Raw genomic sequence first — 57,671 nt, forward strand, 5'->3', positions numbered from 1 at the left:
GCTGTACACGATAACGAGGGCACGCTGCGTGATGCCAAGCGTCAGTTGCGCCATGCGCATGCGGTGGCGGTGTGGGTGCATGTCAACGTGTACAACCGCTCGCGGCCCCGTGCACCATTTCGAATGCCCGAACCAGAGCCGTCTTCGCCTCCCACCTCTTCTGAGGTAGCGTCTCCGGCGACGCCCAGCTCGGAGTCGTCCGTGAAGCAAGCATCCAATTCGGAGCCGGATGAACCGCTGAATCAGCAGGAATCGCTCCCAAATCAACAATCGTACTTTCCCGACCCAGAGCCACAAGGTCCAGGACTCGGAACGCGAGCTTGGGGCAGGATGAAGCAGGCTGGGGGATCCGTGAAAAGTGCAGCAGCACAAACGGTAGGTGGAATCCAACATGGCATACAGTATGCTGGGTGCGCTGCAAACCAGGCCGTGGTGCGCACCGGACAGGGCATTCGGGATGCGTTTGCCTGGATATACAACATCATCTATGCGTTCTTCGCAGCCGTATGGCGCGGGATCCGTGCGGTTGGGCGCTTCATCAAGCGCGTCGTGAAATGGACCGTATTTGCAGTAGCGGTGGGGGCATTCGTTATCTACTTTCCGGCTGTATATACGACGGCGACCGGATGGCTCCCTGAAACAACACAGCAAGAGATTCCTGCCGTAGAGGTCGTGACGGAGACGCACGCCGAGTGGATTCCGCCCGAGACGCAGGCACAAGTGGGCACGTATGCCCAGACCGGCGCAGAAGCTGTACAGTCTGGCGTGTATTCTATGTGGACAGCAGCCGTTGTGCAGGGGCAGCGACTGTGGGAGCACAGACCAGGACAGGCGGAAGCTCCTGATTCCGAGTAGGTAATTCGGTGCCGGTTTGACCCTCCATGACGCACTGAACTCTTCTGGTAGCTGGCGACAGGAGTCGGCGCTTCATGAGTCAGGCACTTGCCCTCCACCATGCGTCATCCTGACGTCCGACAGCGGTTGGTCGGAAGGATTTCAGCGGCACCCTTACGCGCTCGGCACGGCTGTCCGTTCGGGCGTGTCCTCGGGCCGTGTGGCATAATCGGCAGCAAGGAGATTTTTCGACTTCGCTCGGCTCAAAATGACACCTTGGTAGGGGGTAACTTGAATTATCCCGTCTCCGCAATCACCGGTAGGAAGTCGTCGGCGTAGCGCTTGAGCTTGACATCACCCACGCCGTGCAGGCGCGCAAAGTCGGCGCGGGTGGCGGGCCGCTCGCGCACCATGGCGATGAGGGTGCGATCCGGGAAGACGACGTAGGGCGGCACGCCTTGTGCCTTGGCAAGCTCGGTGCGTGTGCGGCGTAGCGCCTCGAAGAGCGACCGGGCCTCCGGCGTGTCGGGCAGATCGGGGGCTGCAGACGATGCGCTGCCTGATGACGAGCCTTCAGATCCGGTACGCTTGGTGTCTTTCCGCAGCTCAACGGTGGCCTCCCCCTGAAGCACGGGCTTGCACGCTGAGGTGAGCTTCAGCGCGCCGTATCCGCTCACGTCGACCTCCAGAAAGCGTGCGGCTACGAGCTGGCGGATGACCGACTTCCAGCCTTGCTTGTTGAGTTCGTCGCCGATGTCGTAGGTGGAGAGCTCGGTGTGGCCGTGGCGGCGTATCTTTTCGGTGTTGCGGCCCAGGAGGACATCGGTAACGTGCCCGGCGCCGAAGCGTTGTCCGGTGCGCGCGATGCACGAGAGCACCTTCTGAGCAGCGACTGTGCCGTCCCACGTGTCGACCGGATGCAGGCAGGTGTCGCAGTTGCCGCAGGGCTCAGGCGCCTCTTCGCCAAAGTAGCGCAAGAGCACCTGGCGGCGGCAGTCGGTAGTTTCGCAGTAGCCAAAGAGCGCATTCAGCTTGTGGCGCTGCGCCCAGGTATGGGCATCGTTGGCATCGCTGCGGTCTAAGAACTGGTGGAGGCGCACGATATCGCCGTAGCGGTAGGTCATCCAGGCATCGGCCGGACGCCCGTCGCGGCCTGCGCGGCCCGTTTCCTGATAGTAGGCTTCGAGCGTAGACGGCGGGTCGAGATGCGCCACAAATCGCACGTCGGGCTTGTCGATGCCCATGCCAAAGGCGACCGTAGCCACCACGACGAGGCCGTCGTCTTGCAGAAAGCGTTGCTGATGGTCGCTGCGCATTGCATCCGACAGCCCTGCATGGTAGGGCACCGCGCGGATGCCGTGCTCGCCCAGCCACTCGGCGGTTCCTTCTACCTTCTTGCGCGTGCGGCAGTACACAATGCCCGCCTCGCCGGCGTGTCGCGTTTCGATGAACTGCTTGAGCTGGCGTTTGGGCCGCGATTTGCGCGTAACGGTGTACTGGATGTTGGGCCGGTCGAACCCGGTTACAAACAGCGCGTCATCGTCTAAGTGCAGGCGCTCCAGGAGGTCGGCCTGAGTGTCGGTGTCGGCAGTGGCGGTGGCGCCGATGAGCGGGACATCGGGAAAGCGTGTGCGTAGGTCGGTCAGGGTCAGGTAGTCGGGGCGGAAGTCGTGCCCCCACTGCGACATGCAGTGCACCTCGTCGATCGCAAAGAGCGCGATGGGGGCGTGGTCGAGCAGGTGCGCGAACGAATCGGTCGTAACGCGCTCGGGCGCCACGTAAAGCAGGTCGAGCGTGTTTTGGCGGAGGCGCTGGCACAGGGCCTGGCGTTCGGCGTGGGGCTGCCCGGCGTGCAGGCAGGCTGCGCGCACGCCCACCTGCTGCAGGGCGGCTACCTGGTCTTGCATCAGCGCCACCAGCGGCGAGATGACGATGCCCACGCCCTCGCGAATGAGCGCCGGAATCTGGTAGCAGAGCGATTTACCACCGCCGGTAGGCATCACCACCAGGGTCGAATCGCCACGCACCGTGCGTTCGATAATGGGCTGTTGGGCGAGGCGAAACGTATCGTATCCGAATACAGAACGTAACACCTGGCGCGGAGCAGCACCAGTCCACGAAGAAACAGCCACGGGCGTAAAGCAGGGAAGCAAACAGAAAAACAGACACAGCGTCTCGAACGAGTCCTGCCCCGGGCGGGGTTTCGTGGTCAGGGAGACCGGAGTCCCCATTTGGCCGCCGCCGAAGCCCTTTCGCGCTTGTTCTTCTGAACCCATCGCTTGCAAAAGCGCGGCACAAAACCACAACGAGAGCCGCTCTTCGTGGTATTGGGCACGGCACGGGGCAACACATCTACGCATTCGATCCCATTGCCACCGCGCCGTGCGAAGAGGGCACGAAGGTCTGCATGCTTTGTTATCTTCTTTGTACAGCCGTTGCATGTTACGAGGCTGGCACCTTCTTTGAGCGTACCTTATACCTGGGCCCACGCATCTGCGCAGGGCTGCTTGCCGTACCTACCCATTCGATTGACGAACGCCCATGCCCATCAAACTTCAAATTGAACGCGAAGGCGATGAAGGCAAAGACCCGGCCGATTATCTGTTTGAGCAAGAGCGGATTCGACTGGGGCGGGCCAGCGAGAATGATCTGACGCTGCCCGACCAGGAGATCAGCCAGCATCATGCAGAGGTGGTGCATGAGAAGGGCGAGTACAAACTGCGCGACCTGGGGAGCAAAAACCACACGTTTGTGCATGGGCGCAAGCTGGAAGAAGACGAAACCCACACGCTGAAGAGCGGCGATGTGTTTACCATGGGTGGCTTCCGCATCGAGTTTGTGCCGCTGTTCATGCCGTCGTCGGAGCAGACGGTGTTGGCTGATGACGATACCCCGTCGAATCCGTTCGAGCGCCACGCCCGCGACCTGAAGCAGGCGCTGAAGGGCATGGCAGAAACCTACACCTATGCTCCAGCCGACATGCGCGACGCCGAGCTTGAGCGCATGATCGATGAAGTGCTGAGTGAGCGCTCGCGAGGAACCGAGCTGGGCGAGCACGACGTGGTGCGCGCGTTTGCGCAGCAGGTGCACACTGCGTCGAGCAGCAGCTCTTCAGCAGGCAGCGGTGTTGCTGAGGGTGCGACCGCGGCCCATGAAGATGCTACAGCCGAGGATACAGCTGAGGACACAGCCGAGGCGTCAACCCCGGCGGCGTCTGAGACCGCGGCCTCCGATGCGCTGCCTGCCCACGTTGACGAAGTGCTTGGTGTGCTTGTGGAAGCGGTGGCGCGCATGACGAGCATTCCCCGTAAGTTTTGGCGCGAGTTCAGTGGCAACACGGTCGTGCATCCGCCTAAGCAGTCGTTTCTGCGCACGGCCAACCTCGACAACCTCCGCGCGCATCTGCTCGACGACAGCATTTCAGCCTCCGAGCGGAACGAGCGGCTGTCGCATCTCAAAGAAGCGGTCGATACGCTGGTGTGGCACGAAGTCTCGCTGCTCAATGGATACAAAGCAGCAGTCGATCATGGAAGCCAGGAGCTCATCCAGAAGCTCAGCCCCGAGTCGCTCACTGATGCATCGGGCGAGGGCGGGTTCTTTGGCATGTTCAGCGGGGGCGGACAAGTCAGCCAGGGGGCTGTTCGCGATCTGTACAACCGGTGGAAGCAGCTACGCGAGGAGGCGCCGGGCGCACTCGAAAAAGAGCTGTACCGCCCGGCCTTCACCGAAGCCTATCTCGAACGCATGGCCGATTCGTGGGGCGTTGACAAAGACGAGATTTCTACCCGGCGTTCGGCCGCATAATGCATCCATTGTGTCTTCTGTATTCCTTTGGATGAGCAGCGCCCCCCTTTATGAAAGACGACGCCATTGGACAAGTTGTTGACGGCTACCGCATTGAGAGCGTGCTGGGGCGTGGCGGTATGGGTGTGGTGTACAAAGCCGAAGACGTGGCGCTTTCGCGCCCGGTAGCCATCAAGCGTGTCAACCCGTCGCAGGCCAACCGCGACATGTTTCTGCACCGCTTTCGGGCCGAAGCACGTGCGCTGGCCCGCATCGACAGTCCGCACATTGTGAGCGTGTATGCCCTGCGCGACACCGACCTGGGGCTGCTCATTGTGATGGAGTATGTAAACGGCGGTACGCTCGAAGACCGGTTGGAAAGCGGTCCTATGCCGCTTGAGGAGGCGCTTCCGCTTTTTAAGCAGATGCTGCAGGCATTTGGCGATGCCCACAAAGCAGGCGTGATTCACCGCGACATCAAGCCGCAGAACATCATGCTGACACAAGACAGCATGGTAAAAGTGACGGACTTTGGCATCGCCAAAATGAGGACGCAGGACACGGGCAAGACCATGACCCAGGGGGGGCAGGGCGGCACGCTCAAGTACATGTCGCCCGAGCAGATTTCGGACATTGAGGCCGTCGATGATACCAGCGACATCTATGCGCTGGGCATGGTGGCCTATCAGATGCTGGTGGGCACGCTCCCGTTCAACGACACCGAAACAGACTTCGACATCATGCGCAAGGTGGTGGAGGGCAAGCTGCCATCGCCTGCCGAGTACCGCGCCGATCTGCCTGCGCCGCTGGTGGAACTCATCACAACGGCGACCGCCCAGAAGCAGGGCGACCGCTACCAGAGCACCGATGCCATGATGGCGGTGGTTGAGGCGTTTGAGCAAGAGGCTGAGGTGGATACCGCAGGGGCCCCGCAGCCGCAAGCGCCCACCGGCACGTCTGAGCCGCCTTCGATTGACGTGGACGATCTGTCGGAGACGCCTCCCGATGGGGAAACGGTGCTGGCTGATTCGTCTTCAGATGCAGAGACAACGGCAACGGCCACTGCCGTTGGTAGCGAAACTGTTGGGGGCGAAACGGTGCTTGCATCGCCCGACCACGAGGCGGCGACGGGGCCCGATTCCGACACTGCTGATGGAAGCGTGCGCCCGAGGTGGCTCTGGGGCGCAGCGGCGGTCGCCCTCCTTGCTCTGGTTGGAGGCGTGTGGGCGCTGGGGGGAAGCGGAGGCGACGCAGCCTCCCTTACCATTCGCACCGAGCCCGAAGCTGCCACCGTCTACATTGAAGACGACTCGGTCGGCGTGACGCCACTGCGCGACTACACGCGCGCCGCCGGGCCCGTACAGGTGCGCCTTGTTAAGTCGGGCTACGTTCCGGTTGATACTACGCTGCAGCTTGCAGCATCAACCCCGCATACCCTGAGCGACGTATCGCTGACCCGCGCTCGTACGCGCCTTGCAGTAGAGACAGACCCGTCCGACGCCCGCGTATTTGTTGATGATGCTGCAGTGGGCACGACTCCGCTCGACAGCGCTATTCAGGTGCCGACAGGCGAGCATGTGCTCCGCATCGAAAAGGACGGCTATGCACCGGTTGATACGACGCTAACGCTTGAAGATCGTGATGAGCCTGTGCAGATGTCTATTGCACTGGCCGCTGCATCTGGCGATACGTTGCCCCCTGGCACCACGCCACGCAGCAACACACCGCCTCGGGATGCGTCGCCCCAAGCCCCCTCGCCTGCTACGCCTGGGACGGCTACGCTGGCGGTGCAGGCGCAGCCTGCCGGCCAAATCGAGGTCGGTGGAGAGGCGGCGTCGGGGCAAGGTACGTTTGAGGTGGCAGCCGGGCAACAGCAGGTGATGTGCACGCACCCGGACTACGGAAGCGTGCGCACAACCGTTGTTGTTCGCGCGGGAGAGCGCGAGCAGTTGCAATGCTACTTTGAGCGTCCGGTGCGCGTAAATAGCGAGCCGTGGGGGAGCGTATGGATCAATAGCGAGCGCACCAACCGCACCACGCCGACCGAAGAGCCGCTCTACTTGGGGCCGGGCACACACGAAGTACAAGTGCGCATTGATCGGCAAGATCGCATTCTAAGTGGCGGAGCGGTGCGTATTACTCGCAACGGCACCGACGAGCGCGAGCGCTTTACGGGATACACCTATACGCTGACCATCGAGCCTTCGTTTGAGCCAGTAGAGTATGCCATCACGTTTACCGACTGATTGGGGGGCGGTAGATCGGGGCGTTCGTGGCTATATATAGCCCTGAACGAGGCCACAAGGTGGCCGCATTTGCGCGTCAATTGCGCTAAAGGAAAATGCATTGCATCCCTTTATCCTACACATAAGCTGGGTTTAATGTGTAGTTGTCGTTGTAATTGAGGTAGACGTTTCGTTACTTTTTGCTGTCGCATCTGCAAAGTGGCGGCAGTACGTATTTGCAACCTGTTTCTGAAGGTGAGAGGTATACGCCATGCAACACGCATCAAACGCATGTTTACAGGTCCAGGGGGCGGGCCAAAGACGCACGCTGGCAAGTCCATGGACCGGCACTGCGCTGGCCCTCGTTATGCTGGTCGTTGCTGCCATACCCGCAACTGCCCAAGATGCCACGCTTGCGGAGGCGAAAGATGAATACATCTTTGCCGAGTACGACCGCGCGATCGAACTCTTTTCCGAGATTGCGCACTCCGCCGAGTACGACGCCGACACACGCATTGAGGCATTCCGGTACCTGGGGCGCTCCTACATTGCCAAAGATGAGGAGCAGGCGGCTCGCGAGGCAATGACAGAGCTCATCGACCTGGAGCCGCCCATCGTAGAACTGGATGCCGATGCTGAGCCGCCGCCGCTCATTGAACTCTACTACGAAGCTCGTCAGGAAGCACAGGGCAGCTATCAGGTTGAGCAGCGCGACCCGGGGCTGCAAACGCTGGCGGTGATGGACTTCACCAACAACTCGGTCGACCAGCGTGAGCGCTTCGACGGACTCAGCAAGGGGCTGCCCTCCATGATGATCAACTACATCAACAACGGGGTTGACCTGAAGGTAATTGAGCGTGAGCGCATTCAGTGGCTCCTCGACGAGCTGGAGCTGCAGCGCCAAGACGACGTGGTCGACCAGTCCACAGCGGTGCGCACGGGCGAACTGCTCGGCGCCAACGCGGTGGTGTTTGGGAGCTACATCGTGCTGAACGATCAGATGCGCATCAGCGCCCGCGTGGTGAATGTGGAAACCGGGGAAGTGCTGCTGGGCGAAGAGGTGACCGGAGAGGCGGAGAACTTCTTTGCGCTCATCGAAGAGCTAAGCCAGGACATCACGCGTGCGGTAAATGTGGAGGCCGAAGAAACGCAGCTGGGCAGCGAAGAAACCAACTCGCTCGATGCCATGATGGCTTACTCCGACGGGCTCGAATACATGGAGCAGGGCGACTACCGTGCCGCATTTGGGAAGTTTATGGAGGCGGTTGACCATGATGCTTCGTTTGTCCGTGCTGAGCAGAAAGCCGAAAGCCTGCGTCCGATGCTGGCTATGAGTGGTGACCTTGAAGGCAACGCCTCGTCCCGTTCCACAAACTAAGCCCGAGGTGGCCTATGCGAAGACCGGTACACGCAGTGGCATCGCAACTTCTTGGCGCCGTGCTCGCCGCTACACTGATGCTGGTTGTAGGAGGATGTGCAGCCTCGGGACCGTCGTTCAGCGAAGACCCGTCCGACTACGAAGAGGAGGTCGAGACGCTACAGGCGCGCTTAGAGGCGGACCCGGCTGACGGTGCGGCTCTGCGCGATCTCGGCCAGATCTATCTGCAAACCCGACGCCCGAATCGGGCCTACGACACACTGAAGCGCGCGTACTCACATCTCCCAAACGACCCAAAAACGCTGTTCTACCTGGGTATGGCTACGGAGAGCGTGGGCCGTACGAATGCCGCGCTGGAGCTGTTTTCGCAGTACGACGCGGTCCCCGAAGACACACGCTATCGCGACCTGATGGAGGGGCGGTACGAGTGGCTCGTACGCGAGCAAGCCCGTACCGATATTCGTGAGATGATTGCTCGCGAAACCGAACTGGCCGGAGACGACCTGTCGCGAGGCGTTCTGGCAGTGCTGCCTCTCAACTACCGGGGCGCCGAGGCCCAATATGAACCGCTTGGGCGCGGTCTGGCCGAGATGCTCATCACCGACCTGGCCAACGTGAGCGATCTGCGCGTGGTGGAGCGCGTGCGCCTGCAAGCCATCCTGAATGAGCTTGAGTTTGGCCAAACCGACTATGTGGATCCGGCCTCTGCGCCACGCGTGGGGCGGCTCCTGGGGGCCGGGCGCCTGGCGGGCGGATCCTATCGCGTTACGCAGGCTGAAGACATTCGCATGGACATGACGGTGGTCGAACTCAACTCTGAGACAGCGCCCCGTGTGCCCACACAGGCAGGGGCGCTCGCCGATCTGTTTGCGCTCCAAAAAGAACTGGCCCTGGCCCTGCTCGATGCCCTCGACGTGTCGCTGACCCGCGAGGAGCGCGCGGCCATTGCACCGGTGCCCACCGAAAGCCTCGATGCCTTTCTGGCTTTCAGCAAAGGCCTGTTGGATGAAGACGGGGGCCGCTTCGAAGCCGCTGCTGAACACTACCGCACTGCGGTGGCTATCGACCCAGGGTTCAGCGCCTCGGCCCGGCGGGCTGCCCGGGCCGAGCGCTTGCATGCCGCCGGAGGTGCGCCGCAAAATGCGCTTTCGACGGCTCTATCCCCCGCCGCAGCAGCCACATCGGCGCTGTTGCAGCAGCGTCTGAATAACATGGGACGCGGCTACTTTGGCATCAATGACTTGATTGATGGGGGCCGCCGCACCCCGGTTGAAGACGTAGGCGGCATCCCAGATACGGAGCTTCCGCCTCCACCTGCGCCGCCTACGCGTTCGCCGCAATAACCCATCCTGCCGCTCGTGCTCTAAATTGCTCTCTGGGCTGTGCTTATGTCCTTGCTTCTCTCCGCTCCACACCGATGGGCTCGCTGCCGCGCTGCTGCAGGCGTGCAGCACGGGTGGGTGCGCATGTTATGCATTGCGCTGGGAGTAGGCCTGATGCTGGGGGCAACTCTGGGGACGACGCCCGCCTATGCTCAGGAAGAAGACGGCGACCCCATCTTCGTTCGGGCCGACGCCACAACCGGTCCGGGCAATCCAGACATCGGCACCTCGTGGGAAACAGCGTACGCCTCTCTGCGCAATGCGCTTGATGCCGCTGAGGCGAACGCACAGATCTGGGTCGCAGAGGGCACCTACACGCCAACCACCGTTCCGGCGCAGCGTAACCAAGCGTTTTTTATTGCGGCGCAGGGCGTGTCGATCTATGGCGGATTCACGGGGACCGAATCAACACTCGATGAGCGTCCTACGCCCGTAGACCCTACGGCTACGGTGCTCAGCGGCGACATTGATGGCAACGGTACGCTCGCAGGCAATAGCTATCACGTTGCGGTCATTGCAGCACAGAGCACACTGCTGAACGAAGACCCACCCACGCGCATCAATGACCTCACCATTCGGGGCGGGAACGCCGATTCGGGTGGGCAGAGCAACGGCGTATCCAACAGCCGGGGGGGCGGACTTGCATGCGAAGGAACGTGCTATGCCGCATTAAACAACGTTGTCATCGAAAACAACCGGGCCACCGACGAGGGGGGCGGGCTGTTCATGGATGCAGGCGAAGCTCCCATCGCGCTGCAGATGCGGTCTGTTACCGTCCGTGGCAACGAGGCGGGCAGCAATGGCGGCGGCGTGTTTGTGCGAGCCGCTGCAGGCCAGAACGTCCAGTTGGCGTGGGGCAATATGGCAGTCACGGGCAACCAGGCTACAGGAAACGGTGGCGGCATCTACCTAAACGTGCCTGCAGGTGGACTCGGAGCAGCGCAGTGGGCAAACATGTCGATCCACGGAAACCGAACTGGAGGGCAAGGCGGCGGCATCTACTACGACATGGACGGGGAGATTACGTTCGACCTGGCCAACAGCATTGCAGCAGGCAACATCTCATCCGACCCCGGCGCAGCAGCAGAGATCTTTCGTCCTGACGGTAGTCTTGGCGCACGCCTCTCGCATACGCTCGTTGAGGACGTCTTTAGCGGCTCAGAATTCGATTCAGTGGTGGGCATCAACAATACGGCAAATATCGGCAGTGCCCCGCTCTTCAACACACCGGTAGATGCCAGCACGGCGCCTACAACAGCAGGCAGCGTACGCCTCAACTGGGCCTCGCCCGCCATTGACCGAGGCCGCACGTCCCAGATCCCTAACGAGATTGTCGGGGGCGATCCGTTGTACACGACCGATCTTGCCGGGGCGCCCCGCACGCAAGGTCCAGAGACCGATATGGGAGCCTACGAAGGCGGACAGTTTCCCAGCGGAGCCGAACGTCCCACCAACGATCGGCTCTTGGTTGACGCATCTGCCGAAAATGACCGGGGCGGCGAAACCTGGTCAAATTCCTACCGCACGCTGCAAGCCGCGCTGCAAGCTGTGGGAAATGTGCGCAACGCCGGAGCCCTGGGGGCAGAACTCCCCGTATCCATTTGGGTGGCCGAAGGTACCTATACCCCCGATGAGGGTCCGGGGCTGGAGTTCATCCCCCCGTCGGCGCTTTCGTTTATCATTCCTTCGGGAACGCGGCTGTTAGGTGGGTTTAGCGGAGGCGAAACCAGCGCCTCCCAGCGCAATCCGGATCCAGCTACGAACAACACGATGCTCAGTGGGGCCCTGGGGGGCGAAACCAACAGCGGCACGGTGGTGCAGATGTTTCCGCCAGCGCCGGGCGCAGCCACCGCTTCGGTGCAGGGTATCACCATTGCCGAGGGGCGGCTCACAGGCGCCGGCCCCATACCAGGGGCCGAAGACGCAGGCCGCACGCCCATGCCGTATGTGGAGGAGACACCCATTCCACAGAGCCGGGCCGCAGGGCTCTACATTCAGGGGGGCGCGCCCCGTATCGAGGGCGTGCACCTACGCAACAACACCGTTGCGAGCACGCTTGATGCCGCTGCCGGGCTGTACTGCCAGGACTGTAGCGCTACGTTCGAATCAGTGCAGCTGGAGAACAACAGTGCCCCAAGCAGTGGCGGGCTGGCGGTGGTTGCAGAGGGACAAGACACCACGCCTACGTTTGCAAACGTGACGGTAGTTGGCAACAGCGCAGATGAGTTTGGCGGGGGCGCTACGTTTCAAGCTCGCAACGGCTTTCGGCTCGATGCCACACTGGGCAATATCACACTTGCGGATAACACGGCAGGCGGCACGGGCGCCGGACTCGTAGCGGTTGCCGGTGGCGCCACCACACGCATGCAGCTTCGTCTGGCCAATGTGGTAGCAACAGGAAATGGCCTCACGCAAGAGGGAACCCTGGAGCTGCCGCTGGAAGCCGAAGGCGCTGCTTTTGTTGCAGACAACGGCGGCCGTCTTACCATCGACATGGTGCAGAGCACATGGCGCGCCCAAGATGCCGCTGCACCGCTCATCGGAATCACAGCGGAAAGCCCTTCGTCTCTTACCATAGCCAACAGCATTCTGGCGGGTAGCAGCACACCGGTACAGACCTCCACGCCCGACGCCGAAGCTGCCCTCACCATCAACAACAGCCTGGTAGAGGGCGGGTGGAGCGGGCCCGGTACAGGCATTCTTGATGCCGACCCACAGCTCACCGAGGCACATCGCCCACAAGGGAATGCGCCCGTTATTGATGCAGGCGACGACAGTGCGCTTCCCGCCGACCCCCTCGACCTCGACGGCGATGACGATGTCACCGAACTGCTTCCTGTTGATCGCACCGGTACGACTGCGCGGCAACTGGCCAGCACCGTTGACATGGGTGCGTTTGAAGGGGGAGCCACACCGCGGGCGCTCACTGAATCCGCCACGGCCACCGGCCCCGACAGCACCGTGCTCAACGCCACCGCGAATCCGTACAGCACCGACCCAATTGACTACACGTTCGCGGTGCGCGAGCAAGGCGCCAGCACCACACTACTCACTACGTCCGCCAATGAGAGCCCACTCACAGGCACCAGCAATACCGCCATTTCTGCAGCGGTGGATGGGCTGGATCCCGAAACCGCTTACGAGTACCGCATTGAGGCCAGCAGCGGTAGCGAATCTGTGCTCGGCGCATGGGTGAACTTTACGACCGAAGAGGCGCCGCCCCCCGATGCGAACGACGAGACCGTTGAGACGACCGCAAACACCGCCATCACGACTGACCTACTCAGCCTGGTGGATGGGCTGGGGGTGGGCATCGACACTGGGTCGTTTACGGTCGCGGAAGAACCCTCGAATGGAACTGTGGAGGTCGTGGAGAGCGAGGCCACCTACACGCCCAACGACGGATTCGTGGGTACCGACAGCTTTACCTATACCGTGGCGAATGTGCTGGGTATCGTTTCGGTGGAAGCCCAGGTAACGATCAACGTAACCGCGGATGCCCCCACGGCCGCTGATGACAGCTACAGCGTGCTGGCCGGAGAAACACGAACGGTTGCAGCACCCGGACTGCTCGGCAACGACGAGCGTGGGGTGCCCGAGGCGGTGCTCGTGAACTGGCGTACAAATTCGAGCGATCAGCCTTTCAACGATCCCGTACCGCTTGCCGGAGGCACGCTCACGGTTTCGGACAACGGGTCTCTTGTCATAGACGGACCCACAGAGCCCGGTACGTACACGGCCACATACACCATAGAAAACGCTGCCGATGCCAGCACCGCCACCGTCACAATTACCGTAGATGGCGAAGCGCCGGTAGCGGCAAATGACGACTACACGACCAGTATCGACGAAACGCTGAGTGTAGATGTGCCGGGCGTGCTGGGCAACGACAACCTGGGGAGCCCCGAAGCAGCGCTCACGGAACTGACAGTGAACGGCACGGCGGTCACCCCCGGTGAGAGCGCCCCGCTCGTAGGCGGCACACTGACGGTGGATGCCGATGGGAGTCTCACACTCGACAGTCCCACGCAGGTCGGCGATGCGACGTTCGAGTACACCGTCGAGAACGCTGCAGGAGCGAGCACCGCAACCGCGACGATCACAGTCAGCGGGACGGCACCGGTGGCCTCGAACGACAGCTACGAGATGCAGATCGGCGATACATTTACAGCAGATGCGCCCGGTGTGCTCGGCAACGACAACTTGGGCAGCCCGGAGGCAGCGCTTACAGAACTAACGGTGAACGGCACGGCAGTCGCGCCAGGAGAAAGCGCTCCGCTCGCAGGCGGCACACTGACGGTAGACGCCGATGGGAGCCTCACGCTTGACAGCCCGACGCAGGTCGGAGATGCGACGTTCGACTACACCATCGAGAACGCTGCAGGAGCGAGCACAGCGACCGCGACAATCACAGTCAGCGGCACCGCACCGGTGGCCTCGAACGACAGCTACGAGATGCAGGTCGGCGATACATTTACAGCCGAAGCGCCGGGCGTGCTGGGCAACGACAACCTGGGGAGCCCGGAGGCAGCGCTTACAGAACTAACGGTGAACGGCACCGCGATCGCGCCCGGTGAGAGCGCCGGTTTTGCAGGTGGCACACTGACGGTAGACGCCGATGGGAGCCTCACGCTTGACAGCCCGACGCAGGTCGGAGATGCGACGTTCGACTACACCATCGAGAACGCTGCAGGAGCGAGCACAGCGACAGCGACGATTACAGTCAGCGGCACCGCACCGGTGGCCTCGAATGACAGTTACGAGCTGCAAGTCGGCGATGCATTTACAGCAGATGCGCCGGGCGTGCTTGGCAACGACAACCTGGGGAGCCCCGAAGCAGCGCTTACGGCGCTCACAGTGAACGGCACGGCGGTCGCGCCCGGTGAGAGCGCTCCGTTTGCAGGTGGTACGCTGACGGTGGGTGCCGATGGGAGTCTCACACTCGACAGTCCCACGCAAGTCGGAGATGCGACGTTCGATTACACGATTGCGAATGCAGAAGGCCAAAGCACAGCAACCGCGACGATCACAGTCAGCGGCACCGCGCCAGTGGCCTCGAATGACAGCTACGAGGTGCAGATCGGCGATACATTTACAGCCGAAGCGCCCGGTGTGCTCGGCAACGACAACCTGGGTAGCCCGGAGGCAGCGCTCACGGAACTGACAGTGAACGGCACGGCGGTCGCGCCCGGTGAGAGCGCCCCGCTTGCAGGTGGTACGCTGACGGTGGTTGCCGATGGGGGCGTAGCGCTGGAGAATCCTACTGAAGTTGTCGAAGCATCAGTTACATACCGCATTGCGAACCCTGTTGGGGAAAGTGAAGCCGTCATTACCTTTGCCGTTGATGCTCCGCCTCCGCCCGAGCCCGTGGAAGTTCGCTTGCCACCAACTATTGTAGGAAATACGAGTGCGTCTCAAGCCCTTACATTTACTAACGAAACCAGCATTCCCTGGTCGGATGTGCAGGCCACGATTGCGTCATCTGACTTCAACGTGACGGGCATACAGCCCGATGACGAGATTGCGCCTGGCGAGAGCGGAACCGTAACGGTCGTCGTTGCGCCGGAAGATATTGGCGTGCGTATCGGGCAGCTTGATATCACCACCGAAGGACGCCCGGTTGCATCCTTTGCGCTCTCGTTCAAGGCGATCGATGTGGAAGTGGAGCCCGCAGTACCCACGCTCAACACAGATGCTAATATCGATGTCCGCGTATCCGATAACTTTGTGCCCGAAGGGGCACAGCGTCTCGAAGCGCGCATCGCAGGCACGAGCACGTACCAGTCGCTGTCTCTTACGGAAACCGAGTCCGGACGCTGGACCGCCACGATTCCTGCTGCATCCGTAACTCTTAGCGGAATCGACCTGTTTGTGGCGCTTCAGGATGAGGAAGGAGCCATAACCGCACCCCGCGCGTCTGAAACGGCGTCAGCACAGGCGCCGCTTCATGTCCAGGTGCAGTCCGGCGCACTCACCGCCGAAGGGCCCTTTGTCCCCGAGCAGTACCAGATGATTGCGCTTCCCGTGTCACTCCGCGAAGCAACACTGGACGATGTGCTTACCGATGCGTATGGCGCATACGATACCGACGCATGGCGCTTTGCCGTGTGGAATCCGGCGCAAGAGCGCTACGACGAATTTCCAGCCACCGATCCCCTGGAGCGTGGGCGGGCCGCCTGGCTCATTACCAAGACGGGCACGCCGTTTCAGGTACCTCGTAGCCAGTCGTTAAGTGCAGGGGAGGCGTACACGCAGACGCTTCAGCCGGGCTGGAACCAGATTAGTACGCCGTTCGGATTTGCGGTAGAATGGAGTGCGGTTGAGCGCCCAGACAGCGTAGAACCGCCGGTCGCCTATCGCACAACTCGTGCAGAGGGCCCGCCTGAGTACATGTACAACCAGGCAACACTGCGCCCGTGGACGGGGTATTTTGTGTTCAATAGTAGCACAACGCCGGTTTCAATTACCGTGCCACCCGTTGCCGCCTCTGGGCAAGACACACCTGCAGCCACAGCAGGCATGTCGGTGGACCCAGAGGCGGCTTCTTACTCAGCGCAGCTCACCTCCTACGTGCAGGGACATGCGCTGCAACACACGCAAACCTTCCTGGGCTTCCGTTCGTCCACCAGCAGTGCGCCCCGCACGTTTGCCGCTGCCCCACCGGTTGGATCGTTTGTGCGCACCACCGTAGTGCATAACGGCACGCGTCATGCGGGATACTACATCGATACGCCCACCGAGGGCCATGCCTGGGAGGTCGAAGTAGCGGCGCAGACGGGCAATGCCTTGCGGAACGACCGGGAGGTGCGAGTTCAGATGCATGAAACCGGGGTGCTTCCCGAAGGCTTTGAGCGTTACGTCATCGACCTGAAAAACGAGCGACGCGTGGCGGTGACCGGGCAGTCTTTCACTACCACGTTGCCTGCAGGCGAATCCGCCCGGCGTTACCGCATTGTAGTGGGTACACCGGAGTTTGCGGAGCAGGAAAGCGGGGGCATTCCGCTACAGGCATTCGAAACCGCACTGGATGCGAACTACCCGAATCCGGTGCGTTCAGAAACCACGATTGAGTACCAGTTGGCCGAGTCGGGTCCGGCAAGCATCGAGATCTACAACGTGCTGGGGCAGCGTGTGCGTCGGCTGGTTGACCGTGAGCACGAGGCCGGGCCGCATGCCGTACAATGGGACGGACGCAACGACGCCGGGCAGCCGGTGGCCAGTGGACCGTACTTCTACCGCCTGCAAACCAGCGGAATATCAACAGCGCGCCAGATGATGGTTGTGCGCTAACCCTCCTCGTTCACGATGCCGACCAACGATTCCGCTATGGCTTCTTATTCGATATGACTGTCCTCTTTCGTCTTCGCACTGCTATGATCAACTGCCCATCCGTGTGCGGCTGGATGGTGCTGCTTGTGGGATGCGTAGGCCTGCTTGGCAGCAGCACCGTTCAGGCGCAGGCCCCGGCACTGGAGCGCGACTCCGAACGGATGGCTGAGCTTGTGGTGGCACCGGTCTACCAGCACGTTGACGACGGCACGACCCAGCTCGATGCCTGGAGCTCGCGCATACAGCTTACGGTGCCGCTTCTGGCTCGGACTGTTGTGCAAAGCAGCATCCAGTACGGACTATCTACGGGCGAGGCGTTGTCAACCGTACAGGGCTTTACGGATCTGCAGCTTCGGGTTCAGCACACGGCGCTGGTGCGGCAGGGGCGCCTGGTTGTGGGGGTTGATGCCAATGTGCCTACGGGTACCGAGGCGCTCACTGCGCGTGAGTTACGCACCACCATCCAGACAAGCCAGCGCCCCTACGGATTCCAAGTGCCGACGTTTGGGCAGGGTTGGTCGGTAGCGCCAGTTGTAACCTGGGCCGTGCCCGCCACCCAAAATCTGGCGCTGGGCGTAGGCCTGTCGGGCCGGTACCAGGGCGGCTATCGTCCGCTGGCAAGCAGCACCGCCGACTATGTGCCCGGTCACGAAGTGGAGCTGCGCCTGGGCGGCGATTACCGCATTGGAGCGGATGCCACGGTGGCTCTGGATGGCACCGCTACTTATATCGCGCCCGATACTGAAGGAGGGCAGACGCGGTTTGAGGCCAAGTACACGACTTCTGTACGTGTGCAATATCTGTGGCAGCGCCGTAGCCAGGCCATCCGCCTGCAGGCCCGATACGAAAGCTGGCCCGAAAGTCGCTACCGTCCGGTATTGCTTACCGAAGAAAACGTAGGCACGGGTGCGCCCGTCACGCAGCAGGTGCTCCCCTCAATCTGGCAAAGCGCAGCCGGATATACACAGTCGCTTGTCGGGCCGCTCGGCTTGGGGCTACGTGGCGGAGTGTCGCACTACACCGCCACCAATCGCTTCGACGCCCAGACGGTAGGACGTCTGCAAGTGGCCCCGCGTCTGCAATGGGACGACACCACGCTCACCGTGTACACGGCCTACACCGGGGGGAGCTTTACGGGGTTTGAAGCCGGGCTGCGTACCGCTATCCAGTTCTGAGCGATTCTGGGCTCCATTCTATGCAGGAGCTCCAGTGCATATCTATCGTTACCTTTGGCCCGTGCGCCGTTGGCACAGGAGGCTGTCCGCCTGTTGGGGGAATCCCCGCTTATCTACATACCCGCGTGTTCTGAGAGAAGCGGGCCCAAAGCACAGGATCCCATACATCAAGCCAAGTACTCCCATGAAGTCATATCGCTGGTATCCAACAGTACTCCTTCTACTTATCATCCCCATGGTCTTGTGGACCGGGTGCGACTCGACCGACGCTATGGACGACGGATTCGCGGTTGAGGGGCAGGTCCTCAATGCGACAGAGCGCCCTGTGCGCGGAGCCACGGTTTCGCTGTCAGGAGGGAGCCAAACCGTCACGACCAATGACGAGGGTCGCTTCACCTTAACCGGCGTGTCAGAGGGCGAATACACGCTCACATACGAAGCCGACGGCTACCAAGACGCGACAGCTTCGGCACGCGTTGCGTCTGAAGACCTTGTTCTGGATCCCGTGCGTATGCAAGGCCCGGCTACAATTACCGGTAGCGTGGTCGATTCGCAAACCGGAGAAGGAACGCCTGATGCTACCGTGATCTTTGTCCGTCAGGAAAATACGAATGCAACGCAGCGCGCTGCTGCCGAGGTGGGCGACGACGAGATTGCTGATCTGGTCGTTGAAACCGATGAAGACGGTGCATACACGATCCAAAATGCCCCTACCGGGCAGTTCCGTCTTGTCATCCGCCGTGATGGGTACGCCGAGGATCGCGTCGAAAACGTTGTTGTGGAAGAGGGAGAAAATGAGATTGACCCGCGCCCGATTAGCGAAGAGCTGGCTGAAGGCGAACTGCGCATTGTGCTGTCGTGGGGCGAGTCGCCGAGCGATCTGGACTCGCACCTTACCGGGCCGCTTGCCGACGAGGGACGCTTCCACGTGTACTTTGCAAACCGCACACCCACGAGCGCCAATGCCAACCTGGACCGCGATGACACAACCAGCTATGGCCCGGAAACGATCACTGTAACCGCCCTGCGCGACGGACTGTACCGCTATTCGGTGCACAACTTCAGCAATCAGTCGGACGATGGCGCTGTTGGCATCTACGAATCGCCTGCCGAAGTGCGGTTCTACAACGAAGACGGACTGGTTGATGTCTACAGTCCGCTCGAAGCCGAGAGCGGCGACGGCAATACCTGGCTCGTGTTTGAGTTCACAGTTGATTCAGGTAACGTGACCCTCGACGACGGAAACGGAGCTACGCTGGGCTATGACCAGGCCAGCAGCTCGGGCGACACAAGCACATTTGCTCGGACAGACGCAGGCAAACCTCCTGTATCAAGCGATCTGTTCTAAGAACCTGTTTTGATTTTTTACTTTGGGCTGCGAGCGGCTTCAATGGGCTGCAAATTGCCCCCGATCTCGGCCCGTAGCCCCGGCTACGAACCTCCATCGTGGTTCAATTTTCGCCGCATTGCTGCTCGCTCTCGCCTGCAAACCAAAACCCAAACAGGTTCCAAGCATCGTCTGAACATACCCGTGCCGGTATCCATGACCGGATGAAGCGCTGCCTCCAGATTGCTGGGGGCAGCGTTTTCTATGATGGGGAAGTTGCCTCTGAAAAACGTGCGTAAAGCGCCTGAAACCGCTGAGCAATAGCTTCTCGTTCGGTACGGAGAAGGGACACAAGGTCGTCGTGCTTCCAAAATGCTGTGCGCACCAAAATGCGATCGCGATAGAGCACGAGGGTGCGGCGGTAGCTGAGGACCGCAAATCCGGTGGGCGGTAACAGCGCAACGTAGGCCGTGCGCTCCATCCAGTGCAAGGAGGTATAGCGCCAAAGCCCGACACCAATGAGGGCGTACGTCGCGCTAAATGTGGCAATGCCCAGCACAAAGTACGCAAACCCGCGCACAGCTTCGTTGTCGAAGCGCTGTGCGGTGAGCTTGGTGGTAAGGTAGGGCACAGCGTTGTGCACAAACCCAAATGCAACCACGGGCGCCATCAGCACGGCGTACAGGGTCATGCGTAGCCGCAACAAGCGCTCGCGTGGCTCTGCGAACGAATGGGAGAGCGCGTAGCGAAGCTGCGTCTGGCTTGCGTGGTCTTTATAGCGCTCAACCCTGACGCGCAGGTCACGCAACGCACGGGGGGCATGTATGGTGGCCCAGCGCAGTACGTCGTAAATGCGGACACGGTGCAGCATGCGCTGCTCAAACGCGTAGCTGTCCTTTGGGGTCGTACGCTGGTACCAGCGCAGAAGCAGTTGCACCATACGCCGCCAGAGTGAGGGCGATTCAGTCGGGTCACTGGTTGTAGATTCGGGACGTATGGCCCCAACACGTTCGCTATCCAGCACTTGCGACAGGTCTTCGGCCAACTGCCCGGCCTGCTGGTCTTCGATGTGAACCGCCTGTGTGCGCAGGGCCGCCTGGATGTCGGCTGTAAGCTGTTGCACAGCCGCCTGCGGATCGGTGCGGTGCAGCGTAGCATAATCGGCCACGCAAATGGGTTTGCCAAAGTGTAAGAGCACGGCGGCCGTGAGCAACTCGCGGCTTTCGAAGTTGATTCCCACTGGCACAATGGTAAGGCCCAGCGCATAACCGTTGCGCGCTTCCGCACCCAGGGCCATGCGCGCTGCACCGGTACGCAAAGGCGCCACTTGTGATGTGGGAGAGTTTTGCCCCTCTGGAAAAATGCCTACGCATCCACCTGCCTCAAACAAATCATATACTCGGTCGAACACCGCCCGATTGCGCACACCCGCATGCTCGGTTTCGTGAGAACGGTACACTGGAATAGCGCCCATCTGACGAAAGAACCAGGCGACCAGAGGAATCCGAAACAGACCGCTCCGGGCCAGATAGCGGATGGGGCGCGGCAGGGCTGTGCTCATGAGCACAGAGTCAAGAATTGAGCTGGGATGATTGGCGGCGAGCAGTACAGGACCTGTATCCGGCACGCGAGAACGCCCGGCAGACCGCACTTCTACAAAGTACAGGTGGTTGATGACGCGTAAGATCCGAACCAAAACCGCGTACAGCGTCATGCATGTACATCACAAGCAACAGAGTAATGAACCGGGGTATGACGTACTGAACGGAGCTGAAATGTGTCCGGCACAAGAGGCGCAGAAGAACCATCTGCGTTACCTGTGCATTACATAGGCTACCTATGCCAGGCCCAACCACGCGTTACGATATGCGCCTCGGCCTATCTGCATAGCGCGAAGACATCGTCGTACCGCTCCTGGGTTGGAAGCGGTTCCGAGACACAGTCTTCGCCCCCTTCGCATCGTCCACACCCTCAAAGGAGTCACGACTATTATGGATTCGAATACCGCCTCTGCAGAACCGGTGTCTGATACAGCCCCCGACGAGCGGTCGGCGTACGAAAAGGCGCCTTCCGACGGGCAAGACGTCGATCCGCGGTGCATCCCGCAGAACCTGGAAGAGCCGCCGCCCGTGGGCGATGACATTGACTACCCCGATTACGATGACGACCGCCATGAGATTTGGGGCACGCTCGTTGAGCGCCAGCTGGAGCAGTTGCCATCGCGGGCCTGTAACGCCTATATGCGCGGTCTCGATGTACTCGATATTACGCCCAACCGGATTCCGAAGCTGAGTGCGCTGAGCCGTAAGCTCGAAGAACAGACCGGCTGGCAGGTGGCACGCATTCCGGGGCTGCTGCACGAGAAAGATTTCTTCACGCTGCTGGCCAACCGTAAATTCCCTTCGACCGACTACGTACGTAACTGGGACGAGCTCGACTATACGCCCGCGCCCGACTGCTTCCACGACATGTTCGGCCATATGCCGATGCTTACGCAGCCAGACTTTGCTGATTTCTATCAGCTCTTCGGGAAAGCTGCGCTCAACGCTGAGGGCGCCGACCGTCCGCGCCTGGAGCGCTTCCACTGGTTTACCGTCGAGTTTGGGCTGCTCAATGAAGACGACGCCACGCGCATTTTCGGAGCAGGCATTGTGTCCTCGAACGAGGAAGTGACGCATGCGCTCTCGGATGAGGTCACCACGCATCCCTTCGACCCAGCGCACATTACGGAGAAAGACTACGAAGTGTATAACCTGCAAGACGAGCTCTTTGTGATGGACTCGTTCGAGCAGCTTGTTGACGGCTTCCGCGACTGGACGAAGAGCCGCGGGTTGCTGTAGCTGTACCGCTATATGTATAGCGCTCCTCCCAACAACCACGAATGAGTGCCCCCGTGTTGTCTCTCGCCTTATTGAGAGAGAGCATGGGGGTTTGCTTTTGGGAGGTACCCGGTTTAACCCCGGATGATCGTTGCCTCTCGGTCCGACACGCATATCGCGCTGCTCAGCTTCTACCCAATCGATACACTGGGTAGTACATTCATCACATATCCACTTCATTCTATAGATTTTTCTGGGATGTGCTGTGTCCGATGGCCAAGAGACACTTTACTTTGTCGGCGAAAATCGTCACGTTGTTGCAACAGATATGCATTTGGCATTGGCACAGATGCCCGTATAAAGGGGCTGGGTCTGCTTTACAATGTCACAATACAGAATCTTTCCCTTCATAGCGGATACGACAATGAGCGACAAACCCAAGAATATATTTCGGATCGACATTGAGCCGACCGCTGACAACCCCGATCGTCATCCCACCCACGGTTGGCAGGTGCGCATTAAGCGTCAGAAGAAGCAGCACACGAAGTACTTCTCGGATAAGCGCTACGGCGGGAAAGAGGAGGCGCTCGAAGAGGCGATTGCGCATCGCGATGAACTCATTGAGGAGCTGCCCGATCCCATGGACCCGGTACGCCGTTCGGCAGAGGCCCGCTCGAAAACGGGTGTAATTGGCCTGAACTTCTGCTGGAAAGACGACGGCAGCGGCACCTCGAAGCCTTATGTGCAGCTAAGCTGGCTGGAAGGCGATGGCACGCGCCGCAGTGCGGCCTATTCGGTGCGCAAGTGGAATCTTCGCCGGGCCGTATGGAAAGCCTGCGTACGCCTGCACAAAGCGCGCGCCGAGCACCAGACGGGCGAGGTTGAGGAGGTCAACGAAATGTTTCAGACGGCGTACCCGAACATCCGCGAGCAGTACAACGCGGGCCCGGATGGCGAGGGCCTGCCGGAGTCGGACCAGGCGGCGCCCGAAAGTGCCGAGGCGGCGGCTGCGTAAGCCTTTCTGCACCGTCGTCTCTGAAAAAGCTTACATCTGAAGTCGTACTACCTGAGGCACGCCGTCCTCGGTCGTTTGGGTGCCATACAACGTGTCGTCGAGGAGGTACCCTTGATGGAGAGCAACGCCGTTTGGCCATTGCACGATCTTAACCAGCGCACCCTCCGTGTCGTACACATCTGCTTCGTTGGGGGTATTATCGGGCATGGAGCGCTGCACCCAGAGGTGGCTCTGGGCGTCGAAAAAGATGCGGTCGATGGGGGGCTTGCGGTCGGGCACGCCAAAGGCGAGCTCGCTGGTGGCAACGCCGTAGGTGTCGGTGTAGCGTTGTAGGGAACGACGGGCGCGTTCACGCTCATCATCGGAGAGCGCTGGGCCGTCTACATCGTGCTCAATAACATGGAGCGTGTCGCCGTCTGCGTTGTAGCGGATCACTTCATATCGATCGGTGATCGCAAACGCCCAGTCGCTGTTCGGAGCGTGAGCGTCCAGGGCCCGCGATCCAAAGGGTTGCGGAATGAATACCTTGCCGCCCTCAATATCGACCTCCTGCACCGAAAGACGTCCACCAGGCGCTTCGGGGATGGGCTGTTCATGCATGGTTTCGTTGCCGATGCTACGGTGGAAACGCATGGTGCGGACGCCGCCATTGTGCTGCGCATTACCCACATCAATGAGGTAGCCGTTGGCATCAAACGTAGTACGTGCGGCACGCCCGAATGCCTGATGGCTCATACGAATCTGTCCGTCAGGCATAGCACCTTCTGCATCCACCCGAAAACGGAGGTAGCGGCGGTTCTGGTCGTCGCGGATCCAGAGAGCTCCTTCCGGTCCAACAGCGGGGCAGCACGGGGTATCAACTTCGCCGGGGCCTTCGCCAGCGGTGGCTACGTCGAACAGGTAGGTGCCGTCGGCATCGTATGCACGCACCACATCGCCCTGTGTGTCAGTCACAATCATGCGGTTTTGGGCATCAGCTACCACGCCGCCGATGCGTCCAAACATGTAGGGGGCCTCGCCTTCGGCAACGCCAATCACGAGATCAACCTTGGCTACAGTAGGGGCAGGACGATTGGCATCTGCCGATGAAGGCGAAACGTCGCCTCCGCATCCACCGACCAGTAGGACGCATACGGCGACATAGATTAAGAGACGTAGTGCAGGCATTTCAGAACAGGGGGAAACAGAGATTGCAGAATGGGAGACAGCCACGAGCTGTGAGGCCCGTATAAACATAGCGCAAAGAAGAGGTAAAAGGCAACGGCCTTGATTTAAGTCAAGGAGGTCCGTTAATTGGGGGTGTAGGTTGGTATTGCGCTCAGAAAATGGAGGCTACCTGGAGTGCCTTGCACCGTACACACTCTCCACGAAATAACCCATGTGGACCTTATGCTACGACATGTTGCTTATACGATTGCGTTATTCGCTGTGCTACTTACGGGGTGCAGTTCAGGAGGCGGAGGGGACGACACAGCGACATCGCGCGCTGAGGTGCCCATTGGAGAAAAAGACTCGCACTACCTGTTCTACTCCGGCGGCCACTCGGGGCAGGTCTTTGTATCGGGGATTCCGTCGATGCGTGACCTTTCGCGCATCCCGGTGTTTGCGCCCTCGCCCGGTCATGGCTACGGCTACGACGACGAGTCGCGCGAGATGCTGGGCGACTACACCTGGGGCGATGTGCACCACCCGGCCCTCTCCAAAACCGATGGCACGTACGACGGACGCTGGCTGTTTGTGAATGACAATGCGCACAACCGCATTGCACGTATCGACCTGAACACCTTCAAGACAGCCGAGATCATAGGACCCATCCCGAACGCGAGTGGCAACCACGGCTCGTCGTTTGTCACAGAGAACACCGAGTATGCGCTTACGGCGACACGGTTTTCCGTGCCGCTACCCAAAGGCCGCTACGCCCCCGTTGAGGACTACGAGGAGGAGTTCAACGGCATTGTGAGTGGAATTGCGATCGACGAAGAAACGGGATCTATGGGGGTGGATTGGCAGATCCTGACGCCGCCCTTTAACTGGGATCTGGGCTCCACGGGTAAAGGCCCCAGCAGCGGGTGGGCGTTCTGGACCTCGTACAACTCAGAAATGGCCAGCGACTCCCTCGAAATCCAGGCCAGCCAGATGGACCGCGACTATGCGGCATTTGTGAACTGGGAAGCTGCTGAAGACGCTGCCGAAGACGGCAACTACACCATGATTGACGGCGTGCCGGTCATCGATCCTGCCGAAGCACCGGGCGTGATGTACTTCGTGCCGGTCGCCAAGTCGCCGCACGGCATCGACGTAACCCCCGATGGACGCTGGATTGTGGCGGGGGGAAAGCTCGACCCCACCGCTCAGGTCTTCGACTTTGAAGACGTGCAGGCGGCGATTGAGGAGGAAGACTTCCAGGGCGAGGTGCGCGGCATCCCTGTGCTGAACTACGACCGCGTGCTTGAAGGGGCCGTTCCTGTGGGGCAGGGCCCGCTACACACGCAGTATGACGGCCGCGGCAACGCGTACACCTCGCTCTTCATTGAGTCGAGCGTTGCGAAGTGGAGCCTGCCTCCGTGGACGGATGAGGAAAAAGAAGATCTGAGCCAGGTTGTTACCGACAAGATCGACATCCATTACAACATTGGACACCTGGTGATTGGCGGCAGCGACACGCGCGAGCCACAGGGCGACTGGCTTGTGGCTATGAACAAGATTGCAGGCGACCGCCCGCTCCGTACCGGTCTATCGAAGCCGGAGACGAGCCAGCTCATCGACATTTCGGGCGAAGAGATGGAGATGGTGGCCGAGTCGTACACCAGTCCGGAGCCGCACTTTGCGCAGATCCTGCCTGCGGATGCCATTCAGCCCGACCAGGTGCTACGTCAGTCTGACAACGACCACCCCGAAGCCGTTTGGGATCCGGAAGAAGCAGGCATCACGCGCGATGGCAATGAGGTCACTGTGCACATGATCGCTCAGCGCAGCATGTTCACCCCCGATGTGATCGAGGTGGAGCAGGGCGAGGACGTAACCATCCACGTTACCAATGTGGAGCAGGTGGCCGACATGATTCATGGCATCGGTATCGGCGAACACGATACCAGCATCATTATGGATCCGGGCGAGACGAAAACCTTCTCGTTCTCCACCGAGGAAACGGGCGTCTTTCCGTTCTACTGCACGAACTTCTGCTCGGCGCTACACCAGGAGATGCAAGGCTACATTGCCGTGCGTCCGTCTGAGTAGACTGTGCCTGCGTTCCATGCCAGGGGCCCCACCGCGCGGGTCTCTGGCATTGTGGGATGCGTAACTGGTCTGTTTGTCCTTTTACTATTGTTTGTGCTGCTATGGATGAGGCCTCTCGCTCCAACACGCGGTTTTTAGATCGTCCGCTCAACACCACGTCGCGCATCTTAATGGGGCTGGCAGCACTCCTTGTTGCGGGAGCCATCCTGGCCCCGCTCTGGCAGATTCGGCTGGAAGCACCGATGTACGAGGATCCGCTTCTGATGGATATTTACGCTCACAAGCTGGAGAGTGGAAACGACGGCCAAGACCTGAAAGAGATCAACACGCTTAACAAGTACGTGGGCATGCGTACGATCCAGGAAGCCGACTTTACGGAGATGGACTGGATGCCGTTTGTGCTGGGGGGGTTCGCACTGCTGGCGCTTCGGGCCATGTTCTTTGGGCGGATTCGAAACGCGGTTGATGTGGGGGTGCTCTTCGCATACTTCGGTGCATTCTCGCTCTACCGCTTCTACTACCAGATGTACGTGTACGCGCAGAACCTGGACCCCACCGCGCCCATGAACATGGAGCCGTTTATGCCTGCGGTGATCGGTTCGAATACGGTAGCTAACTTCACGCAGTGGAGCTACCCGAACTGGGGCTCGGCCCTCCTGGCTGGATTCATCATGCTGGTGGTTGCTGCCATCTGGCGATCTCGCAACGAATCCCACAATGCCTCATGATGATGCGTGCCAGTACACTTATTATGGGCCTGCTGATCGCGGGCACGCTGGGCGCAGTTGCGGCGCAAACCACGCCGCCCGACACGCTTTCGCAGGCGCGCATCAATGCCGCTGCGCCAGGCGATACGCTCCACGTTCAGCCCGGCACCTACAACGGCCCGTTCGTGATTGACCGGCCGCTTGTGCTGGTGGGCCACGAGCGTCCCCATCTGCGGGGCGATGACACCACGCATGTCGTGCAGATTACGGCGCCGCGTGTGCATGTGGAGGGCTTCGAACTCTCGCGCTCGGGCACCAATCTCGGAAGCGACCACGCCGCGCTGATGGTGCAGGCCCCTCGTGTAACCATCCGCAATAACCGCATCCGCAACAGCCTGCACGGCATCTACCTGAAAGGGGCTCGCTATGCGCACATCGAAGACAACCACATTCAGGGCAAAACAACCATTCAGCGGACGGAGACTGCGTCTGCATCTCATCATGGCGGCACCCAGAATGAGGATATGCATGGCGATATGCATCACGAAGCGCTCGGGCAAAACCAGCGGGGCAATGGCATTCACCTGTGGAAGACGGCCCACAACACCATTCGTGGTAACACGATTACGCAGGTGCGCGATGGCATCTATTTTTCGTTTGCTGATAGCACCCACGCCTCCGAAAACACCATCGAGCAGGCGCGCTACGGGCTGCACTACATGTACTCCGACGACAACCGCTTTACCGATAACCGCTTTTCTGGCAACGCAGCAGGCGCAGCGCTGATGTACTCGAAACGCATTACGGTGGCACGCAATCAGTTTCAGGATAACCGCACGCATCGTGGCTATGGGCTGCTGTTGCAATCGGTTGAGAACACGCGCATCACCAACAACGACATTCTACGCAACGCCACCGGCATCTACCTGGAAAACAGCCACATGAACACGGTGCAGAGCAACCGCATCGCATCCAACTTTCGGGGGATGCGCCTGACAGGCAGCTCGTATCGCAATACGTTCGCTGAGAATACGATTCGGGCCAACCTGCAAACGATTCTGCTGCGTGGACATAGCGACACCAACGCATGGCACACGGGCGGGCGTGGCAACTACTGGGGGCCGCGCGGGCTGCTCGATCTGGATGCCGATGGGGTGAGTGAAACGCCGCATCGCACCGTCGATCTGCTCGGGCCATACGAAGAAGACTTCCCGTTCGTGGCGCTGCTCACGCGCAGTCCGGGCATCGACCTGGTAACACATGCCTTGCAACGCGTGCCGCCGCCGGGCGCCTCAATGATTGTGGACGATTACCCGCTTATGCAGGCGCCCCACGACACAACCGAAGGCGCTTCCGTTGCATCCGCCGCCCGCTCGTGGCTTGGGGCGGTGGGGCTCGTAGGCCTGCTGGGTCTTGCTTTTCTCCTGATTCGACCGGCGCGCTCATGATTCACTGCACCAACCTGCACAAATCGTTTGGATCGAAGACCGTGCTTCGCGGGGCGTCGATGGATGTTCCTCCAGAGCAGGGGGTGACTGCTCTTCTTGGCCCGAATGGGGCCGGTAAAACCACGACGCTCCGCATTCTTGCTGGGCTGGTTACGCCCGATTCCGGTACCGTGCGCATCAACAGCATCGACTTGCAGACCGATCGGGCCGCAGCTCAGCGGCAGCTTGCGTTCTTGCCCCAAGACGTGCGCTTCCACCCGGCCATGACGCCGCGCCGCGTGCTCCGCTTCTATGCGCAGCTTCGCGAGATTGCGGATCCCGACATCGAGACTGCACTCGAAACCGTGCGCCTCACCGACGCCGCCGACCGCTCGTGCGAGGCGCTCTCGGGTGGGATGCGACAGCGTCTGGGGCTGGCCCTGGCCGACTTGATGGACGCTCCGCTCCTGCTGCTCGACGAGCCCGGCCTCAGTCTCGATGCCGAATGGCGCGCCTACCTCAACAAGTATCTGTGCCGCCATGTAGACCGCGGTGGCACCGTTTTGATGGCCACGCACCTGCTCGACGTCTGGGGCGACCTCATTGATGCCACGCTCCACTGCACCAACGGCACCATCAGCGCTCCATCCGAATCTCCCGCCCATACGCCCGCCGCGTCATGACGCCTCTGCCGCTCTCTGCTTTTCGCGCCCTGGCGATACGCGAGGGATACACCGCGCTGCACAACCGATTTGTGCAGGCATTTGCGCTGGTCGTGTGGGCAAGCAGCACTGCCGTGGCCGTGTTCACCGGCAACGACGCCTCCGTGCCGTTCGCCGTGCTGCTGCTCTGGCTGTACGTGGTGCCGCTGTTTGCTTTGCTGATTGGCGTGCGCACCATCCACGAAGAGCGCGACGAACACCCGTTCCTGCTCAGTCAGCCCGTGCCACGCGTTACGTTTATCATCGCCAAGCTGACCACGCTGGTCGGACTCATTGCAGCGGTACTGGCAGCGGCCCTTGTGCCTGTGGCCCTGGCCGCGCCGGGCGGCGGCTGGATGCTTATTTTCGGACTCGGGCTCGCGCTGGCGCTCATCGGCGTAAGCGTGGGGCTGGCGCTCGGGCAGTACGCACAGAGCGCGGTGCGGGGGCTCATGGGGGCGCTGCTCCTCTGGTTTGTAGGACTGGTGCTTTACGACTTTGCCACCCTTGCACTGGTGCAGGTGCCCTTTATGCACGATCAGCCCGCCCTGTGGATGGGTATTCTGCTCCTGAATCCGCTCGACGCCGTACGCCTGGCCGGACTCATGGGGCTGGAGGCGGTGCCCTTCACCGTCCCCGGCGCGCAGCAGTGGGCCGAGCCGCTCCTCAATCGCCTCGACATCTGGGTCGCCGCACTCACCCTGGTCTGGACCACTGTAGCCGTGGAGTGGACACGCCGCCATCTGAACCGCTACGATGTACAGTAAACTCCGCCCTTACGCATCCATCCGATATGAATAGTCGTATGCAAAAACTTGGTTTGGTGGGATTCGGAGGGATAGTGGCCCTCGTACTGGTCGGTTTCGGACTTTGGGCGACCGGATTGGGGCCAGAGATGGAGCGCGTTATGCGTTGGGGCTCCGACTCGGAGGCCGAAGAGATCTACACCGTGCGTGGGCGCCTTGTAGAGGCTGCAAGCGATGGCACCGAGCTCGTCGTAGAACACGAAGCCGTTCCCGGCTTCATGGTGGCAATGACAATGCCGTTTACGCCCGAGAACCCCGAGGCGGTGCCTGCCCTGGAGCGCGGCGATGCGCTCACGTTCCAGTATCACGTAGGCACCGACCGCGCCTGGATCACCGACATTGAGCGCCTTCCCGATGACGCGGTAGCCGCTGTGCCCGCCGCCGATCGTATGAAGCGAGCCACTGCGCCTCCCGACCTCGACCGCCTCGAAGAAGGCGATGCCGTGCCGCCGCTCTCACTCCTCAACCAGGACGGCGAATCCATCACCCTGCACGATTACGACGGGCAGGCGCTGGTGGTTAACTTCATATTCACGCGGTGCCCCGATCCCACGTTCTGTCCGCGTATGTCCAGGCACTTTCAGACGCTGCAAGACGAACTGATGCCCAAGCAGGCCGACACCGCGCACCTGCTCAGCATCACCATCGACCCCGAGCACGACCGGCCCGACGTGCTGCGCGACTATGCCGCCCGCTACACCACCGACCTCGATACATGGACCTTTGCTACCGGTACACCCGAAGCCATTGCGCGCGCCGGGCGCCTGTTCGGGGTGTTCTACGAGTATGGCGAAGGCCAGATCAACCACACCCTGGCCACGGCCCTCATCGCCCCGGATGGTACCCTGCACACCGTATGGCGCGGCAATCGGTGGACGCCCAGCGATGTGCAACAGGCGCTTGCGTCGTTGACTCAGGAAGATGGGTAGTAGGTAGTAAGAGGCTCGGTTGCTGTGCCGATGGCTACACCGCAGCCAACTTGTCGGGATTTAGCATCACAATGGCATCGCCCTCGTTGCGGATTAGAGATTGATCTTCAAGCTCGCGCAGTGCTCGCGAAAGCGTTTCGGGCACCGTTCCCAACTCAGCAGCCAGGATCGACTTGGGGCGGTTAAGCTGCACCGTCGCCCCATTCGCATGAGTTGGGGCTTCATTCAGCAGATAGCGTGCCAGCCGCGTACACACATCGTGGAGGGCAAGGCCCTCTAACCGATCCGCCAGCCGACGTAGCCGCTTGGCCATATGCCCAACCATGTGAAGACATACATGTGGATGTGACACAACGTACTGCGTAAACGGAGCTGTAGGCAGAAACAGAAGCTCGCTATTGCAGACGACCTGAGCTGTTGCCGGATACGTAGGATTCGGATTCGACTCGAACAGCGGGACCTCGGCAAAAGACGCCCCAGACTCCACAACATGCAGCACAATGCGGCGCCCAGCGTCGTCGGTACGATAGATTTGTACTTGACCCGTAATTACCAAAAAGAAGCCGTGATGTGGATCTCCATGATGAAACAAAATACGGTCTTTCGGAGCTTCTTGTACTGAACCCAAACCAATAATTTGGCTGCGCTCCTCGCGAGCAAGTCCACCGAAAAATGCGTGCTTGCTGAGCACCTCGTGAATTGTCTGGGTGGGCGTCATGATACGTACAGTGCGGTTAAACAGTGGGAACGAACTGCGCAGAGGGAGTACAGGCAGACCGAAAAAATACTATATAGCCTAAGTTGCGAGGTGCAGCACCAGCCCTGCGCATTCTGTCATTCTGAAGAATGCAGCGGGGTCGACAGGGCATCCCTTGTGAGAATCTCCTGCAATATGAGCCAAACAACTGCGATAAGGGTAGTCGCAGAATGACATAAACGGGAGCTTAACGGCCGCCCTTGCAACCTGAGTTATACACCCGTTCATTACACGCACCATAACCTACAACGAGTTTCTATGATACGTTCTACGTTCCGTACCACGTTCACCATCTTGCTGGCAGGAACGCTGGCACTCTTCCTGGCGGCCTGTGGAGGCGGCGAAGCTCCTGAGGGCGACTCGGCAGAATCCGAATCGGGAGGAGCGACAACCGAGCAAAGCGCTGATGTCGACCGCGAAATCACGCTGCAGCCCGAAGGCAATCAGATGAAGTATGCCACCACCGAACTTACGGTGGAAGCCGGGGAAACCGTGCGCCTCGTGTTTGAAAACATTGCCGAAAGCCCCTCGATGGTACACAACGTGCTCATCCTGAACACCGACGACGAGGAAGTCGTGGAGCGCGTGGGTACCGCTGGTCAATCGGCTGGCCAGAGTGAAGGCTATGTGCCTGACGACGATGCCATCATTGCGCATACGCCGCTTGCACAGCCGGGCGAAACCGTGGAAGTCACCTTTACGGCGCCCGAAGAGCCAGGCGAGTACACCTACGTGTGCACCTACCCCGGCCACTGGGCTATGATGCAAGGCACGCTGGTCGTGGAAGGCTAACCCCTCCAGAGAAGCTCAGGGTTGCCGTCCCTCCTCAACTTTACAGGGGGCGAGCTGGACCTGAGTAGAATAATCACAGACGAGGTCAAGCTGTACGCTTGGCCTCGTCTTTCTTTTGTCCCTAAATAATATCGTTCCCATCATTTCGAGGAGTTAGGGTAAGGAGCTTCGGTCTACGACGCCTTTTGACGCTACAAAAGTTAATAAAAGGTGAAGAAAAGCGGTTTTGATAGGATTGAGTTGAAGATATGGCAGAGTTTTGGTATTCCTTGTTATGAAATCGTTCCCATAAAGAGTGAGTTCAGCCATTTGTGATATGGGAAAGCGTCGCTATGTGGCGCATGTGTTGGGAGCGCTTCCAACCGAAAGCTCCCATCGATTGCCTGATTCGGTGCCTGTTTCTCTGACTCCCTGTACTGCTATGCGGCATACCGTACTTCTTCTTTTTACGCTTGCTCTGGTAGCGTGGCTGCCCCGCAGCGCCACTGCGCAAGACACCGCACACGACGTGACCGGCCAGGTCATAAGCGCCGACGACAATGCGCCCCTTCCGGGCGTGAATGTGCAGGTGCAAGGCACAACCGTTGGCGCCTCCACCGATGTGGAGGGCCGCTACCAGCTTACCGCACCCTCGCCTCAAGACACACTCATCTTTTCGTTTGTCGGATTCGAACGGCAAATTGTGCCCATTGACGGGCGGACCACAGTAGACGTGACGATGACGTCGAGTGCCGTTGATATCGAGGGGGTGGTCGTTACCGGATACCGCGAACTGCGTCGCGAACAGGTCACCGGCTCGGTCACCGTCATTGATACCGACGACATCGAGCGCTCCAGTTCGGCCAACGTTGTGGGCGACCTGCAAGGGCGCATTCCCGGACTCTCTATCAGCCAGACAGGGTCGCCGTTTGGGGATGCGGAGGCGCTCATTCGGGGCGAAGGTACCCTCGGTAACAACGCCCCGCTCTTCGTGATTGACGGCATCCCCTCCAAAACCGGCGCGGTGCGTCAGCTCAACCCGAAAGACATCGAATCCATGCAGGTGCTGCGCGATGCGGCCACCGCGTCGCTCTACGGATCGCGCGCCTCGAACGGCGTTGTTGTGATTACCACGCGCCAGGGCGAAGAGGGGCAGTTTCAGGTTAACTACAGTGCCGACATCACCGCCTCACAGATGGCGAATCGTCACGATGTGTTGAGCACTGAACAGCGCGGACGGGTGGTTTGGCAGGCTGCTGTCAACGATGGGCGCAATCCTGACAACCTCCCCATTTACAACTACGACTGGTCGGAGAACGGCGGCACTCCGGTACTCAACGAGGTGATCGTGCCCGAATATCTGGGCGACCCTGACGAAGGCATCCGCGCCGCTAACACCGATTGGTACGACGAAATTTCGCGCATGGGTCTCGTTCAGCAGCACAACCTGTCGGTAACGGCGGGCAGCGAACGAGGCAGCAGCTACCTGTCGCTGCGCTATCACGAAAACGATGCTATCGTCAAAAACCAGAACTTTCGGCGCATCGGCGCGCGCATCAACACCGACTACACGTTCTTCGACGGACGCCTTACCCTGGGCGAAAACCTGGCGGTGTCGCATGAGCAGGGCACGCCGTTGCCCGAGGGACTGGGCGGCACGCCGCTGAATCTGTCGCTGCTGGTGCAGCCTATCATTCCGGTGCGTACGGAAGACGGGGGCTGGGGCGGGCCTATTGGGGCCGGATTCGATGATCGCGACAACCCCGTACGGCTCCTCAGCCAAAACCGCTGGGACCAGCAGTCCGCTGTACACGGCTTCGGGAATGCGTTCGCTCGTCTCGATGTGACCGATGACCTGCAATGGAACGCGCGCTTTGGGATCGACTGGCGACGCGAGCTCAACCGCGACATTCAGCGCACCTACCAGAGTGGTTTCCTGAGTCGGGACCTGAACTCGCTGAACCGCATCAATTCCGACAATCTGGATTTGACGCTAAGCACTACGCTGGAGTATGATCTGGATGTACAAGACCACGAGTTTACGATGCTGGGCGGCTTTGAAGCCAGCCAAAGCGAGTTCCAGTCCAGCAGCACCTTCCAGGAGGACTTCGCGGTCGAGTCGTTGGAGTTTTTTGTAGAAGGAGCAGGCGCGGGCCGCCAAATCGTGGACGGAGGGCAGACCGGATTCAGCCTGCTCTCTTACTTTGGTCAGGCGAACTGGGCCTACGAAAACCGCTATCAGGCCAGCGTCACCGCGCGTCTCGACGGGTCCTCGCGCTTCGGCGCTGAAAACCGCTATGGCTTCTTTCCGGCCCTATCAGCCGGGTGGCGCCTCTCCGACGAACCGTTCTTGAGCGATGTAGACGCGCTCTCGAACCTGATGCTCCGCGGTAGTCTCGGCATCGTCGGAAACCAGGAAATTGGCAACGAAGCCCAGTTTACGCTCTTCGAGTCGCTGCTGGGCACCGACATCTCGTTCGCCCCCGATAACGGCACCGCCTACGACATTGGCGGGCAGGGGTCGGGCAACATTCCGGCGGGCTTTCGGCGCGTACAAACGGGCAACCCGGCACTTAGTTGGGAGGAAACCACCGAGGCAAACCTTGGCATCGACTGGGCTGTGCTCGACCGGCGTCTGCGGGGGTCGGTGGATACCTACTGGCGCGAGACCACTGACATTCTCATCCAGCCTCCATTTCTGGCGGCTGAGGGCGAAGGCGGCAACCGCTGGTTCAATGCAGCAGCGAAAACCGTGCGCGGATTCGACGCGCGGGTGCGCTACCAAGACGATGTGCGCGGCGTAGAGTATGACCTTACTGGCACGTTTGGCCTCTACCGCGATGAGATTACCGAATTGCCCGAAGACGTAGTCGATGCTTTTCCGGGCAACGTGGAGCAAGACATTCTGGGGCGCTCCAGCGGATCCCTCTTCGGGTACGTGGTCGATGGCATCTTCCAGAACGAAGACGAGGTCAGCGCACACGCCGAACAGCCGGGCAAAGATGTGGGCCGCCTCCGCTTTGCCGATCTCGATGGCGATGGCCGCATCACCCCGCTCGACCAAGACTGGATTGGCAATACCACGCCCGACTTCGTGTACGGCCTGAATGCAAACGCTGCATACGGCAACTTCAGCGTGCGGCTCTTTCTGCAGGGCGAGCATGGGCGCGATGTGGTGAACCAAGAGCAGAAGCTCTACACCGACTTTTCGGGCATCTGGAATGGTGCAAACTACGGCACGCGCACCCTGGACGCCTGGACCCCCGAGAATCGTGATACCGACATCCCTGCGCTCTCGCTCTCCGACGATAACAACGAGCAGCGCTTCTCCACCTACTTCGTGGAAAACGGCTCCTACCTGAAGCTGCGCGAAGTCCAGGTGCGGTACACCGTGCCCGAACGGCTCACCACGCGAGTGCAGGCCCAGAACGTAGACCTGTACGTGCGCGGTGAGAACCTTTTCACGCTCGACGCGCCCAGCTTTACCGGCGTAGACCCTGAAGTACCCGGCCAACTGTTTCCGCTGGCGCGCAGCTTTACCGTCGGTATCGACCTCACGTTTTAGCACGCTGCCTCTGCCTCCCGTTGCCTTGTACCCAACACCCCACGGACCCATGACATTCCCGAAACTCATTCGCTCGCTCATTCTGCTGTGCGCACTAAGCGTACTCCTCGCAGCGTGCGACAGCTTCCTTGACCACGAACCCCGAGGCACGCTCAACGAACAGCAACTCGACAATCCCGAGGGCATCGAAGGGCTGGTGACCTCCGCCTACGCTGATCTGGGGAATAGCCACTGGACCGCCCCGTACTCGACCATGTGGATGTACGGCAGCGTCCGCTCCGACAATGCCTTGAAGGGCGGGGGCGGCACCGGCGATCAGGGCGGCTACAACAACTACGAGCTCTTTGCCAATGCCCAGGTCGACCAGGGCGAAGCCGATGCAATGTGGACGGAGCTCTACTTTGCAGTCTCGCGAACCAACGCGGCCCTGCGTGCGCTGGCAGATACCGACGAGGCGAACTTCCCCGAGCGTACCGCCCGCCAGGCTGAAATGCGCTTCTTGCGTGGGCACTTCTACTTCGAGTTGAAGCGCCTCTTTAAGCGCGTGCCCTACATCGATGAAACGATCCCTGAAGAGGAGATCTCAACAGTCTCAAATGTCGAACTGACCAGCCAGGAACTGTGGACGGCGATTGCCGACGACTTCCGGTTTGCCGCAGACAATCTGCCTCCGATGCAAGACGATGCAGGGCGTCCTACCGAGTATGCCGCCAAAGCCTATCTGGCCAAGGTGCTGCTGTATCAGGCGTACGAGCAAGACAGCCAGCACAACGTCACCGCCATCAACCAAAACCGCCTGCAAGAAGTCGTGGCGCTGACTGACGAGGTCATCAACGCCGGGCCGTACGATCTGCACAGCGACATGGCCGATAACTTTTTGGTGAGCGCGGACAACGGCGTCGAGTCGGTGTTTGCCGTGCAGCGTTCCATGGACGATGGCACGCAGGAGGGCCGCGTGGATATGGACACGGGGCTAAGCTATCCCATGGCGGGCGGCTTTGGCTGCTGCTGGTTCCACGTGCCCAGTCAGAACCTGGTCAACGCCTTCCAGACAAGCGATGACGGCATCCCGCTCTTCGACCGCTTCAACGACGAATCGCTCGATGAACCAGAAGACTTTCAGACCAACACGGTGGATCCGCGACTCGACCACACGGTCTCGATTCCCACGCACCCCTTCAAATACCAGCCGAATCAGGTGTACGACGAAAGCTGGTCGCGCTCGCCTCAGGTGTACGGGCCGTACGCCTCAATGAAAGCGCTTCAAGTGCGCGAAAACACGACCGCGGTGGGGCCTTTCTTCGGAAGCTCCAAAAACACCGACCTCATCCGCTTTGCGGACGTGCTGCTGTGGCAAGCCGAGGCCCTGATCGAACTGGGGCGCCACAACGACGCGTTGCCGCTCATTAACCGGGTGCGCGAGCGGGCGCAGAACAGCACTACACGGTTGGTGGATGCAGAAGGCAATCCGGTATCCAACTACAACATTGCGCTGTACGAGCCGGGCGTCAACATCGAGTGGACGCCTGAAAACGCCCGCGAGGCGCTGCGCTGGGAACGTCGCCTGGAGCTGGCAACCGAGGGCGAACGCTTCTTCGATCTGGTGCGCTGGGGCATTGCAGGGGAAACGCTCAACCGCTACTTCGATGTGGAGCGCACGCGCTACGAGTATCTGCAAGAGGCCGCGTTTACCGAAGGGCGCGACGAGTACCTGCCCATCCCCCAGCAGCAGATCGACTTTAGCCGAGGCCTCTACGAGCAGAACACTGGGTGGTAATTGAGCACCTCGTGCACGGGCAGCTCATGATGGGCGGAGTGCCAGTGCGGGACAATCCGCCCGGCTGTACGGTTGGACGGCCCTGTATGACGCTACCAAATGACGTCACCAACGGCTCCCCGTCTGCTCCACTCACTGATTACCGATCTGTATGCCCACACTGAAAGATGTAGCCCGCCGGGCCAACGTCTCAAAGTCGACCGTGTCGCGCGCGTTCAATGATCCCGACCGCGTAAAGTCCGAGACGCTCACAGCCATTCGCAAGGCGGCGCGCGAGCTCAACTACAAACCGAGTCGCGTAGCGCGCCGCCTGCGCATGGACAAAGGCCGTACCAATATGATTGGGCTGGTCATTCCCGACATCCAGAACCCGTTCTTTGCCGATGTTACGCGCGGGGTAGAAGACGTGGCGCGCAGCCACGACTACACGCTCATCCTGAGCAACTCCGACGAGGATCCTGCCAAGCAGAAGCTGGCGCTCGACACGCTCCGCGCCGAATCGGTCGATGGCGTCATTGTGCCGCCGGTGCGCGACGACGATCCTGATGTGGAAGCACTCGTGGAAAGTGGCATTCCGGTGGTCTGCGTGGATCGCCGCCTGGCTTCGACCCGCGTAGACATGGTGGTGTCGGATAACGAGCGCGGCAGCCGCATGGCCACTGAGCATCTGATTGCCCAGGGGCACCGCCGCATTGCGTACATCGGGGGGATCCCGCGCATCTCAACCAGCCGCGAGCGCCTGAGCGGCTACCGCAATGCGCTCGACGAACACGATCTGCCTTTCAATGACGCACTGGTGCGCGACGGCGACTCGCGTCAGGAAAGTGGTCAGCGCCTTACCGAGCAACTGTTGAATCTCGACCCGCCCCCTACGGCCCTCGTAGCGGGTAACAACCTGATGATGCTGGGCGCACTCATTGCGCTCAACGAACACAACGTGCGCATCCCCCAAGACATGGCCCTGGTCGGCTACGACGATGTGCCGTGGGCCAAGGCGCTTAACCCGCCGCCTACGGTGGTCAACCAGCCCGGCTACGAGATGGGCCGCCGCGCCGCCGAAACGCTGTTTCAACGCTTTGCTGAACCCAACCAATCCACCACACTGGCCACGCTGCAGCCCACACTCGTTGTGCGGGCATCGTGCGGGGCCGCCTCGTAACTCATTCACGAACTGCCCGCCCTCGTATGAATACGCTTGCTTCTTATATCGGATACGCGGTGCTGCTGCTTGCCCCTGTACTGCTGGTCGGATGCAATGATACGCCGCCATCTACCGAAAGCGATGCTTCAGCCTCCGACGATACGCCCACCTTCACCGAGCCCTATCGTCCACAGTTTCACTATACGCCGCCCACCAACTGGATGAACGATCCGAACGGGCTGGTCTACCACGAGGGCACGTACCATCTCTTCCACCAGTACAACCCCGAAGGCATTCAGTGGGGCCACATGAGCTGGTACCACGCTACAAGCGAGGATCTGGTGCACTGGGAGCACGAAGGCGTGGCGATTCCTGAAGAGGGCAACGAGATGATCTTCTCGGGCAGCGCGCTGGTCGATCACGACAACACCTCGGGCTTTGCCGATGACGGCGACCCCGCGCCCATGGTGGCGGTCTACACCAGCCACTACACGCTCGACGAACCGGACCCCGACACCGGAGCCGAGACCGATCAGGCGCAGTCGCTTGCCTACAGCCTCGATGGTGGCGATACGTGGCAGAAGTACGCAGGCAACCCTGTCCTCACGCACAACGATGCCAACTTTCGCGACCCAAATGTGTCGTGGCACGAGGAAAGCGAGCAGTGGATCATGACCGTAGCGCTGCCTGAGCAACATAAGGTGCAGTTCTACGCCTCCGACAACCTGACCGACTGGACGCATCTTAGCGACTTTGGTCCGGCGGGTGCCACAACGGGCATCTGGGAGTGCCCCGACCTCTTCGAATTGCCCGTTGATGGCGATCCCAACGATACGCGCTGGGTCTTGCAGGTCGACCTGAATCCCGGCGCTATTGCAGGCGGCTCGGGCGCGCAGTACTTCGTGGGCGACTTCGACGGCGAAACGTTTACCCTCGACGAGGGCATCAGCGAAGACGACACGCACTGGGTTGATTACGGCACCGACTTTTACGCCGCCATTTCGTGGAACGACATCCCCGAAGACGATGGCCGCCGCCTGTGGGTCGGCTGGATGAGCAACTGGGACTATGCCAACGACAAGCCCACCTCGCCCTGGCGCAGTGCGCAGTCCATTCCGCGCTCCCTGCACCTGACTACCGTAGACGACGAAATTCGCCTCACGCAGCAGCCCGTCGAGGAGCTCCACACCCTGCGCGACACGCACACCACGCTCGATGCACGCTCCGTAGCCAACGAAACGGTGTCGCTGGCCGACGATGGCATCGCGGGCACCACGTTGGAACTGGTTGCCGAGTTTGAGCCGGGCGATGCGGATGCCTTTGGGCTAAACGTGCGCACGGGCAACAACGAGGAAACCGTCATCGGATACGACACCGCTTCCGAATCCGTCTACGTAGATCGCACCAACGCGGGCGAAGACAGCTTCCACGATGACTTTGCCCAGCGCCACGACGCCCCGCTCGCGGTCAACGACGACGGACGCGTTAAGCTGCATGTGTTTGTGGACTGGTCCTCGGTCGAGGTCTTCGCCAACGATGGCGCGCGCCTGCTTACGCACCGCATCTTTCCCGATGCCGAGAGCGACGGCGTTTCGGTCTTTGCGGAGGGCGGCACAGCCGAGCTTACGCGCCTGGAATCCTGGACGCTCAACTCCATTTGGGCACGATAGACATTCGCATCCCTCTGTTTTATTAACATGATACAACTCCTGCTATGCCGCACGATATTCTCTGCATGGGCGAAGTGCTCTGGGATGCCCTGCCCGACGGGCTGTTCCTGGGCGGGGCGCCCTTCAACGTGGCGTGCCACCTGCATGCGCTGGGCGAGCACGCCGCGTTCGTCAGCCGCGTGGGCGACGACGTGCTGGGCCACGAGGCCCTGCGCCGCCTGAAGGCCCGCGGCCTGGGGGCCGACCTCATGCAGATCGATGCGTCGCTGCCTACCGGATTCGTGCGCGTAGCGCTCAGCCACAGCGGCGAGCCCGACTACGAAATCGTGGAGCCCGCTGCATGGGATGCCATCACGCTCACCGATGCGCTCCGCCAGCGCGCCAAGCACGCCGACGCCATCGTGGTGGGCAGCCTGGCGCAGCGCGCTGCCACCTCACGACAGACCATCCAGGCCGCCACCCAGGCCGACGCGCTCATCGTCTTCGATGTGAACATGCGCCCGCCCTACATCGATCAATCGGTCATTGAGGCCACCCTGCGCGCTGCCGATGTTGTGAAGATGAACGAGGATGAGATGCAGCGGATTTGCACGTGGTTCAATCTGCCCGATGATCCCGAGGCGGCCCTGCATGCCCTGGCCGACCGGTTTTCGTGCCGAGCGCTCTGTGTGACCCGCGGAGCCGCAGGCGCGCGCCTGTGGCATGCGGGCCGTCTGCACACCACATCGGGCCACGACATTGCGGTGGCCGACACCGTGGGCGCAGGCGATGCGTTTCTGGCGGCACTCCTCACCGGACTCGTCGCCGGGCGCACGGGGCCGACCCTGCTCGATTTGGCCAACCGCCTCGGCGCGTATGTGGCCTCGCGGTCGGGTGCTACGCCAACGTATCCCCTTACGACCCTCGACGACATTGCCACTCTCGACCTGACCGACGTGGCTCCTGCATGATGCGAATCGGACCGCCTCCGCGCTTTCTGCTCTGACTCCTTGTTGCTATGGATACAAACGCTTCGACTTCTTCCCGAACTCTGTACATCAGCACGTTTGTGGCTGCGCTGGCCGGGTTCTTGTTCGGGTTCGACACCATTGTCATTTCGGGCGCCGATCGTCCCATTCAAGAGCTGTGGGGCCTGAGCGATTTCTTCCATGGCACGTTCATCATGTCGATGGCGCTGTGGGGCACCGTTGTGGGGGCGCTGCTGGGCGGCATCCCATGCGACCGGTTTGGGCGGCGCAAAACGCTGTTCTGGATCGGGGTGCTATACCTACTTTCGGCGCTGGGCTCGGCCCTGGCTCCCAACCCGTATCTGTTCTCATCAGCCCGGTTTATTGGCGGACTCGGCGTGGGGGCGTCCTCGGTGGCGGTGCCGATCTATCTCTCGGAGATCACCCCGGCTCAGAATCGAGGAAAGCGCGTGGCGTTGTATCAGTTTAACATCGTGTTTGGCATTCTGATTGCCTACTTCTCCAACTACTTTATTGGGAGTGCCGTGGATACAGAAGCCTGGCGGTGGATGCTCGGGGTAGAGGCCATTCCCGCAGCGGTGTACTGCTTCTTTGTGATCGGCATCCCTGAAAGCCCGCGCTGGCTGGCGCTGCGCAAGCGCGACGAGTCGGCTGCTCGCGAGGTGTTGCAGACGTTTAACCCGGGCGCCAATGTCGAGAAGCTGCTTCAGGTCATCAAAACATCGGTGACGAAAGAGGTGCCGTTTTCGAAGTTTTTTTCGAAGCGCTTCCGCTTCCCCATTCTGCTGGCGTTTCTGGTGGCGTTCTTCAACCAGTGGTCGGGCATCAACTTTGTGCTCTACTACGCGCCGCGCATCTTTGAGCAGGCGGGCATTGCCGCAGGCGATGTGCTGGGCGCGTCGGTTCCTATCGGGGTTATGAACCTGCTGTTCACGCTGCTCGGCATGTACCTGATTGACCGCATTGGGCGAAAGACGCTGATGTATATCGGCTCGTTCGGATACATCGCCTCGCTGCTGGGCGTGTCGTGGGCCTTTGCCACCGGGGCCGATGGCGCGGTGGTCGTGGCCTTCATATCCGCCTTCATTGCCGCCCACGCGGTGGGACAAGGTGCGGTGATCTGGGTGTTCATCTCCGAGATCTTTCCCAACGCCGTACGCGATTACGGGATGTCGCTGGGGTCGGGTACGCACTGGGTGTTTGCAGCCCTTATCACGCTCATTACGCCAATGGTGCTTAGCAGCTTCAGCGGCGCGCAGATCTTTCTCTTCTTTGCGGGCATGATGGTGCTGCAACTGCTCTTCGTGTGGGCCATTATGCCGGAAACGAAAGGCATCACGCTCGAAGAGATGGAGGTGAAACTCGGCATCAGCACCGACGCACTGGAAGAGGTCGTAGAAACGCGCTCCCCCGATGAGGATATGCGCTGAAGCGCCGTACAAACGCAACCGCCTTGCTCCAGAAGACCAGAGCAAGGCGGGGCAGTAATACCAAATCCGGTTGCAGCGCTTCTCTACAGCGCACCGGATGTACGTCGTCAGTCGGCCTTCGGCCTCGTGTGGGGATGAAGGAACGGGTGGAAGGATGAATGTTTTCTTTCATCCGCCCCTTCACACGTCCATCCCTCCATCCCCAACGAAGCATGCGAGTTGGGATCGTAGATCTACCCGTGTTAGGGCGCGCTACTCCGCGTAGGCATGCTGGTTGGCCTTCTTGCGCTGGTTCGGATCCAGGTAGCGCTTGCGCAGGCGGATGGCCTCGGGCGTGACCTCAATCAGTTCGTCGGCGCGCAGAAACTCGATCGACTCTTCGAGCGACAGGTCGCGCGGCGGAGGCAGGCGCTCCAGCTCTTCGCCTGCTGCCGCGCGCATGTTCGTGAGCTTCTTCTCTTTGGTGATGTTCACGTCCAGGTCTTGCGTACGGTTGTTCTCGCCCACGATCATGCCCTCGTAGACCGCATCGCCTGGACCCACGAAGAAGGTGCCGCGATCTTGCAGGTTGAGCAACGCATAGCCGGTGGCTTTGCCACGGCGGTCGGCCACGAGCGCGCCGGTAGTGCGGTGCGGAATGTCACCCGCCCACGGCTTAAACGCCTCAAAGCGATGAGTCAGGAGGCCCGTGCCTTTCGTATCCGTAAGGAACTGCGAGCGATAGCCGATGAGTCCGCGACTGGGCACCTCAAAGGTCAGGCGCACGCGCCCGCTCTGGTGGTGGGTCACGTTCTGCATGACGCCTTTGCGCGTACCCATGCGCTCCACGACCACGCCCATGTGCTCCTCAGGAATGTCGATCTCGGCCAGCTCGTACGGCTCGTGGCGCGTGCCGTCAATCGTCTTGGTGATAACGCGCGGCATCCCCACCGTAAACTCGTAGCCCTCGCGGCGCATCTGCTCAATGAGAATCGACATCTGCAGTTCACCGCGTCCGTACACGAGCATGCAGTTGGCAGCCTCGTCGCGCTCCACGCGGATCGCCAGGTTGTTGCGGGACTCGTCGATCAGACGCTCGCGCAGCTGACGCGAGGTCACGTAGTCGCCTTCGCGTCCGCTGAACGGACCGTTGTTGGCGCGAAACTCCATCGACAGGGTCGGTTCGTCCACGTCGACCGGCTCCAGCGGATCGGGGTCTTCGGCATCGGAGAGGCTCTCGCCCAGCCCGATGCCTTCCACGCCTGCCACCGCCACAATATCGCCGGGGCCGGCCTCGTCAATCTCGACGCGATCCAGCCCTTCAAACGCAAAGAGGGCGGTGATTTCGGCGGTTTCGATGGAGCCGTCGCGGTGGCACATCGACACGCGCTGGCGGTTTTGCAGCGTGCCCTGCTCCACGCGGCCAATGGCCACCGGACCCAGGTAATTGTCGCGCTTCACACTGGTCACGAGCATCTGCAACGTACCCTCCGCGTCGCCACTCGGCGGCGGCACTGTGTCGAGAATTGTATCGAAGAGCGGCTGCAAGTCCGTCAGTTCGCCGCCAAGCTCAGTTGCGCACTGCCCCTCGGTGGCGATGGTGTAGAGCACCGGAAACTCAATCTGATCGCCGTCGGCACCGAGGTCGATGAACAGGTCGTAGATCTCGTCGAGCGTCTCTTCTGGACGCGCATCGTCGCGGTCGATCTTGTTGAGCACGACAATGGCAGGCAGCTCCAGCTCCAGTGCCTTTTGGAGCACAAAGCGGGTTTGGGGGAGCGGACCTTCCGCTGCATCCACCAGCAGCATAATGCCATCCACCATACGCAGGGTACGCTCCACCTCGCCACCAAAATCGGCGTGGCCCGGCGTATCCACAATATTGATCTTCGTGTCGTCGTACTGCACGGCCATATTCTTGGCCATAATGGTGATGCCCCGCTCACGCTCCAGGTCCATCGAATCCATGACGCGCTCTTGCACGTCTTCATTGTCGCGGAAGGTACCGCTTTGCCAGAGCATGGCATCGACCAGGGTCGTTTTGCCGTGGTCAACGTGTGCCACAATGGCGATGTCGCGAAGGGAGGTAGGCATGATACAGTTGGGCTAACCAGAAAAGCAGGACGCGCAGGCGGCGCCCTGCCAGAGAACAGATCGTGTATAAAAGCGCATGCGCCGTTCGGTGTTCAGGGGGAACGCCACGCGTCGTGCCGAATTCGGCAGATCCTCGCATCTTTAGGGCAGCGTGCTTCGGGCATCGTTCGGGGCGTTCCCGTGACGGCATCACGCCAGCCCTTCCAATTCGCCACAGGCGCCGATGTACTACCCCTCACACGCCGGCAGGTGACGGCCAACCGAGCAGGAGATGGCTCGACCGCTCTCACCATGGTATCCATCCGTCAGGATGTCATCTTGAGCGTAGTATCTGCCCCAGGCAGATACGAAGTCGAAAGATCTCCTGCACGCCCAGTACCGCTTCGTCTTTGAAAGGACTCCTGCAGGTTTGGTATTACATTCCGCACCGGCACGCTTTCACCACTTAGCGACTGTTTGGTAAGTGCTTTTTGTTCTGCAACCCCCTCTGTCTACTGACATCTCCCCCTTGGGAAAGGGGGAGAAACCCACAGGAGCCCATAGGGCGACTGATGGAGCGTAGCGGAATAAAGGGAGAGGGGGTTCGATCTAATGAGCGACGCTTACAACATCCTCATTATGGTTTACCAAACAGCTTCTTAGCATTGAACCACTACATTCACCGGTCATCCTGAACTTGATTCAGGATCCAGAAGAGACGCCCATTCCATCACGACGTAGCCGTGGGCGCGCTGAAGGTGCGGGCGCGCTGCAAGATGCGGCGGTCGGCGCTAAAGCGCCCCTCGAAGCGATCCACACCGTCCTGGCGAAAACGATCGGCGTGCTCGTCGAGGTAGGTTTGCAGCGCCTCCTCATCGCGGACGTAGTACTGGAGCGTCCAGTGGCGGGGCCCGTCGGGCGCTTCGTCGTCGGGGATGGCATCGCCCGTTTCGGTGCGCGTGTACCAGGCCGCGCCCTCGAAGCCATCGAGTTCAAGCAGCTCGCGCACATGCTCGCGCAGCCAGGCGCTGTACTCGGTCGAAATCTCCGCATCAACCGTAAGGTTCACTTCGTAAATCAGCATAGACGTAGGGGTTGATAAGCAAGAATACACGCCTCCCCCAACGAGCAGGGGCAGGCAATGTTGAACCCCAGGGTCTACGAAAGCTGCGAGTTAAGCTTCTACCGGCGTGCGCCTGTTGTAGGCGGCTCGTCTGCAACAGCATGCCCCTCCGGAGAATCGGATGCGCGAAGAGCCGGGACCTGCGCGGGCGCGTCGTCTGCCCCGAGCGCAACCAGCGTAAACGTACCCGTGCATGCGAGAATACGCTCGTACTGATCCATCGGCTCGATGAACATCTCCGTGCGCACCTGCATCGAGGACGTGCCGGTCTGCACCACGCGCGCCACCAGCTCCACAATGGTGCCCTCGGGGACGGGCTGCTGGAAGTCGATCTCGCCGGTGTGGACGGTCACCACTTTGGTGCGGCACCAGCGCGTAGCGCAGATGAACGCGGCCTGATCCATCCACGCCATGGCCGAGCCGCCGAAGAGGGTGTGGTAGTGATTGGTGTCGCCTGGAAAGACGGCCCGCACCATGCGGGTTTCCGCGGCGATTGGGGGAGACGGAGAGGAGGCTGGAGCATCAGACATAAGCAGCATATCCGCAAATAAGAAAAACCTTGAACCCCCTACGGGCGCACAAGGCATCAGATACGCGAAACGCAGCAGGCAAACGTGCCTCCGATCATCGCAATCGGTATAGCGGAGCCGTTGCCGCAACGTGCGTGCGGATCATGCATCCCAGGACGCGTGGGTGCGACGACCGAGCAGGCAGCGTCGGGCGTCGTTGAGCGTGCGTCAAGCGGGCATTCGGACTTTCACCGTTGCGCGACAGCGCCGGAGTTCCACCGGACTTCCCCCGAGACATCGCGTGAGGGGAGCAAGCTTCGCCCCACGCGACCGCCGTGCCACGACAGCACAGCCTCGACGTGTATGTATAATCTATGATAGGGCTCCCGCCGTGTCAGTGTCAAGTCGAGCCAGGCACGATTTAGTAACGCGCTTTCGGTGTCCGAGACAACGATCTGACAGGTCTTCGAGACCTGTCAGATCTACTTTTGGGCTACTCGACCCGCTCCCCGCGATTTTACCCCACCACAAGCCGCTCCGCCTCTTCCTGCAGCGTGGTGCGGCCCAGGGCTTCTCCCATGAGCGTAGCCGAGGTGGCGTCGACGATGCGCACGTTCACGTAGTCGCCCTTCTCGTAGTCCTCGCGGTCGAACACCACCATCTTGTTCGTGTCGGTGCGTCCGCAGAGCTGGGCATCGCTCTTCTTACTCGGGCCCTCCACGAGGACGGTATGCTGGCGCCCAATCTCGTTGGCGTTGCGCACCTCCGAGATGCTCCGCTGTAGCGTAATGATCTCCTCCAGACGGCGCTGCTTCACGTCCTCGGGCACGTCATCCTCAAGCTTGCGGGCCGCGTACGTATCCGGACGCTCGCTGTATTTGAACATGTAGGCGTGGTCGTATTCGACCTCGCGCATGAGGGAGAGCGTGTCCTGGTGCTGCGCCTCCGTTTCGCCGCAGAACCCGGCAATGATATCCGTCGACAGCGAGATGCCCGGGCACAACGCCTTGGCACGGTCCACCAAGTCCAGGTACTGCTCACGCGAGTAGGTGCGGCGCATGCGGTCGAGCACCTCGGTGTTGCCGTGCTGCACCGGCAAGTGGATGTAATTGCACACGTTGTGCCGCTTGGCGTGCACCTTCAGCAGCTCGTCGGAGCAGTCCTTCGGGTGACTCGTCGAGTAGCGGATGCGCAGTTCGGGCGATACCTGACTGATGCGGTCGAGCAGTTCGGCAAACGACACATCGGTGCCGTCGTCGTCGGTGTAGTGATAAGAGTTTACGTTCTGGCCGAGCACCGTCACCTCCTTGTAGCCCTGGTCGACCAGCTCCTGGCACTCGCGCAGAATAGTGGATACGGGGCGGCTGCGCTCGCGTCCGCGCGTAAACGGCACTACGCAGAAGGCACACATGTTGTCGCAGCCGCGCATAATGGAGACGAAGGCCGAGATACCGTTCGAATCGTATCGCACCGGCGAGAGGTCGGCGTACGTCTCTTCTTTCGAGAGCTGCACATTCACCGCGGCTTGTCCGCTCGTATCCGCCTCATGCAGCAGGCGCGGCAGATCCCGATACGCATCCGGCCCCACCACCAGGTCGACGCGCTTCTCCTGCTCCAGGAGCTTCTCGCGCAGGCGTTCGGCCATGCATCCGAGCACGCCAATCATCATCGGACGGTCGCGCTTGCGCTTTTTGGCGCGCAGCATATCGAGGCGGCGGCGCACCTTCTGCTCGGCATTTTCGCGGATCGCACATGTGTTGATGAGCGCCACATCGGCCTCCTCAACGTCATGGGTTAACCCGTAGCCACCATTTTCGAGGACGGACGCCACAATCTCCGAATCCGACACGTTCATCTGGCAGCCATACGTTTCGATGTAGACCTGCCGCGCGCCGGTGGTCTCGTGCCCGGCCATCTTGGGGCGATCCAGGTCGTCGGTGTTGATGGCGTCGTTCTCCTGAGCACGCTCGCGGCGCAGCTCGGTATCCAGAATGTTAATGTCTTGAATCGGCTCCATAAGACGAACAGGTTGATGGGCAACAGGCAACAGCACAATGCAACCGTTCCGTACGCTTCCTCACAGATGCGGTTCAGTCGGTCTGTACGGGAAAATGCGTTACGTCTGGGTGCAGATGCATCCCAACTGTCTGACAGAGCGCTAGGCTTCTCCTCCCCCAAACAGTGGGCATGGGCTGAACGGAACGACCGACATCTTCCGCATCAGAAAAGCGATCTCTTTGCGCTGCTGTGCGTAATAACTGTGAGGAGAGATGCACTGCATGGTGTCACACTGCAGCCTTGTTGCCGTTACATTTGCCGCTCATACTACGTTTGGCCCGTGCGCTTCTGCCTGCGGTGCTTCTACTTCCGCTGTGCCTTCGTTCTGGCATCCCCGATGATTATGGATCCTCTTGTAGATTCACGGTCTCGCTCTACCGAACGCTGTTTGGGCGCCTCGCGCAGACGGGCCTTGTTCATGATTGCTATTGCGCTGATTACGGCGGGTGTTGTGGCAGGCGGGTGCCAGAGTACGGGAACGTTGCATAGGGTATCGCCCGAATCGATTGCCGACCAGTTTCTGCCGCGCGAGCGGGAGGCCGAGGCTCATCCCGACTCAGTGCGCCTGCTCACGATTGTGGAGCGCGACGACCGGTTCGCGTTTGAGATGGAGCATAACTACCAGCACCTGCACCGGTTATGGTCGAGCACGTTCAACGTAGTCTCAACAGGACGCACCCCGACGCGCCCTCTCACGTACGCAACACTCTGGAGTCAGGAGCTATCGCTGGCTTCGTTGGAGGCGCGCGAAGGCATTTCCACGCTCACCAAAGAGGTGGCACGCGAGCAGATTGCCGAGGAGCGCGAGACCTATCGCACAACGGTACAGATCGACCTTTACTGGTTCAGCCGGTCTGGACAGACGCTGCCCCCGGCCCTGCTGCGGTCGAATGCGCAGCTTCAGCCGATGGATCGCCCCGGCGAGCGCTATCGTCCCAAAGAGGTACACCACCTGCCCCTCCGCGATGCGATACTGTCCAACGGCGACCCCGTACTCTATCGACGCACCATCCTGGTCTTTGATCGTGTGGTCGACGACCGCGACATACTGGCTGATGCTAACGGGCTGCAGCTCCGCATCCTAACGCCCGGCACCACGCGCCTGGAGTTTGCCTGGTCGTGGCCTGCGGAGGGGACCGAATCCACTGCGCTGCGATAGATGGGAGAGCTGCGGGCGCACAGGGGCTCGGCATCTGCCTTGCTACATCAACGCTGCATCCGCGATGACGATGGCGGCCACGAGCAGGAAGAGCACGCCCATGCTGCGCTCCAGCGTTTCGTCGGGGATGCGCGTCGCCACCGCGGGACCGAGCTGTCCGCCCACCAGCACGCCGGGCACGGTAAACAGCAGGATGCGCAGGACCTGGTTGAACGCCTCGGCATCGGCGGTGGCCAGCTGCACGGCGTGGGTGACCGAAGCGGCGAGGGCGGTAACGGCCACCACGAACACGCTTGTGGCAATGGCTACGGTGCTGGGAATCCGACAGCGCTGCAGGAGCAGATAGCCGTTCAGTTCGCCAAGTCCGGTCGAGAGCATCCCAATAAACGTGCCCCCAATGCCACCCGTCAGCAGTCCCTCGGAACGATTAAAGACGGTGTAGCAGTGCTGCGTGCCGTCGGTGGTCACGAGGCAGCGCTCGGCGCGCTCCTTGGGTTGCTGCGCTCGTGCATCCAACTGCTGCTCCAGGTCGTCGTCGGGCGTGCGCAGAAAGCTTATCGCTACAATGACGAGGCCCATGCCCAGGATCGCCTTCAGGATGTCGGCGGGCACAAAGTGGGCCACCCACACGCCAAAGAGGGCGGCAGGCACAGTAATCATGAGCAGCTCACCGCCCATCCGGTAGTCGATTGCACCGCGATTGTAATAGGCGTAGAGTCCGCTGCCAAACCCGAACACCTCGGTGATGAGCCCGACGCCGATGGCGGTGGTCGGATCCAGTCCCAGCACGATCATAAAGAAGGGGGAAAAGAAGGTAGCGCCTTCGACGCCGGAGCCCATCGCAATGGTGGCGATGAGGATAGCCACAGGCAGCATGAACCAGAACTCGAACAGCATTGGCAGAGCGTGGGGGCGAGCAGAGCGTGAGGCGAGCGTTTCCACTAAGAGGCGGGGCGGCGCGGCGCTTCCAGCAGGTAGTAGAGCAGGTTGTCGGTGAACGCCGGATCGCGCGTCATGGCGATGTGGTCGGCAAACAGAAAGGTGACCTGCGACCACTGTATTGGGGAGCCGAGCGTAGGCTGCCAGGTCCCGTTCACCCGCTCATCCATGAGTGCACTGGAGCGCAGCACCGTGCCATCGCCGGGGGCTTCGCCGACCTCGTCCAGTTCGCCGGTGGTGCGGTCCACGGCCAGGCGGGATAGCGTGGGTTCCGCATCGCCTGCAATGAGGGCAATTTCGGTGGTGGGTGGCGGTGTGGCGGGGACATCGAGCGCTTCGGTGAATTGCTGAGCACGCACCAGGCTCTTGCGCTGGTGGTCGAGGGCAATGCGGCGCCGCTCGTGGGCGTCTTCGACGTCTGGCAGAAGCTGTTGGAGGACCTCGTCCTGCTCGGGATCCGCCAGGCCCCACTCCATCCGCTGCCAGAAGTCCGGGGCAAACAGCGAGTCAATCACCATGCTCGGATCCTCCGCATCCACCAAAGCACCATGCCGTCCCCGCGGAAGGAGTTGATACCCAGCGGGCATGGTGCCCAGGATTGCAGATGCATAGTCCGGGGTGATGCGTGAAGTCTGCTTGCCCTCCACCATCTGGCGCAGCGCCTTGGCGGAGCCGGCGTTGGGCGTGCCCACGAGCACCGCGCGGGAGACGTGCTGGGCCCCGGCCCAGGTGACCTCGGGCGCGGAGCCGTCTTCGGGCAGGTCCGCGTTGCCATAGCGCAGGTAGTAGCGCGTGAGCAGTCCGCCCATCGAGTGCGCTACAATATCGAACTGGATGTCGGCGTCCTCGATGCCGTAGCGCGTTGCGTACTCCTCTTGCAGATACGCCGTTTTCTCCTGAATGAATTCGTGCAGGCGCTGCGCATTCTCGACGTTATCGCGGCGCCAGTCGTAGTCGAACTGGAAGCAGGTGAAGTGCTCATCGCCGTAGTCGATCGCGCCCAGGCTGCCCGAGTCGTCGCGGTAGCCGCCCACGCCGAGCGTCTGCATGATGCTCTGGTACGCTTGCAGGTTGATGGGCAGTCCCAGCACGCGCAGCCGAAACTCGCGCAGCGCGCCGTTCGAGCGCACATCGTCGTGCAGATTGCGGAGTGGCGCGCCCCTCTCCATCGGGAGGCTGATGAGGCGGGCGCCCTCGTCGTCGTTCGGATTGGCCGCATCGCCCCGGAATGCGCCCCACACGACGCGCTCGGTCTCCTCTTGCACGAGCTCCGAGCCGAGCAGGCCCGGAATGACAATCACCGGGTTGCGCTCTGGACCGTGGTACTGCGCCGACTGGTTGTACAGGCTGGGCAGATCGGGCGTAGGCTGGCTGGACCCGCATCCGGCGAGGCCCAGCGCGAACCCCACGCTTACCAACAACACAACCCAGCTTGAAGGAACCACCGGACGACACATAGACACACCTGTCGTAGAGAACGCACACGCGTGATTTGTGTGTATGAATGATGGGCGGTGTTACACGGGGAATAATTTCTACTGCGGGTTGTCGTAACCTTTTGGCGTGCTTGATCGTGTGTGAAATCCAGCCACTCCTGATGCCATCGTGCTCCAACCTATGCTTTCTGTACAGATGCGCTGCCTGCTTCGCTGTTTGACGCTCACACTTGTGCTGCTAACAACGACAGCAGCCCCCGCGCTGGCGCAGTCGCAGGAGTGGGACATCGCCCGCTATGAGGTGGATCTTTCCGTGGATACCAGCGGCACGTACGCTGTCACTGAAGACATCACGTTCGATCTGCGCGAGGGCACGTTTACCCAGGGTGAGCGGCGCATCCCCACCGAGCAGATGGATGCGCTGCGCGATGTGCAGGTCACCAGTTCTCAGGTGGAGGTCACCGACGTATCCACCCGCACACGGAGCGGCGAGCGGGTTATTCAGTGGCAGTACCCCGAGCGCGACACCTCCACCACGTTTACGCTGACCTACGTGGTGGAGGGCGCGCCGTACACCGAAGACGGGCGTACCGTGATCGACTGGCAGGCCGTGGGGGACGCGTGGAACGTGCCCATCCGCGCCATGCAGGCGACCGTGCAGCTTCCTTTTCCCGACGTGCCGCGCGACTCTATACAGGTGGAGCCTGCTACCGACGCCACACTCGACTCCACCGCCACCGGATGGCAGGCCACGTTTGCGTACGACAACCTTGCCCCGAACGAAGGCTATCGCCTCCGCATCCACCTGCCGCGTGTGATCGATGCGCCGGAACGGACGTCGAGCGATCCGGAGTGGCCCAAGGTATTTACCGTGGTGGGGCTGGGACTGCTTGGGCTACTCGGCGGGGGCACGGCCACATGGTGGCTTGGCCACATGCCCATGCCGCCTGTTCGACGTCCGCGTGAACCCAACATGCCGCTTGCAGAAGCAGGCTACCTGCTCCTGCGTGCTGACTGGGCGGGATGGCAGCGTCTCTTCAGCGCAATGATTTTCGACCTGGCGGAGCGTGGTCACCTTACGCTGCGGCGCGTGCCGAAGGAAAGCTCATGGACCGATACGACCAGCGAGGAGATTGAGGTGAAGGTGCATGCGCAGTCGCATACGCTCTCCAATCGCGAAGAGGCGCTCATTGAAGCGCTGCGTCCCCACGATACGCTCTCGGACTTCTTTCAGAAGACGGCGTCGTTTCGGAATGAGCAGGTTACTCAACTCCGCGATGCGCTGGTCGAGCGGGGCTGGATGGTGGAGCATCCGGTCCGCTCTTGGGGGAGCGGGCTGGGTGGGCTGATGCTCTTGGGCGGAGGCGTGGCCGCGCTAATCGGACTGTCGGGCTGGGTTGCTGTTGTGGGGGCCGGACTCGGATTTGGGGCGGGCCTTGCGGGGCTCCTTGTTGCTGTGCAGTACCGCACATTCAGCGACGAGGGCGCCCGACAACGCGCCGAGGTGCAGGCGTTTCTGGACCGAGAGCGCACCGCCATCGAATCCGAACTTGATCAGGATCCGGTGGCGGCCGCCGACCGATTTGTGGAGATGCTGCCGTGGCTTGCACTCGACACCGAGGTCGACAGCGCGTACGTAAAGGCCATTAACGAGGCGCTGGAGACGCATCCCGATGCGGTAACGCTGCCTCCGTGGATCGAGGACCGCGTCGGCAAAGGGGAAACCGAGGAGGTTCTCACGAGCTTCCTGCCGATCTACATCATCATGATGAGCAGCACCTCAACATCGTCTGCTGGCGGAGCCGCAACAGTCGGTAGCGTATCGGCCGGTGCGGGAGCGGTAGGTGGTGCGGGGGGAGGCGGTGGCGGTGTGTCGTAATACACCAATGGACGCTACAGAAAGAACGAGGCGACGTGCGGAGCCGACTACCAGCGTTTGGCATTCGGTTCATCAATTGTATACATTGACATATGCTCGGGTCTCAACAATCAGGTGATCGATATGCGCCGCGTGCTGCTTCTCATTCTTCTGGCTCTTGCGCTGCTTGGGTGCGATCATCTAACCGACGCGGTCGTCCACGAGCCGCTTTCAACAGCAGGAAGCACCGTAGATTCGGTTGATACAGCCGCTCCGGGCACGATCGAAGGTCATGTGATTGATGCCGAAACGGGAGAAGCACTCCCTGGCACATCGGTTGTTCTCCCCAGTCAAGAGCAAGGAGCGGCCGCAGACCAAGAAGGTATCTTTCGCATTGAGAACGTCGTGCCCGGTTCCCACCAGTTTGTGGCTCGGTTCGCAGGCTATCGTACGGCCAAGACGTCAGTTGATCTAACAGACGGCGGGGCGCAACTCCACATTACAATGAAGGTGTTGCCGGTGGAGGAACGGGGAGACGTCATTGTCCTGCGGTGTTTTGGCCCCGATACGACCGCCGAGCGCGAGTAGTGCAACCTCGGATTACATCCGGGGTGACTCTGCGCGTGGGGAGGATCACCTGCAAAAGGGGGTGTTCAATTCCGGTTGTACGCAATGTCAAACAGCGAGGCGGCCTCGCTAAGCGCGTGATCGATCTGACTATGCTTCTGCGTGCTTTCCTCCGGTAGATGCACTTTATCATGAGACCCGGACTTCTGGTACTGAATCCGGATGGCGTTTTCGCCTAACGACATCGCCTTGACGTCGTCCCATTTAACCGACTTGTCTCCCCAGACAGACGTGTTTTGGGATGTGATGCCGTCCTTATCGATGCGGAGTTCGGGCTGCTCCACAAACAGGTGCCTGTATCGAATCGAAAGGCTCACTGCTACAGCGCCTAATCCGATAGCAAGGCTGAATATCCAGCTTTCTGCGAGGGTATTATTTACGTATGTGCATGCAAGAAGGCCCAAGACTACGGTACCGACCAGAAAAGTCGCGACGGAAAGGATATTAGCATACCCTGCGTTCTTAGCAGGACGAATGATAGTTGATTCCATATCTTTGCACTGAGGGACTATTAGATGAAGTACCTGAGGTGTGACAACGTTTTATGCCATGGGTTCAGAAGGCGTACAGCTCCCTATCGCCCCGTCATCCTGACGGCGTTGGGGCACCGTCAGGATTTTCCGTTCCAGCCCCGCAATGCCCGTTTTCGGCAAAGGAGGCACTCCCTGCCTCTTGCGAGAGACATAATTGTCTTTCGGTGCTTCGTGCCGGATTCGACCGTCCATCACGTCCCCAATACCCCGGACCTCAGATCACGTCCGGGGTGACTTTCCATAAGAGAGCGAATTGTTTGTAAGCACGCGCCTACTCCAACCGCGCCACATCCTCCTCGGTAGCGGGGCGGAAGCGGATGACCTGGCCGCCGCCTGCTGCCAGGCGCAGGGTAAGGTCGGTGGTGTTGTCCACAAGGCGCTCCTCCGTCACCATGTCGTACGGGGCGTCTTCCCAGTGGGCATCGGTGCCGTCGCGGTAAATTTCGGCGACGTAGCGCGTCTCGGCATCCAGAAAGCTCAAAGGCGCCGACAGCACGCGGCCCGTCTCATCGGTGATGCTGCCCAGGTACCAGTCGTCGCTGTTGCGGTCCTGGCGGGCCATCGTAATGTAGTTGCCGATGCTCGCGTTGAGCACCTCGGTGTCGTGCCAGTCGGTGGGCACCTGCGTCATGAACTGAAGCGCCTCGGGCCGCTCCTCGTAGTTTTCGGGCAGATCCGCCAGCATGTGCAGCGGACTGTAGATGGTGATGTAGAGCGCCATCTCCTTCGCCAGTGTGGACTTGATGCGGTTGTCGGGTTTGTGCTCGTCGAAGTGCAGATCGACCATGCCCGGCGTATAGTCGAACGGACCCGCCAGGCTGCGCGTGAAGGGCAGTCGTGCGGTGTACTCAGGCGGATGGCCGCCCGCGCCGCCCCAGGCGTCGTATTCGCGGCCCATCGCCACCTCGCGGGTCATCAAGTTCGGGTAGGTGCGGCGGAGGCCGGTATCCTTCACGCCCTCGTGCACGTTCAGCATAATCTGATGCTCAGCGGCCAACTCCGTCACCTCTTGATGGTGGTTCACCATAAACTGCCCGTGATGCCACTCGTACTGCGTTTCGCCGTCCTCGCCCGGACGCTCAATCTCGGTGTCGTGGCCTACATAGCCCATCTTCACGGCGCGCACGCCCAGGTCTTCGTAGAGCTGAAAGGCGTCTTCCATCTGCTCCTCGTAGTGCAGCACCCCCGCCGAGGTCTCATGATGGCCCATCAGCCGCACATCGTTATCGCGGGCATACTGCGCCACCTCCTCCAGGTCAAACGCGTCGACCGATTCGGTGAAGCTAAATACCTTGCCGCTGTCGTACCATTCTTCGTCCCAGCCCACATTCCAGCCCTCCACAAGCGTATGCTCCAGGCCGTGCTCGGCAGCAAAGTCGATGTAGCGCTTGGCGTTCTCGGTGGTCGCGCCCAGATCCTCGCCCGGACTCCATGTCGATTTGTCGAGGTGCATCTCCCACCAGATGCCGTTGTACTTAGCTGGTTTGATCCAGGATGTATCTTCGATTTTGTTCGGCTCATTCAGGTTCAGAATCAGATACGACGTGATGAGATCGCCCGGCGCATCCGCCAGTTGCAGCGTGCGCCACGGCGACACCCGCGTATCCTGCACGCGCACCCGATCGCCCTCGCCCCACGGCATCAGGTTCGATTTGAGGGTGGTGCTGTCGGTGCGCTCCAGCGTCATCGTCGAAAAGTCCACCAGGGCCGCTTCATGCATACTGATGTAGAGGTCGTCGTCGGTGCGCATGGTGAGTGGCGTATGCACCGTATCCGCCTCGCTGAGCGGCGTGTTCTCGAAGTAGTACTCAAAGCGGTTCCACTGATACGCGTCGATGTACCACGACTCATGGTCGCCTGTCAGGCGGAACTCGGTCAGTTCATCCGCAATGCGAAACTGCTCCATGCCCTCTTGCTCGGGGAATTCGTAGCGGAAGCCCACGCCATCGTCGTAGACGCGAAACGTGACCACCAGATCACGACCTGGCGCCTCCTGCTCCGTCAGCGTGATGCGCAGCTCGTTGTAGTGGTTGCGGATGAACCGCTTCTCGCCCCACACCTGCTCCCACGTATTGTCGAACGATGACGTATCGACCGCGGTGATTGCGAACGGGCCGTCGAGGTCAGGCGCATCCTCCAGCAGAAAGCCCAGCGGTGAGGGCTCTACCACCGGCTCGCCCAGCCGCGCAATACGGTACATGGGCACGCCGCCGTCGATCTCCAC

At 60.8% G+C, this 57,671-nt stretch carries 38 protein-coding genes and 1 riboswitch (2 of these 39 cut by a window edge); of the genes, 26 read left to right on the plus strand and 12 right to left on the minus strand.

The features are described 5' to 3' along the window. Positions 1-855 carry the 3' portion of a DUF4145 domain-containing protein gene (locus CRI93_RS05710; RefSeq protein ID WP_098061663.1) on the plus strand. Its footprint begins 282 nt before the window's first position, so only the last 855 of its 1,137 coding nucleotides appear in the window; the start codon falls outside the window, past its left edge; it ends in the stop codon at positions 853-855. A 275-nt stretch (positions 856-1,130) separates the two neighbouring features. Here the strand turns inward: CRI93_RS05710 and recQ are convergent, their stop codons facing one another. Then, positions 1,131-2,966 (minus strand): DNA helicase RecQ, encoded by a 1,836-nt coding sequence (recQ, locus tag CRI93_RS05715; protein WP_245850353.1) that lies wholly within the window; start codon positions 2,964-2,966, stop codon positions 1,131-1,133. A gap of 409 nt (positions 2,967-3,375) precedes the next feature. On the opposite strand from recQ, the gene CRI93_RS05720 reads away from it, so the two are divergent. The 7 genes from CRI93_RS05720 to CRI93_RS05750 all read left to right on the plus strand — a co-directional run bounded on the left by CRI93_RS05720 (position 3,376) and on the right by CRI93_RS05750 (position 19,454). Next, complete coding sequence (locus CRI93_RS05720; RefSeq protein WP_098061664.1) at positions 3,376-4,638, plus strand: FHA domain-containing protein; 1,263 nt, start codon at positions 3,376-3,378, stop codon at positions 4,636-4,638. A gap of 50 nt (positions 4,639-4,688) precedes the next feature. After that, positions 4,689-6,863, plus strand: coding sequence for a serine/threonine-protein kinase (locus CRI93_RS05725; RefSeq protein ID WP_098061665.1), 2,175 nt, complete (start codon positions 4,689-4,691; stop codon positions 6,861-6,863). A 346-nt stretch (positions 6,864-7,209) separates the two neighbouring features. After that, positions 7,210-8,220, plus strand: coding sequence for a CsgG/HfaB family protein (locus CRI93_RS05730; protein WP_176521721.1), 1,011 nt, complete (start codon positions 7,210-7,212; stop codon positions 8,218-8,220). A gap of 59 nt (positions 8,221-8,279) precedes the next feature. Next, on the plus strand, positions 8,280-9,563 hold the full coding sequence (locus CRI93_RS05735; protein WP_176521722.1) for a CsgG/HfaB family protein: 1,284 nt from the start codon (positions 8,280-8,282) through the stop codon (positions 9,561-9,563). Positions 9,564-9,608: 45 nt separating this feature from the next. Next, complete coding sequence (locus CRI93_RS05740) at positions 9,609-16,892, plus strand: Ig-like domain-containing protein (protein WP_098061668.1); 7,284 nt, start codon at positions 9,609-9,611, stop codon at positions 16,890-16,892. A gap of 53 nt (positions 16,893-16,945) precedes the next feature. Further along, complete coding sequence (locus tag CRI93_RS05745; RefSeq protein ID WP_141491579.1) at positions 16,946-18,106, plus strand: hypothetical protein; 1,161 nt, start codon at positions 16,946-16,948, stop codon at positions 18,104-18,106. Between the two features lie 184 nt (positions 18,107-18,290). Beyond that, a complete protein-coding gene (locus CRI93_RS05750) occupies positions 18,291-19,454 on the plus strand; it encodes a carboxypeptidase regulatory-like domain-containing protein (protein ID WP_098061670.1) in 1,164 nt (387 codons plus the stop codon). A 241-nt stretch (positions 19,455-19,695) separates the two neighbouring features. On the opposite strand, the gene CRI93_RS05755 is transcribed toward CRI93_RS05750, so the two are convergent. Beyond that, positions 19,696-21,129 carry a lysophospholipid acyltransferase family protein gene (locus CRI93_RS05755; RefSeq protein WP_176521723.1) on the minus strand — a complete coding sequence of 478 codons (1,434 nt, stop codon included), beginning with the start codon at positions 21,127-21,129 and terminating at the stop codon, positions 19,696-19,698. A gap of 295 nt (positions 21,130-21,424) precedes the next feature. On the opposite strand from CRI93_RS05755, the gene CRI93_RS05760 reads away from it, so the two are divergent. Continuing rightward, positions 21,425-22,273 carry a phenylalanine 4-monooxygenase gene (locus CRI93_RS05760; protein ID WP_098061672.1) on the plus strand — a complete coding sequence of 283 codons (849 nt, stop codon included), beginning with the start codon at positions 21,425-21,427 and terminating at the stop codon, positions 22,271-22,273. A gap of 403 nt (positions 22,274-22,676) precedes the next feature. Then, positions 22,677-23,267, plus strand: a complete 591-nt coding sequence (locus CRI93_RS05765; RefSeq protein ID WP_098061673.1) for an AP2 domain-containing protein — start codon at positions 22,677-22,679, stop codon at positions 23,265-23,267. 30 nt (positions 23,268-23,297) lie between these two features. Here CRI93_RS05765 and CRI93_RS05770 read toward each other — a convergent pair whose 3' ends face one another. Further along, positions 23,298-24,434, minus strand: a complete 1,137-nt coding sequence (locus CRI93_RS05770) for an NHL repeat-containing protein (protein WP_141491580.1) — start codon at positions 24,432-24,434, stop codon at positions 23,298-23,300. Between the two features lie 222 nt (positions 24,435-24,656). Here CRI93_RS05770 and nosZ point away from each other — a divergent pair, with 222 nt between their 5' ends. The 6 genes from nosZ (at position 24,657) to CRI93_RS15095 (ending at position 31,074) form a co-directional block, all read left to right on the plus strand. Further along, the gene (gene nosZ, locus CRI93_RS05775; RefSeq protein ID WP_098061675.1) at positions 24,657-26,504 is read left to right on the plus strand and encodes a Sec-dependent nitrous-oxide reductase; all 1,848 of its coding nucleotides are present in this window, start codon (positions 24,657-24,659) and stop codon (positions 26,502-26,504) included. Positions 26,505-26,605: 101 nt separating this feature from the next. Further along, the gene (locus tag CRI93_RS05780; protein WP_098061676.1) at positions 26,606-27,232 is read left to right on the plus strand and encodes a hypothetical protein; all 627 of its coding nucleotides are present in this window, start codon (positions 26,606-26,608) and stop codon (positions 27,230-27,232) included. Then, entirely contained in the window at positions 27,229-28,659 is a 1,431-nt protein-coding gene (locus CRI93_RS05785; RefSeq protein WP_098061677.1) for a right-handed parallel beta-helix repeat-containing protein, read from the plus strand. Before CRI93_RS05780 ends, CRI93_RS05785 begins: the two co-directional genes overlap by 4 nt. Next, on the plus strand, positions 28,656-29,321 hold the full coding sequence (gene ccmA / locus CRI93_RS05790) for a heme ABC exporter ATP-binding protein CcmA (RefSeq protein WP_098061678.1): 666 nt from the start codon (positions 28,656-28,658) through the stop codon (positions 29,319-29,321). The genes CRI93_RS05785 and ccmA overlap by 4 nt, the downstream gene beginning before the upstream one ends. Further along, a complete protein-coding gene (locus tag CRI93_RS15090) occupies positions 29,318-30,106 on the plus strand; it encodes an ABC transporter permease subunit (protein WP_141491581.1) in 789 nt (262 codons plus the stop codon). Before ccmA ends, CRI93_RS15090 begins: the two co-directional genes overlap by 4 nt. Before the next feature lie 38 nt (positions 30,107-30,144). Next, positions 30,145-31,074, plus strand: a complete 930-nt coding sequence (locus CRI93_RS15095; protein WP_176521724.1) for an SCO family protein — start codon at positions 30,145-30,147, stop codon at positions 31,072-31,074. 34 nt (positions 31,075-31,108) lie between these two features. Here the strand turns inward: CRI93_RS15095 and CRI93_RS05805 are convergent, their stop codons facing one another. Next, positions 31,109-31,792: a Crp/Fnr family transcriptional regulator gene (locus tag CRI93_RS05805; RefSeq protein WP_098061680.1), complete on the minus strand. Its 684-nt coding sequence runs from the start codon at positions 31,790-31,792 to the stop codon at positions 31,109-31,111. A gap of 297 nt (positions 31,793-32,089) precedes the next feature. On the opposite strand from CRI93_RS05805, the gene CRI93_RS05810 reads away from it, so the two are divergent. The 7 genes from CRI93_RS05810 (at position 32,090) to CRI93_RS05840 (ending at position 43,153) form a co-directional block, all read left to right on the plus strand. Then, positions 32,090-32,623 (plus strand): plastocyanin/azurin family copper-binding protein, encoded by a 534-nt coding sequence (locus CRI93_RS05810; protein ID WP_098061681.1) that lies wholly within the window; start codon positions 32,090-32,092, stop codon positions 32,621-32,623. 421 nt (positions 32,624-33,044) lie between these two features. Continuing rightward, entirely contained in the window at positions 33,045-36,167 is a 3,123-nt protein-coding gene (locus CRI93_RS05815) for a SusC/RagA family TonB-linked outer membrane protein (protein ID WP_176521725.1), read from the plus strand. Positions 36,168-36,216: 49 nt separating this feature from the next. Beyond that, entirely contained in the window at positions 36,217-37,944 is a 1,728-nt protein-coding gene (locus CRI93_RS05820; RefSeq protein ID WP_098061683.1) for a RagB/SusD family nutrient uptake outer membrane protein, read from the plus strand. A 151-nt stretch (positions 37,945-38,095) separates the two neighbouring features. Next, positions 38,096-39,103: a LacI family DNA-binding transcriptional regulator gene (locus CRI93_RS05825; RefSeq protein ID WP_098061684.1), complete on the plus strand. Its 1,008-nt coding sequence runs from the start codon at positions 38,096-38,098 to the stop codon at positions 39,101-39,103. A gap of 26 nt (positions 39,104-39,129) precedes the next feature. Then, on the plus strand, positions 39,130-40,755 hold the full coding sequence (locus tag CRI93_RS05830) for a glycoside hydrolase family 32 protein (protein WP_098061685.1): 1,626 nt from the start codon (positions 39,130-39,132) through the stop codon (positions 40,753-40,755). 44 nt (positions 40,756-40,799) lie between these two features. Then, positions 40,800-41,705, plus strand: coding sequence for a carbohydrate kinase family protein (locus CRI93_RS05835; protein WP_098061686.1), 906 nt, complete (start codon positions 40,800-40,802; stop codon positions 41,703-41,705). A 47-nt stretch (positions 41,706-41,752) separates the two neighbouring features. Further along, positions 41,753-43,153: a sugar porter family MFS transporter gene (locus CRI93_RS05840; RefSeq protein ID WP_098061687.1), complete on the plus strand. Its 1,401-nt coding sequence runs from the start codon at positions 41,753-41,755 to the stop codon at positions 43,151-43,153. 252 nt (positions 43,154-43,405) lie between these two features. On the opposite strand, the gene typA is transcribed toward CRI93_RS05840, so the two are convergent. The 4 genes from typA to miaB form a co-directional block, all read right to left on the minus strand. Next, the gene (gene typA / locus CRI93_RS05845) at positions 43,406-45,226 is read right to left on the minus strand and encodes a translational GTPase TypA (RefSeq protein WP_098061688.1); all 1,821 of its coding nucleotides are present in this window, start codon (positions 45,224-45,226) and stop codon (positions 43,406-43,408) included. Between the two features lie 709 nt (positions 45,227-45,935). Beyond that, positions 45,936-46,289, minus strand: a complete 354-nt coding sequence (locus CRI93_RS05850) for a DUF4286 family protein (RefSeq protein ID WP_098061689.1) — start codon at positions 46,287-46,289, stop codon at positions 45,936-45,938. Between the two features lie 98 nt (positions 46,290-46,387). Then, positions 46,388-46,858, minus strand: coding sequence for an acyl-CoA thioesterase (locus CRI93_RS05855; RefSeq protein WP_176521726.1), 471 nt, complete (start codon positions 46,856-46,858; stop codon positions 46,388-46,390). 208 nt (positions 46,859-47,066) lie between these two features. Continuing rightward, positions 47,067-47,141, minus strand: a riboswitch (adenosylcobalamin-variant (AdoCbl-variant) riboswitch). 213 nt (positions 47,142-47,354) lie between these two features. Further along, the gene (gene miaB, locus CRI93_RS05860; protein ID WP_098061691.1) at positions 47,355-48,854 is read right to left on the minus strand and encodes a tRNA (N6-isopentenyl adenosine(37)-C2)-methylthiotransferase MiaB; all 1,500 of its coding nucleotides are present in this window, start codon (positions 48,852-48,854) and stop codon (positions 47,355-47,357) included. 459 nt (positions 48,855-49,313) lie between these two features. On the opposite strand from miaB, the gene CRI93_RS05865 reads away from it, so the two are divergent. Then, the gene (locus CRI93_RS05865; RefSeq protein ID WP_098061692.1) at positions 49,314-50,054 is read left to right on the plus strand and encodes a hypothetical protein; all 741 of its coding nucleotides are present in this window, start codon (positions 49,314-49,316) and stop codon (positions 50,052-50,054) included. A gap of 42 nt (positions 50,055-50,096) precedes the next feature. On the opposite strand, the gene CRI93_RS05870 is transcribed toward CRI93_RS05865, so the two are convergent. Together CRI93_RS05870 and CRI93_RS05875 are read right to left on the minus strand one after the other, a co-directional pair. Then, positions 50,097-50,930, minus strand: coding sequence for a sulfite exporter TauE/SafE family protein (locus tag CRI93_RS05870; RefSeq protein WP_342752077.1), 834 nt, complete (start codon positions 50,928-50,930; stop codon positions 50,097-50,099). 65 nt (positions 50,931-50,995) lie between these two features. After that, positions 50,996-52,450, minus strand: coding sequence for an alpha/beta hydrolase (locus tag CRI93_RS05875; protein WP_098061694.1), 1,455 nt, complete (start codon positions 52,448-52,450; stop codon positions 50,996-50,998). A gap of 196 nt (positions 52,451-52,646) precedes the next feature. Here CRI93_RS05875 and CRI93_RS05880 point away from each other — a divergent pair, with 196 nt between their 5' ends. After that, positions 52,647-54,308, plus strand: a complete 1,662-nt coding sequence (locus tag CRI93_RS05880) for a DUF2207 domain-containing protein (protein WP_176521727.1) — start codon at positions 52,647-52,649, stop codon at positions 54,306-54,308. Between the two features lie 123 nt (positions 54,309-54,431). Then, positions 54,432-54,875, plus strand: coding sequence for a carboxypeptidase-like regulatory domain-containing protein (locus tag CRI93_RS05885; RefSeq protein ID WP_141491583.1), 444 nt, complete (start codon positions 54,432-54,434; stop codon positions 54,873-54,875). Between the two features lie 65 nt (positions 54,876-54,940). On the opposite strand, the gene CRI93_RS15345 is transcribed toward CRI93_RS05885, so the two are convergent. Together CRI93_RS15345 and CRI93_RS05895 are read right to left on the minus strand one after the other, a co-directional pair. Continuing rightward, entirely contained in the window at positions 54,941-55,405 is a 465-nt protein-coding gene (locus tag CRI93_RS15345; RefSeq protein WP_098061697.1) for a permease family protein, read from the minus strand. 313 nt (positions 55,406-55,718) lie between these two features. Further along, positions 55,719-57,671, minus strand: partial view of a glycoside hydrolase family 97 protein gene (locus CRI93_RS05895; RefSeq protein ID WP_217992506.1) — the 3' portion only. 87 nt of this gene lie beyond the right edge of the window; the window shows 1,953 of its 2,040 coding nt (coding positions 88-2,040); the start codon falls outside the window, past its right edge; the stop codon is at positions 55,719-55,721.

Source organism: Longimonas halophila, assembly GCF_002554705.1.
Taxonomy (GTDB): domain Bacteria; phylum Bacteroidota; class Rhodothermia; order Rhodothermales; family Salinibacteraceae; genus Longimonas; species Longimonas halophila.

Coding starts and splice junctions, on each gene's coding strand:
- CRI93_RS05720 (WP_098061664.1), top strand. CDS start 3,376: ATGCCCATCAAACTTCAAATTGAACGCGAAGGCGATGAAGGCAAAGAC.
- CRI93_RS05725 (WP_098061665.1), top strand. CDS start 4,689: ATGAAAGACGACGCCATTGGACAAGTTGTTGACGGCTACCGCATTGAG.
- CRI93_RS05730 (WP_176521721.1), top strand. CDS start 7,210: ATGCTGGTCGTTGCTGCCATACCCGCAACTGCCCAAGATGCCACGCTT.
- CRI93_RS05740 (WP_098061668.1), top strand. CDS start 9,609: ATGTCCTTGCTTCTCTCCGCTCCACACCGATGGGCTCGCTGCCGCGCT.
- CRI93_RS05745 (WP_141491579.1), top strand. CDS start 16,946: ATGACTGTCCTCTTTCGTCTTCGCACTGCTATGATCAACTGCCCATCC.
- CRI93_RS05750 (WP_098061670.1), top strand. CDS start 18,291: ATGAAGTCATATCGCTGGTATCCAACAGTACTCCTTCTACTTATCATC.
- CRI93_RS05760 (WP_098061672.1), top strand. CDS start 21,425: ATGGATTCGAATACCGCCTCTGCAGAACCGGTGTCTGATACAGCCCCC.
- CRI93_RS05765 (WP_098061673.1), top strand. CDS start 22,677: ATGAGCGACAAACCCAAGAATATATTTCGGATCGACATTGAGCCGACC.
- CRI93_RS05770 (WP_141491580.1), bottom strand. CDS start 24,434: ATGCCTGCACTACGTCTCTTAATCTATGTCGCCGTATGCGTCCTACTG.
- nosZ (WP_098061675.1), top strand. CDS start 24,657: ATGCTACGACATGTTGCTTATACGATTGCGTTATTCGCTGTGCTACTT.
- CRI93_RS05780 (WP_098061676.1), top strand. CDS start 26,606: ATGGATGAGGCCTCTCGCTCCAACACGCGGTTTTTAGATCGTCCGCTC.
- CRI93_RS05785 (WP_098061677.1), top strand. CDS start 27,229: ATGATGATGCGTGCCAGTACACTTATTATGGGCCTGCTGATCGCGGGC.
- ccmA (WP_098061678.1), top strand. CDS start 28,656: ATGATTCACTGCACCAACCTGCACAAATCGTTTGGATCGAAGACCGTG.
- CRI93_RS15090 (WP_141491581.1), top strand. CDS start 29,318: ATGACGCCTCTGCCGCTCTCTGCTTTTCGCGCCCTGGCGATACGCGAG.
- CRI93_RS15095 (WP_176521724.1), top strand. CDS start 30,145: ATGCAAAAACTTGGTTTGGTGGGATTCGGAGGGATAGTGGCCCTCGTA.
- CRI93_RS05805 (WP_098061680.1), bottom strand. CDS start 31,792: ATGACGCCCACCCAGACAATTCACGAGGTGCTCAGCAAGCACGCATTT.
- CRI93_RS05810 (WP_098061681.1), top strand. CDS start 32,090: ATGATACGTTCTACGTTCCGTACCACGTTCACCATCTTGCTGGCAGGA.
- CRI93_RS05815 (WP_176521725.1), top strand. CDS start 33,045: ATGCGGCATACCGTACTTCTTCTTTTTACGCTTGCTCTGGTAGCGTGG.
- CRI93_RS05820 (WP_098061683.1), top strand. CDS start 36,217: ATGACATTCCCGAAACTCATTCGCTCGCTCATTCTGCTGTGCGCACTA.
- CRI93_RS05825 (WP_098061684.1), top strand. CDS start 38,096: ATGCCCACACTGAAAGATGTAGCCCGCCGGGCCAACGTCTCAAAGTCG.
- CRI93_RS05830 (WP_098061685.1), top strand. CDS start 39,130: ATGAATACGCTTGCTTCTTATATCGGATACGCGGTGCTGCTGCTTGCC.
- CRI93_RS05835 (WP_098061686.1), top strand. CDS start 40,800: ATGCCGCACGATATTCTCTGCATGGGCGAAGTGCTCTGGGATGCCCTG.
- CRI93_RS05840 (WP_098061687.1), top strand. CDS start 41,753: ATGGATACAAACGCTTCGACTTCTTCCCGAACTCTGTACATCAGCACG.
- typA (WP_098061688.1), bottom strand. CDS start 45,226: ATGCCTACCTCCCTTCGCGACATCGCCATTGTGGCACACGTTGACCAC.
- CRI93_RS05850 (WP_098061689.1), bottom strand. CDS start 46,289: ATGCTGATTTACGAAGTGAACCTTACGGTTGATGCGGAGATTTCGACC.
- CRI93_RS05855 (WP_176521726.1), bottom strand. CDS start 46,858: ATGTCTGATGCTCCAGCCTCCTCTCCGTCTCCCCCAATCGCCGCGGAA.
- miaB (WP_098061691.1), bottom strand. CDS start 48,854: ATGGAGCCGATTCAAGACATTAACATTCTGGATACCGAGCTGCGCCGC.
- CRI93_RS05865 (WP_098061692.1), top strand. CDS start 49,314: ATGATTGCTATTGCGCTGATTACGGCGGGTGTTGTGGCAGGCGGGTGC.
- CRI93_RS05870 (WP_342752077.1), bottom strand. CDS start 50,930: ATGCTGCCTGTGGCTATCCTCATCGCCACCATTGCGATGGGCTCCGGC.
- CRI93_RS05875 (WP_098061694.1), bottom strand. CDS start 52,450: ATGTGTCGTCCGGTGGTTCCTTCAAGCTGGGTTGTGTTGTTGGTAAGC.
- CRI93_RS05885 (WP_141491583.1), top strand. CDS start 54,432: ATGCGCCGCGTGCTGCTTCTCATTCTTCTGGCTCTTGCGCTGCTTGGG.
- CRI93_RS15345 (WP_098061697.1), bottom strand. CDS start 55,405: ATGGAATCAACTATCATTCGTCCTGCTAAGAACGCAGGGTATGCTAAT.